This is a genomic window from Aeromonas sp. HMWF016 (assembly GCF_963878195.1).
Lineage (GTDB): Bacteria > Pseudomonadota > Gammaproteobacteria > Enterobacterales > Aeromonadaceae > Aeromonas > Aeromonas lacus.
On the sequence record NZ_CAWNWX010000081.1, the window covers coordinates 10787 to 53842 of the forward strand.

Here is a 43056-nt window from a genome sequence, read left to right on the forward strand (position 1 = left end):
AACCGCCACTGGCAGCCGGGCGAGCTGCGCGATGTGGAGGCCATCAACTACCGCACCAGCCACTCGGAGCTGGATCCTGCCGAGCTGAGTCGGCGGCTCGATGCCATCAGCCGCGACAATGCCCGTACCCCGATGCAGTGGGATGCTGGTCCCCACGCCGGTTTCACCTCCACCACACCCTGGATTGCCCTCAACGCCAATCACATCGAGATTAATGCCGCCGAGCAGCTGACTCGCCCCGACTCGCCGTTTCACTGCTATCGCCAGCTCATCGCCCTGCGCAAGGCTCACCCTGTCGTTCGCCACGGCAAATTCGAGCTGCTGGATGGGGATGATCTCGAGCGCATCAGCTATCGCCGCCACTGGCAGGATCCGGCCAGCGGAGAGCGGCACACCCTGCTGCTGCTCGCCAATCTCACGGCGAACCCCTTGCCGATGCCCCACTTCGACAAGGTGGCAGACGAGATGCGGTTGCTGATGGCCAATTACCCAAGCGAACCGATGCAGCTCTTCGCCCCTTATCAGTGCGCCATCTGGCTGCAAGTGGAGCAGGGTTAGCCCCGTGTTGACGGGCCATAGCAATGGCCCGTCAATCGCCACCCCACCGGCTACTAGCAGAAAATCACGCCCCCACTCGAAGGGGTTAAATTAACCACTATTACTGACTTATTAATTGATTATTTATCCCGTTTGATACGCTCTCATTGCCCCTCTTACTATGCCTGCGACCTATCCATTGCCGATGCAACTATCGGCCTTCAAACTGGCATAGCAAAGTGGAAAACACATGATCACCACAGACGGGAATAACGCAGTCGCCTCGGTGGCGTACCGCACCAGCGAAGTCATCGCCATCTACCCCATAACCCCCAGTTCGGCCATGGCTGAACAGTCGTCGGCCTGGTCGAGCGAGCGGGGCAAGAACCTCTGGGGGGATGTGCCCCGGGTTGTCGAGATGCAGTCGGAAGGGGGCGCCATTGCCGCCGTCCACGGCGCCCTGCAGACCGGCGCGCTGGCGACCTCGTTTACCTCGTCGCAGGGTTTGCTGCTGATGATCCCCAACCTCTACAAGCTGGCGGGTCAGCTCATCCCCTTCGTGCTGCATGTGGCGGCACGCACCGTGGCGACCCACGCGCTATCGATCTTTGGCGATCACTCTGACGTGATGGCGGTGCGCCAGACCGGCTGTGCCATGCTCTGTGCCAGCAATGTGCAGGAGGCGCAGGACTTTGCCCTGATCTCCCAGATAGCGAGCCTCAACAGCCGCCTTCCCTTTATCCACTTCTTCGACGGCTTTCGTACCTCTCACGAGATCGCCAAGATAGCGCCGCTCGCTGACGACACCCTGCGTGCCCTGCTGCCCGCCGATGCCATCCGTGCTCATCGTGACCGGGCGCTCACCCCCGACAAACCGGTCATTCGCGGCACCGCCGCCAACCCGGACACCTACTTCCAGTGTCGGGAGGCGAGCAACCCCTGGTATGACGCTGCCTATGGCAATGTGAGCGAGGCGATGCAGGCTTTTGGCGAGCAGACCGGCCGCCACTACCGACCGTTTGAATATGTCGGCCACCCGCAGGCGGAGCGGATTGTGGTGCTGATGGGCTCGGCCATCGGCACCTGTGAAGAAGTCATCGAACGCCTGCTTGCCCAAGGGGAGAAGGTGGGGCTGGTGAAGGTGCGGCTGTTCCGTCCCTTCTCGGCCGGGCACCTGCTGGCCGCGATTCCCGAGAGTGCCCGCACCATCGCCGTGCTGGATCGTACCAAGGAGCCGGGCGCACAGGCCGAGCCCCTCTATCTCGACGTGATGACGGCGCTGGCCGAAGCGGTCAGCCGGGGCGAGCGGGCAAGCCTGCCGCGGGTGATCGGCGGTCGCTATGGCCTCTCCTCCAAAGAGTTCGGCCCCGCTTGCGCAGTGGCAGTGTTTGCCGAACTGGCGCAAGAGAACCCGCGTCCGCGCTTTACCGTCGGCATCTTCGATGACATCACAGGTCTCTCGCTGCCGCTGCCCGCGCTGGATTCGCAAAGCCCCGTCCACGGCCAGCAACACAAGGTGGAGGCGCTCTTCTACGGCCTTGGCAGCGACGGCACCGTCTCGGCGGCCAAGAACAGCATCAAGATCCTCGGCAACCACACCGACCTCTATCCGCAGGGCTATTTCGTCTACGACTCCAAGAAGGCGGGCGGCCTCACCGTCTCTCACCTGCGGGTGGGCGAGCGGCCGCTGCAATCGGCCTATCTGGTGGAAGAGGCGGACTTTATCGGCTGCCATCAGTGGCAGTTTGTCGACAAGTACCAGATGGCGGAGCGCTTGAAAGCAGGTGGCATCTTCCTGCTCAACACCCCTTACAGCGAAGCGGAGATCTGGCAACGACTACCCAGCGAGGTGCAGCATGCCCTGCGCGAGAAAGAGGCGCGTTTCTACATCATCAACGCCGCCAAAATTGCCCGCGACTGCCAGCTCGGTAACCGCATCAATACCGTGATGCAGATGGCCTTCTTCCAGCTCAGCGCCATCATTCCCCCCGCAGAGGCGACCAGCCTGCTGAAGCAGGCCATCGCCAGCAGCTATGGCAGCAAGGGGCAGACGCTGGTCGAGCGCAACTGGATGGCACTGGAGGCAACCTGCGCAGCCCTGACCCGGGTGCCACTTGGCGAGCAGGATCCCGCCAGCCGCCCGCGCCCGCCGGTGGTTTCCGCCAAGGCCCCCGACTTTGTCCAGACCGTCACCGCCGCCATGCTGGCGGGGCTGGGGGACAACCTGCCGGTCTCCGCCTTCCCGCCGGATGGCACCTGGCCAGTCGGCACCACCCGCTGGGAGAAGCGCAACATCGCCAAGGAGATCCCAATCTGGGAGGCGGAGCTCTGCACCCAGTGCAACTACTGTGTCGCCGCCTGTCCTCACTCGGCCATTCGCGCCAAGGTGGTAGAACCGGATGCGCTGGCCGCTGCCCCCGCCACCCTCGATGCGCTGGATGTGAAATCCCGTGACATGCGCAGCCAGCAGTACGTGCTGCAGGTGGCGCCGGAGGATTGCACCGGCTGCAATCTCTGCGTCGAGGTATGCCCGGCCAAGGATCGCAGCAACCCGGATCGCAAGGCGATCAATATGGCTTCACGCCTCGAACACCTCGACGAGCAGAAGGCCAACTACGACTTCTTCCTCGATCTGCCCGAGCGCAGCGCCGAGCAGCTGGAGCGTATCGACATTCGCACCTCCCAGCTCATCTCGCCGCTGTTTGAATACTCGGGCGCCTGCTCCGGCTGTGGCGAGACTCCCTATATCAAGTTGCTGACCCAGCTCTATGGCGATCGGCTGCTGATTGCCAACGCCACCGGCTGCTCGTCCATTTATGGCGGCAACCTGCCTACCACCCCCTACACCACCAACGCCGAGGGGCGCGGGCCGGCCTGGGCCAACTCGTTGTTTGAAGACAACGCCGAGTTCGGACTGGGCTTCCGTCTTACCGTCGATCAGCACAGGGAGCGGGTGCGCCGTCTGCTGGCGAGCCTGGGCGACACCATCCCGGCAGCGCTGCGCGAGGTGCTCGGCGATGCCACCCTGCCGGTTTCCGAGCAGCGGGCCCATATCCAGCAGTTGCGAACGCTGCTGCAGGGGAGCCAGATCCCGGCAGCCCAAGAGCTGGCTCGCGATGCGGACTATCTGGTGGAGAAATCGGTCTGGCTCATCGGTGGCGATGGCTGGGCCTACGACATCGGCTTTGGCGGGCTCGATCATGTGCTGAGTCTGGGGGAGAACATCAATGTGCTGGTGCTCGACACCCAGTGCTACTCCAACACCGGCGGCCAACAGTCGAAGGCAACCCCGCTTGGGGCCATCACCAAGTTTGGTGAGCAAGGCAAACGCAAGGCGCGCAAGGATCTCGGCGCCAGCGTGATGATGTATGGTCACGTCTATGTGGCGCAGATCTCCCTCGGCGCCCAGATGAACCAGACGGTGAAGGCGATTCAGGAGGCGGAAGCCTACCCGGGCCCCTCACTCATCATCGCCTACAGCCCCTGCGAGGAGCATGGCTACGACATGGCCGAGAGCCATGAGCAGATGAAGCAGCTGACTGCCACCGGTTTCTGGCCCCTCTACCGCTTCGACCCGCGCCGCGCTGACGAGGGTAAATTGCCGCTGGCGCTCGACTCGCGGGCCCCCAATGCCTCGCTGGCCGAGACCTTGCGCCACGAGCCCCGCTTCCAGCGGCTGGAGCGCCAGCTGCCGGAGGTAGCCAGCCAGCTCTATGAAGAGGCAGAGCAGGAGGCCAACCGCCGCTTCACCTGGCTAAGCCAGCTGGCGGGCAAGGAGAGCCCGGCGCAGGAGTAACCCGCGTATGGCTTGATGGTGGTTGCCACTCTTTCACCCAATAACAATCAGGGCTCCCCGCGGGGAGCCCTGATGCTATCTATCGAGCGTTATTGCCTGCTCAGGCATTGATGGAGGCCAGCTCATGGCGCTTGAGCGCCAGCAGGGTGAGCAACAGTGCAAAGGTGGCAATAATTGCCATCCCGATATAGGTAGCACTGAAACCGGGGGCCAGCAGCTGCGGGCTCAATGAGCTGAGCTGACCGGCACTGCCTGCAGGCAGCTGAGAGTGGAACAGCATGGAGCAGATGGCCACCCCGACTGCGCCCCCCAGCTCACGGCCGAAGTTGAACAGCGACATGCCGATGCCGCGATCCTCCCGTGGCAGGGCATTTTGCACCACCACCGAGAGGGCGGGTAGCACCAAACCAAGACCGATACCGGCAAACCCGAGGGCCAGCTTGACCCAGGCATCGAAGTGGATCTGCCACAGCGCTACCGCTGCCAGCGCAAACCCCACCGCCACAAAGCTCTTGTAGTGACCGGTACGGCCAATCAGCTTGCCGCCGACAAAGGCCCCGGCGGTGATGCAGATCATGAAGATCACCATGCTCATCCCGCTCTGGCTAGCGCTCAGCCCCTTCTGCCACTGCATCTGCAGCGGCAGATAGACCAGCACAGCAAACATCAGCAACTGGGAGAGCATCACCAGCAGCACGCTCACCAGATAGCCGGGCAGGCGCGCCAGATGGGCAGGCAGGATGGGATCGTGAGCCCGTCGCTCAATCAGGATCAGCAGCAACAAGGCCACCGCCAGCGCACCCGCCAGCCAGATGGCGGGCAGAGCTGTCTCCGGCGAGAGCAGCAACAGGGTCAGGGTGGTGACGGTAATGAGCAGCGCCGCCCCCTTCCAGTCGAAGCGGCTGTGACGACGGACATTGAGCTGCTTGAGGTTGCGATTGATCAGGAAGATCGCCAGCGCACCGAGCGGCAGGTTGATCCAGAAGATCCAGCGCCAGCTGAGCTGCTCGGTAAAATAGCCACCGAGCAAGGGGCCCGCGATGCTGGAGACCGCATAGACCGCCGAGATGTAGCCCTGATACTTGCCCACCTCCCGTGGCGGTATGGTGTCGGCAATCACGGTAAACGCGAGGGCAATCAGGCCGCCGCCTCCCAGCCCTTGCAGTACCCGGGCCGCCAGCAGGGTCGGCAGATCCTGGGAGAGCGCGCAGGCCACCGAGCCCGCCAGAAACAGGCCGATGCCGATATTGAGCATCCGCACCCGGCCAAAGAGATCACTCAGTTTGCCGTAAAGGGGCAGCACGGCGGTGGCTGCCAGCAAGTAGGCGGTCACCACCCAGGTGAGGGCGGCGCCGGCGTGCAACTCTGCGCCGATCATAGGGAGCGGGGTGGTGACTATGCTCTTTTCCAGTGAACCGAGCGCAATCACCAGCGCCACACTCGAGAAGATGGTTTTAGGGGATATTTTCGAGGTCATAAGCGGACTCGCTGATCTGATATGCCAAAGGATCCGGCATTGAGCGAATTATTGTCTCACAAATCAGCAAGAGAGAGAAAAAACCACGGTCGGCCATCCTCAACCATGAGGCCGATCCCACAATCAAAGCCCCCGATCTGCTAGCCTGCCCTATTTAGCCAAGGAGTCCCCATGAGCGAGCAGTACCGGTTTGATCACTACGATGCCCTGATTTTCGATATGGATGGCACTCTGGTTGATTCCATGCCCCTCCATCTCGATGCCTGGGAGCTCACCTGCGCCGAATTCGGCATCCCCTTCAAGCGGGAGCAGCTCTACCAGTACGGTGGCATTCCGACTCGCAAGATCATCGCCATGCTGGCCGAGCAGCAGGGACTGGAGGTAGACGCCGACGCCTTCGCCCGCCGCAAGATTGCCCTCTACATGGAGCATATCGACAAGGTCAGCGTCTTCCCCCGGATGTGGGAGCTGGTCAGGCACTACCACGGCAAGGTGCCGATGGGGATTGGTACCGGTTCACCGCGCAATCAGGCGGAGTCGATCCTGAAGAGTACCGGTCTCGACGCCTATATCTCTGTGGTGGTGAGCGCCGATGACGTCATCAACCACAAGCCACACCCGGACACCTTCTTGCAGGTGGCCGAACAGCTGGGGGCCCATCCGGCCAACTGTCTGGTGTTTGAAGATACCCAGATCGGGCTCGAGGCAGGCAAGGCGGCAGGGATGGATACCGTGCTGGTGCTTGAGGGTGAGTGGCACCCGAGATAACGGGGACATCACCACCGTGCCAGGGCACAACTGCAATCATTTTCGGGGAGCCTGACAGCTCCCCGACTCCTCTCTGGCTGGCGCCTATTTGCCCGACCTATTTGCCCGAGAGGGAGGCCGCAGACGCAGGCACTTCAGACACAGTGAGACTAAAGCCATCGGCATGCAACTCATGCTGCTTCTGATGAGCGCACAGCAACTCCAACGCCTTGCTCGGACTATCCGCAAAGGTGGGCGCAGCAATGGCAGCAAAACCCTGCGCAACCAGATGTCGACGCTCATCGCTATAGCTGGGTGCATTCGCATCGAGATAGGTAAGCGACTGACCTTGCTTGAAAAAGTGATAGTTAGGCATCGATTGGCCCCGCAAAAATAAAGCGTCATTCTACTCCTTTTTGCCCGGTTTCCTGCGTCAATCTGTGGCGTATCGAGTGATCTCGTTCACATTTTTATCAACAATTCGGCCACGCCAAACACCAGCAAAACCTATAACCCCTCTCCTCTTAAGTCATTGATAACCTGAGAGGACGCCACCACCCGCGGCAAACAAAACGCCTCCGCAAGGGAGGCGTTCTCATGCCAAGTGGCACGGCACAACCCGTGCCGGTCACCAACCTTTACATCGCGTTGGTCGATTCGAAGATCTTGTCGGCCGACGCCTCGACGAAGCCCGGATAGAGCACGCCATCTGGCTGCGGGTAGCGCAGGGCGAATTCATAGAAGCAGCTCGGGATGGTGCGCACCCCATCGCTGAACGGCACATCCGCCTTGTCGGCCATGGTGGAGGATTGCTCCAGCATCACGTGGCGGTCCCCTTTCACCTCGCCACCCACGCTGTTGAGCACGAACCCGGCCGCCTTGAGCGCCGCATTGACCTGATGGATGGTGTCGAAATCCTTCAACTTGTTGATATTGACCGTGAAATGGTTGGCACGATAACCCCAGGCAGCCATCCAGGCCGCATACTCGCTCTCCGCCAGCAGGGTCTGATAGTCGGCGTAAGAGACCTGCCAGGGAGCACCGGCGTATAGAAACGCCGGGGTATCAGTCAGATGCTCGGGCACCTGATCGGCCAGCTTGTGGATGATGGCCTGCGCAGCCGGGGAGAGCTCCTCAACCTTCAACTCGCTGATAAATACCTTGGGAGCGTCCGGATCTTTATGCTCGAAGTGCTTGGCGTAGAGCTTTTTCGCCTTGAAGACGTACTCGCCCTTCTGCTCATACCCCAGCGCCAGAAAGTGGGCGGCCAGCTTCTCCAGCCCCAGCTTGGGCAGGTTGTAGGTACGAAACGCCACGTGATCGTTGACGATAGGCTCACCGCCCCCCAGCAGGGTGTGCACCTTGAGGGCGCTCGGCGTCACCTTGATGTAGTTGTCCCACAGATGACTGAACAGGGTGTCGATATCCTTTTGCATCTCTCTTTCCTTTGATTGCGGGTACAGGTCGGGGCACCCGCCGGATGCCCCTGTCGTTATTGTCAGAAGCTCAGACCGGGAGACAGCTGTTCCGACATTGCCGCCTTGCTGTCTTCTACGGATGCAACCGGGGATATGACACAGTAGTCGGCGGCGTTGAGCCATCTCTGCTGCATTGGCATCCCCATTTTCTCTTAAAACGTCAAGCCAGGAGACAGCTGCTCCGGCATAGCGGCCTTGCTGTCTTCCACGGAGGCAACCGGATAAGCACAGTAGTCAGCGGCGTAGTAGGCACTCGCCCTGTGGTTGCCGGAAGCGCCGATACCGCCAAACGGCGCGGCACTGGAGGCACCGGTAATGGGCTTGTTCCAGTTGACGATGCCAGCACGGATCCGCTTGAAGAAGTGATTCCAGTCCGCCTCCTTGTCCCCCAGCAGACCGGCCGAGAGACCGTAGCGAGTGGCATTGGCCAGATCGATGGCCGCATCGAAATCGTCATAGCGAATGAGCTGCAGCAGCGGACCGAAGTACTCTTCGTCCGGCAGCGCGCTGACCGCGGTCACGTCGATGATGCCCGGGGAGACAAATCCGGTTCCTGCTTTCAGGTGCTCAAGCACCTGCAGGCTCTCGCCGCCCAGCTGTTGCAGGTTGGCTTGTGCTTCGACCATGCCAATCGCAGCTTTCTCGCTGATCATCGCCCCCATAAACGGCTGCTCGGCGGCGTCGTAGAGGCCGACCTTGATCTTGCCGACCACCTCGACCAGTCGCTTGACCAGAGCATCGCCACGCTCGCCGCGTTCGACAAACAGGCGGCGCGAGCAGGTGCAGCGCTGGCCGGAGGTGATAAACGCCGACTGGACAATGGCATGGACGGCGCCGTCGATATCGCTCACGTCTTTCACGATCAGCGGATTGTTGCCACCCATCTCGAGAGCCAGAATTTTGCCCGGCTGGCCGGCAAACTGCTGATGGAGGAAATGGCCGGTACGGGATGAACCGGTAAAGAAGAGGCCATCGATATCAGCGTGGCCAGCCAGCGCCTTGCCGGTCTCGACCTCGCCCTGCACCAGATTGATGACCCCTTTGGGCAGCCCCGCCTCCTGCCACACCTTGAGCATGGCTTCCGCCACCATGGGGGTCAGCTCGGAGGGTTTGAACACCACGGCATTGCCCGCGATCAGCGCCGGCACGATATGGCCGTTGGGCAGATGGCCCGGGAAGTTGTAGGGGCCGAACACCGCCACCACACCGTGGGGCTTGTGACGGACAAACGCCTTGGCGCCCGGCATGGGGTTTTCCACCGTACCGGTGCGCTCGTCATGGGCGCGGATGGAGATAGCGATCTTGCCCTGCATGGCGGCCACTTCGGTGCGGGTCTCCCACAACGGTTTGCCGGTTTCGCGGGCGATAGTCAGCGCCAACGCTTCCTTGTGTTCACCCAGCAGGTCGGCATAGCGACGCACTATGGTCAGGCGATCCTCAAGCTCCATATCAGACCAGTGGTAGAAGGCGGCGCGGGCCGCCTTGACGGCTGCATCGACCTGAGCCGCACTGGCGGCAGCACCCTGCCAGATCACCTCGTTTTTGGCCGGATCCCGTGACTCGAACGGCTTGCCTTCACCGGCAAGCCACTGACCGTCGATAAATTGCACTAACTGGCTCATCCATTCACTCCCTGTCGCTGACAGGCAGCCTCGGCTGCCTGCTTGATAATCGGTTTGCTAGTCCTGTCCGCCTCAGTCGAGGTCGACTACCCGCACCATGTCGCCATCCTGCACCTTGAGTGCCGCCGCCATCTTGGGCGGAATGATGGCCTCGTGCTTGTCCAGATCGACCCGGATATTGCCGTAGCAGGCGCGGTACTGTTCAAAGCGGCTGTTGCAGATGAGGTGGGTCTTGCCACCGATGGGCTCACCCACCAGCACCCGCAGCTTCTTGCTGCGGCGCACGCTGCGGATATTCTTCACGTCGCATTCGACAGTGGGGCCCGCATCGAAGATATCGACATAGCCACGGTTCACGAAGCCCTCATCCTGCAGCATCTTGATGGCGGGGCGGGTCTTCTCGTGGGTCTGGCCAATGACGGCCCGCGCCTCGTTGCTCAGCAAATTGACGTAGATGGGGTACTTGGGCATCAGCTCGGCGATAAAGCGCTTCTTGCCGATACCGGTCAGATAGTCGACGGTGGGAAAGTCCATCGAGAAGAAGTGAGTTTGCAGCCACTCGTAGAAGGGGCTGTGACCGTTGGCATCGGAGACGCCGCGCATCTCGGCGAAGACGGTCTCGTCAAACAGCTCCGGGTGCTCGGCCATAAACAGAAAACGGTGCTTGGAGAGCAGGCGACCGTTGAGCCCCTCGCGGGCACATTCGCGCAAGAACAGGGTGCAGAGCTCGGAGTTGCCGGTGTAGTCGTTGGAGAGAGTCAGGGTTTCAACGACGTTGTAGATGCCGAGTTTGGGTGAGGAGTGCACCACCTTGCCGATGTGGTAGTTGTAAAACGGCTGGGAGAGACCGACTGCCGCATCGATGGCGCAGGTCCCTACCATCTCGCCGGTCTCGAGATCCTCTGCCACGAAGAAGTAGAGGCAGTCCCCCTTGCCGGCCGGCTTGTCGGAGAAAGTTTGGGTGGAAGCATCGATCTTGCGCTGCAGCAGCTCATCGTTGACAGGCAACGAGGTCATGCCGGTGCCGGACTCGATGGCGCAGGTCTTGAGCCCGGCAAAATCTTTTTGCTCGATGGGACGGATAACCAACATAAATGACAACTCCCTTTCATTGACGTCAGGTGGGGTCCCGGCTCCTGCCGGGAGGGCTCCCCACCTCAATTTGGATCAGGCGTTAACCACCTGGGCGACCGCTTTCTCGAAGCGGGCCAACCCCTCCTTGATGTCCGCTTCCGGGATCACCAGCGAAGGAGCAAAACGAACCACGTTGGTGCCGGCAACCAGCGCCATCAGCCCCTGATCGATGGAGGCCAGCAGGAAGTCACGGGAACGTCCCTTGTACTCTTCGCTCAGGGCAGCGCCCAGCAGCAGCCCCTTGCCGCGGATCTCGCTAAAGCAGTGGTATTTGGCGTTAATTGCCTCAAGCCCCTCGCGGAACAGCTGCTCGCGTTGCTTGATACCCGCCAGCACCTCCGGGGTGTTGATCACATCGATCACTGCTTCCGCCACCGCACAGGCCAGCGGGTTGCCGCCGTAAGTAGAGCCGTGAGTGCCCACTTTTAGGTAAGAGGCGATTTCGCTGGTAGTCAGCATGGCGCCGATGGGGAAACCGCCACCCAGCGCCTTGGCGCTGGTAAGGATATCCGGCGTGACGCCAAGCCCCATGTAGGCGTAGAGCTCACCGGTACGACCGACACCGGACTGCACTTCGTCATAGATGAGCAGGGCATTGTGCTTGTCGCACAGCTCGCGCACTCCTTTGGCAAACTCGTCGGTTGGACGAATGATGCCACCCTCCCCCTGCAGCGGTTCCATCACCACGGCACAGGTGTTGTCGGAGATCACGTCAGCCAGCGCGGCCAGATCGTTATAGGGGACGTGGGTGATGTCACCGGGCTTGGGCCCGAAACCATCAGAGTAGGCAGCCTGACCGCCGACGCTGACGGTAAAGAAGGTGCGACCATGGAAGCCCTGATTGAAGGCGATGATCTGGGTCTTCTGCTCACCGAACTTTTCGATGGCGTAGCGACGAGCCAGCTTGAGGGCGGCCTCGTTCGCCTCGGCGCCGGAGTTGCAGAAGTAGACCTTGTCGGCAAAGGTGGCGGCGACCAGCTTCTTGGCCAGACGCAGGGCCGGCTCGTTGGTCATCACGTTGGAGAGGTGCCACAGCTTCTCGCCCTGGCTTTTCAGGGCCTCGACCAGCTTGGGATGGCAGTGACCCAGGCCGTTTACAGCGATGCCCCCGGCAAAGTCGACATACTCGCGACCATCCTGATCCCAGACACGTGATCCTTCGCCACGAACCGGAATGATCTTGGCCGGCGCATAGTTGGGAACCATCACTTCATCAAACACTTCACGTGTCACTGCCAACAACTCTGACATATAGCTCTCCTTCGATTCGGCGACAGAATAATCCACCGCCCAAAAGTTAAATCCGTGTAAACGTGACGGGATTATCACAGAAATAAAGTAAAAAGTCTGTAACAAGAGGGCCTGTAAGGAACAATGTTCGACTGCCCCTGATATTTTAGGCAACCGCATTGCATAACGACTCAGGGGGGCTTGGCAAGAGATAATTTGGGCAGCAGAGGGGGTGAATAAAGTGTCAGAGAAATTTTTTTTGCCTTCTCTCTATATTGAGAAGGCGGTCACAACTTTTTATGAACGGGTCAGAAAATTGGCCAGTAACAAATGACCCTGCTCGCTCAAAATACTCTCCGGATGGAACTGTACGCCCTCGATGTTGAGCGTCTTGTGACGCACTCCCATGATCTCGTCGAACGAGCCATCGGCATGCTCGCTCCAGGCGGTGATCTTGAAGCAGTCGGGCAGCGTCTCGCGCTCCACGACCAGCGAATGATATCGGGTCACCCGCAGGGGATCCTTGAGACCGCAGAATACCCCTTCGCCGCGATGGCGGATGAGGGAGGTCTTGCCGTGCATCACCTGACGCGCGCGAACTACGCGGGCACCAAACGCCTGCGCCAGCGACTGATGGCCAAGGCAGACACCGAGAATAGGCAGTTTACCGGCAAAATGGGTGATGGCGTCGAGAGAGATACCTGCCTCGTTGGGAGTACAGGGACCGGGAGAGATAACCAGAAAACGGGGAGATAACTGCTCGATATCGGCCAACGTCAGTTCATCATTGCGTCTGACCTCTACCTCCTGACCCAGCGCACCAAAATATTGCACCAGATTCCAGGTAAAGGAGTCGTAGTTATCAATTAACAGCAACATAAGATAACCAGCAGCGGAGAATTAACGATCGAGAAAACGACCCTGCTCCATTTCCCGCTCACGCTGACATTCGGCCAGATAGATGGCGGCAGCGATGGCAGCGGTCTTGTGATGCTTGTCGATGGCATTGGAGACCATCAATTGCAGGGTATTGAGGTTTTTCGCCTTGCGAAACTTGCGCAGCCAGTGACCTTTGTCACTCAGCTCTTCAATTGAAATATTTGGTTGAACAGACATGGGTACTCTTGGGGATATATCCCGGGTTGGAATAATAAAATCAAACAAAAATAGAGCTGGGGAAAATAAAGAAAGCCAGGCAAATACCCAGCTCTCTTCTACTACACCTTCCCAGTATGTCAGGCTCGAGGAACGAAGCCGACTACATCATATACGCTGGTCAAAGTTTTTTCAGCCCTTTCACGCGCCTTTTGTGCCCCTTCGGCCAAAATCGCAATCAGATGGGCCTCATCCTGACGCAGCTCATTGAAACGGGCCTGAATCGGCTCCAGCAGCGCGACGACTGCTTCGGCGGTTTCGGTCTTGAGATGGCCATACATCTTGCCTTCAAAATGCTGTTCCAGCTCGGGGATGGAGCGACCGGTTACACCGGACATCAGGGTCAGCAGGTTGGAGACACCGGGCTTGTTCTCCGGATCGAAGCGAACTACTGCCGGATCGTCGGAGTCGGTCACCGCACGCTTGATCTTCTTGACGATCTGCTTGGGATCTTCCAGCAGACCGATGAAGTTGGCCTCGTTGTCATCAGACTTGGACATCTTCTTGGTCGGATCCTGCAGGCTCATCACCCGCGCCCCTTCGGTCGGAATGAAGGGTTCCGGCAGGGTGAACACCTCACCATACAGGTTGTTGAAGCGGGTGCAGATGTCGCGGGTCAGCTCGAGATGCTGCTTCTGGTCGTTGCCGACCGGCACCTGATTGGCCTGATAGAGCAGGATATCGGCCGCCATCAGCACCGGATAACCGAACAGACCGACGTTGACGTTGTTCTCGAAACGGGCGGACTTGTCCTTGAACTGGGTCATGCGCGACAGCTCACCCATCTGGGTGTAGCAGTTGAGGATCCAGCCCAGCTCGGCGTGCTGCGGCACGTGAGACTGGATAAAGACGGTGCTCTTCTTGGGATCGATACCGACCGCCAGATAGAGGGCAGCCGCATCGAGGCAGGCCTTGCGCAGAGCCACCGGATCCTGGCGGGTGGTGATAGCGTGCAGGTCGACGATGCAGTAGAGGCAGTCGTACTCATCCTGCATGTTGACCCACTGACGCAGCGCGCCCATGTAGTTGCCGATGGTCAGCTGACCGGAGGGCTGCGCCCCGCTCAATACGATTGGTTTGGTCATGAGAGTAGTAATCCTTGTAATTCAGCCAGTCCGGCGGTGCGCTTAGCTCAGCAGCGCATCGAGCTGGGAAAAGTGTTCGAACACCCAGTCAGGCCGGGAGTCGGCAATGGGGCGGCCATAGTTGTAACCGTAGGTCAGGCCCACCACCTTCATGCCGGCCGCCTTGGCCGCCAGCACATCATTTTCGGAGTCACCCACCATCAGGGTGCGAGCCGGGCTCACTCCCAGCTCCTGGCAGGCGTGCAGCAAGGGTTCCGGGCTCGGCTTCTTGACCGGTACGCAGTTGCCACCAAGCCAGAGCGAGAAGCAATCGCTGATGCCGAGGGCATCGAGGATTGGTGCGACAAAATCGCTTGGCTTGTTGGTCACAATGGCCTGCTGATAACCCAGGGTTTGCAGGCGACGCAGACTCTGTGCCACCCCATCATACATGGCCAGCCCCTGCAGCAAACTGGCGTTGTAGTGCTGGAAAAAGATCGGCCTGGCCTTGGCAAACAGCTCGGGGTCGGCCTCGCGATAGGCAAGGGCCCGCTGGATCAGCTTGTCGGCACCATTGCCGACCCAGGTGCGGATAACCGCTTCGTCAGCTTGCGCCAGACCCAGATCAGCCAGAGTAAGATTGACCGCCAGCGCCAGCTGGGCGGCGCTGTCGATCAGGGTGCCGTCCAGATCGAACAGCACCAGGTCAAAGGCGCGCTCAGCGTTTGACATGAGCCAGCTCCGCACGCATCTGGTCGATCACCGCTTTGTAATCGGGCTTGCCGAAGATGGCAGAGCCGGCCACGAACATGTCGGCACCCGCTTCGGCGATTTCACGGATATTGTCGACCTTGACCCCGCCATCGATCTCGAGGCGAATATCGCGGCCGCTCTTGTCGATCAAACGACGCACCTGACGCAGCTTGTCGAGGGTGCCGGGGATGAAGCTCTGGCCACCGAAGCCCGGGTTGACCGACATCAGCAGGATCACGTCCAGCTTGTCCATCACATACTCGAGGCAGGAGAGAGAGGTTGCAGGATTCAGCACCAGACCCGCCTGGCAGCCCATCTCCTTGATGAGGCCCAAAGAGCGGTCAACATGGTCAGAGGCTTCCGGATGGAAGGTGATGAGGGAAGCACCCGCCTTGGCAAAATCGGGAATGATGCGATCTACCGGCTTGACCATCAGATGCACGTCGATGGGAGCCTCGATACCAAAGTCACGCAGTGCCTGACAGACCATGGGGCCAATGGTCAGGTTGGGAACATAGTGGTTGTCCATCACGTCGAAGTGAACCACGTCGGCACCGGCAGCCAGTACCTTGGCTACGTCGTCACCCAGACGGGCAAAATCGGCAGAGAGGATCGAGGGGGCAATCAGAAAGTCTTTCATCAGCATCATCCATTGGCAGCCAGGGAGAAAAAGCGGCGCAATTTTAACGTAAATGGCGGGCGAAAACGACTCGAAAGCGGGAGAAATGGGGCAATCCCCTCCCCTGTTCCGATTCAGGTCGGCTCGCCAAACAAAAACGGCCCCAAAGGTGCCGTCTTGTTGCTAGCTCAGCGGCAGCAGCTCGCTGTCGCTGGGGTAGTAGCCCTGCTCCGGTTCGATTCCGGGCGGATAGAGCGCCAGCAGCTCGGCCACCTTGTTGCGGGTACCACCATTGCGGCTGATGGTGCGCTTGACCAGGATCTCATCGAGACGGGCTCCTCGGTAGAGCTCGCGGGTCAGTTCGATATCGTGGTTGCTGATCAGCACCGGCACCCCCTTGTGTGCCGCGGTGTGACGGGCCAGACGGGCAAGTACCGCCTGATCGTCCAGAGTAAAGCCGCCGGCTGCATAGGTGGTGAAGCTCGCCGTGGTCGAGAGCGGCGCATAGGGAGGATCGCAGTAGATAACCCAATCCTCTTCGGCCCGCTTGATGGCATCGGCGTAGCTTTCGCAGATAAAGGTCGCTTTCTGCGCCTTCTCGGCAAAGGCCCACAGCTCCTTCTCCGGGAAGTAGGGCTTTTTGTAGGAACCAAACGGGACGTTGAATCCTCCCTTCTTGTTGTAACGGCACAGGCCATTGAAGCCGTGACGGTTGAGGAAGAGGAACAGCAGGGAGCGCTCGAAGCTGGTATCGGTCTGGTTGAACTGGGTACGCAGCCGGTAGTAGGCAGCCTTGTGGTTATGCTCGGCCACAAACAGCTTGCGCGCTTCGTCGATGAAGTGATCCGGTGTCTCTTTGAGATGGTTATAGAGGGCGATCAGATCCGGATTGATGTCATTGAGCACATAGGCGTCGTAGTCGGTATTGAGGAAGACAGAACCGGCCCCGACGAAAGGCTCCAGCAACACACGCCCGGCTGGCAAACGCTCGGCGATCTCTTCAACCAGGGAGTATTTTCCCCCGGCCCATTTTAAAAAAGCGCGTGTTTTTTTCATGGAAATCCGGTGTGTAAGAAGGCAAAACCCAAAAAGGGGGTCGATTCTACCCCCTTATCCGGTATCAAGGCTATTGCTTCAGCTCTTTTTGTACCTGTGCAAACGACTTGGGCCAAGGCTGCCCTTTCAGCAGCTCGGGGGAGAGTTTGCGAATGGCGCTTTTGGCCTGGCTCAGACCGGCGTAATCTCCCTGCAATACCACATACCAGGGGCTACCGCGGAACTTGGTCTGATAGACCCACACCTTGCCCGCCAAACCATGCTCGGCAACAAACTGATCCACCGCCTTAGTGTTGCTCGCCCCCATCAACTGGATGCTGTAGTGGTTGCGCGGCTTCTTAGTGAGAGTCGCCACGGGCGTGAGCTCCACCTTGGGCGCTTGCGCGGCGGCCGGTTCGCTGCGGGTGGTTGCCGCAGGCGTAACGGTTTTGCTCGTTGCGGTAACCGGCGCACTGGTCGCTGCCTTGGCTGTGATCGTGGCCGTCGTGGCAGCACCACTCGTCACCGCCGGGCCTTTGCCGGTCAGCTCGTCAACCACATCGGTCGGCAATGCACCGCTCACCTTGGGCTCGCTCATCAGCTTTTGCACCACCTCGTCGGAGATCACCACCCGGCGCCCCTCGTAGTTGGTAGATTCGGTCGTGACGGTATCGCTGTCGACCGACTTGGGCAGCACCTTGGCCTCCGGCTGCCAATCCTTCACTACGCCAGTAGCACTGCTAGCATCGCCGCTGCCATTACCCTGTGCAGCCTGCTGGCTGCTATCGCCACCGCCAACGGTCAGGGGATCGCCGCCTGAAACAGGGATGGGCAAGGGGGTTGTCTGAGCCGGGTCTTGCATGGCAGGTTTGCTGTCGCTGCTAAACAGCGCAGGCAGCAGATAGCTCATCGCCAGCAGACCGCCAGCCACCACCGCGATGACGGTGGCAATCTTCTTGACGGGCAACTCGGCCTGGCGCTTCTTGGGCCTTCTGTCGGTCATGATATCCTCCAGTAACTGCATGATGGTGGACGGATGTCCATTCGCCGTAGTCAGGATCTCTTCCACTTTGACCTTGGGCAAGAGGGTCGTCGGGATCTTGAGCTCTTTGGCCTTTTCATACAAGAAGATGCGTTGCTCGGGTGGGCTCAGTGGCGGCACCTCCAGCTCCAGCGCCGGCATGGCTCGCCCTTTGAGCTGAGGCCGCTGGCTGCGACACCAGTGATCACTCCCGGAGACGATGATGGCCAGGCGATGCGGTGCTGCCAGCGTATCGTTGTGGCGGCTGATGGCCCACAGCTCACCCAGCAGCTCGGCAGGCAACTCGTCTGCCCGCTCGATCATCAGCAACAGGGTGGCAGGTTTGCTCCCCTCCAGCATGCGAAAGAAGCTGTCAGCCAGCGCATCCTGCGGGTTGAACAGCGGGCGCGCCACCACTTGAGGCAACAACAGCTGACGCACATCCACCATCTTCATGGCCGGGGTGCCGATCAGGCTGACAACGCGCACTTTTTCCGGCAGTTTGCCGAGCAATGACTCGCAGAGCGTGCCGCGACCGCTACCGGGCTTGCCGGAGAGAAAGATAAAAGGATGATTGAATTCAATCAGATGCAGCAGCCGGTCAACCAGCTGCCGCTGGGAAGGAAATTGAAGGAGTTTACTCACGACCTGACTCGATCACCGCCAACAACTCTGCATCGGAGACATCGGAAACCACCTGTGCGTGACCGATACCGACCGGCAAAACCAGACGCAGCTTGCCTTCCAGTACCTTCTTGTCACGACACATATGGCGAATAAAAGCGGCAAAATCCATCTCGGCCGGCGCCTTGATCGGCAAGTTTGCTGCCAACAGCAGAGCGCGAACCCGAGCGACCTCCTGCTCGGTCATCTCGCCACGGTCCAGTGCCGTCCAAGCGGCTAGCATAATACCTGCCGCCACCGCTTCACCGTGCAGCCAGTTGCCGTAGCCCTGTTCCGCTTCGATAGCATGACCAAAGGTGTGGCCCAGATTGAGCAGTGCTCGTACGCCATGCTCGGTCTCGTCCTGACCGACCACATCCGCCTTGATCTGGCAGCAGCGCTTGATGGCGTAGGCCAAAGCCGCAGGATCAAGCTGTTGCAGCAGAACCATGTTCTGCTCCAGCCAGCTGAAGAAATCTGCATCCCAAATAATGCCGTACTTGATCACCTCGGCCATCCCTGCGGCAAATTCGCGGGCAGGCAAGGTACTCAAACATTCGGTATCGATTACAACTTCTTTGGGCTGATAAAAAGCCCCAATCATGTTCTTGCCGAGGGGGTGGTTGACAGCGGTCTTACCGCCCACAGAGGAGTCAACCTGGGAGAGCAGGGTGGTCGGGATCTGGATAAAAGGAATGCCACGTTGATAGCTTGCTGCCGCAAAGCCCACCACATCCCCTATCACACCGCCCCCCAGGGCGATCAACGTAGAGTCACGGCCATGGCTGGTTTCAAGCAGAGCAGACATGATCTGCTCGAAGGTTGCCAGGTTCTTGTAAGCCTCGCCATCCGGCAGGATCAGGTGCTCGACCTGAAAACCGGAGAGTCGGGAGGTAACCAGCTCAAGATAGAGCGGGGCAACGACCGTGTTCGTCACTATCATTACCCGCTTGCCCTTGATAGCCGATGTCAGCACATCAGCACGCTGCAACAAGCCTGCAGCTATCTCGATGGGATAGCTGCGTTCACCCAATTCAACCTTCAACCGTTCCATGGACGTCCTCTTGTTTACATACCGATCAGCTTGACGATTTGATTGGCAACCACTTTTGCACTCTGCTCATCGGTATGCACCACAAAATCGGCAACCTCTTCATACAGGGCATTACGCTCTTGTGCCAGACGCTCAAGCACTTCACGAGCTGGCTCTTCGGTCTGCAGCAGAGGGCGACGCTTGTCGCGTTGTGTACGCGCCAGCTGCTTTTCAATGGTGGTTTCGAGGTAGACCACGATGCCACGAGCAGAAAGTTTATTGCGAGTTTCGCGACTCTTGATGGCACCGCCACCGGTCGCCAGCACGATACCCTGCTGTTCGGACAGCTCGCCGATCACCTTCTCTTCGCGGATCCGAAAACCCTCTTCGCCTTCAACATCGAACACCCAGCTGATATCAGCACCACTGCGGCGCTCAATCTCATGATCTGAGTCGAAAAACTCCATGTGCAGTTGTTCTGCCAGATGTCTACCTATGGTGCTCTTGCCCGCACCCATGGGACCTATCAGGAAAATATTGCGTTTCTCAGCCATGTCTTTTCGTTAGTAATTACAAACTGTACGACCCCGATAAATACTGGATCGGGGTACCTGTGAACCTTATCTTGCGATGGATCAGGTGGGGGATTATCTCAATAGAAATCGGGACTGGCAACCGCAGCCCTTACGCCCCAGCCTTGTCGGGGCGTAAGGTTATATGTGTTTTACCCTCACATGTAAAGCATTCAAAAAGCGTCGGTGACTATCTTGGGGGTCACGAAAATCAGCAGCTCACGCTTTTTGTTCTCGCTGGTTGTCTTGCGAAACAGGGCACCCAATCCGGGAATATCCCCAAGCAGCGGCACCTTGGTCACATCGCTCTTGATGGTCTGTTGATAAATACCGCCGAGTACAAGGGTCTCACCATTGTTCACCAGCACCTGAGTGGTGATGGACTGGGCGTTGATGGATACGGCATCACCTGTGCCGGTCGGCACTGTCTCACCCTTGGTATCCTGCGTCACGGTCAGATCGAGGATCACCCGGTTGTCGGGAGTGATCTGCGGCGTAACTTTCAGACTCAGTACCGCCTTTTTGAAGGTAACCGAAGTAGCACCACTGGAAGATGACTCTACATAGGGGATCTCGGTACCCTGCTCAATCAGCGCCGGTTTCTGGTTGGCGGTTGTCACCCGAGGGCTTGCGATGATTTCGGCCTTGCTCTCCTTCTCCAGTGCAGAGAGTTCAAGATCCAGAAGCGTGCCATCGGCCAGACGAGCCACCTGGAAGGCCAGTGTGCCTGCCGCATTGGTCACAGGTAGATTGACGTTCATGCGATCATCAGTTGTGGGTCTGGTAATCGTCGATGTGCCGTTGTTGTTACCCGAGGTATCGTTACCTTCGATGGATCCAGAGGTGCTGTTGCCATGGCCATCATTCTTGGTCACGCCCCAACGCACACCTAGAGCCTCGTCAAAGCCATCATCAATGGTTACCATGCGAGCTTCAATAACGACCTGCTTGACCGGTATATCGAGAATATCCAGCATTCGCTTGATATTGCTGATCACCTCAGCCGTATCCTTCACGACCAGCACATTGGTACGCTCGTCCACACTGACTGCACCGCGGGACGAGAGCAGCTTGGTACTTTGGGAGGAGAGCAATGCCGCGACTTCAGATGCTTTGGCATAGTTAATCTGCAGATATTCGGTGTAGAGCGGGGCCAAATCGGCGACCTGATTGCGACTCTCCAACTGCTGCTTCTCGCGAGTAGCAATCTCGTCAGCAGGAGCAACCAGCAGAATATTGTTGTCCAGCCGCTTATCCAGCCCACGCACCTTCAGGATGATATCGAGTGCCTGCTCCCAAGGTACGCCATCAAGACGCAGCGTGATGTTACCAGATACAGAATCGGTAGTGACCAGGTTGAGGTTATTGAAGTCAGCGATGAGCTGCAGCACGGTCCTTACAGGAATATCCTGAAAGTTCAATGAAATGGGCTTTCCTTGATACTGCTTGGAACCAGCCGCAGCCGTGCGCTTTTTCACCTCGATAATGAACATTTTGTCTGCCTGATCATAGCGATAATCAAACTGTCCATTCACCGAAAGCTCGAACAGGGTATCACTGCCCTGACGGGACACTTCGACCTGAGAAACCGGGGTCGCGAAATCCTGCACATTGATAAGGTTGAGCAAGCCGTCAGGCACGCTGGTACCGTGGAATTTGGCCATCACCGTCTGGCCGCGACTGCTCACATCCACCGCCGCGGAGCTGTTGTCCAGTGTCACCAGAAACTCGCCCTGACCATCCTTGCCACGACGAAAATCAACGCCAGTTACCGTATTGAAATAGGCTCCACCGCCACTGTTCTGATAATTATTGAGAACGGGTTTGGCTGAGGACGTTGAGGCAACAGGCATCGCCTGCGGTTGAATAGGCTGCGAACTGGCTACAACGTTGGAATTGATCAATGCCGATGTGGTGACAGGAGCTGCTGAAGTAGAAACAGGTACCGCAGCCGGAGTTAACAGAGCACTCTCTGCACTAAAAGACGCCGTTGATGCCCCCTCCCCCAACGACACCAGCAATTTGCTACCCTGCTGCTGCACTTGGTATGGGGCCAGCTGATCAAGAGCGATCTTGATATCAAGTCCGGCGCCTTTACCTTCCACCTTGATGTTATCAACCCCCTGTCTCTGGATCGGTAACGGATTGACCTTGAGGGCACCGACTGCACCGGGAATATGTAACAGCAGTTGATTGGGTTGGTAGGAGAGACGATCGGTAAAACTGCTGACTGGTTCACTAAAACTCAATTCAAGCTGCAGTTGGTCAGCAAGCAGAGGATTGACCTTGATCTCTTGCAGGGTTGCAACCGCCCAGGCCTGAGTGAAGGCACTGGCACAAAACAGCAGGGCCACCTTGGTTACATGTTCCATTGTTCTTCTCATTGCTGCTCATCCCTGATTATTGTTTTGCCTGCGTATTGGCCATGGCCAACTGGGTTTCTCTTGTTACCCAGCACCCCTTCCCATCCGGTATGGTTTCCAGCAAATCCACTGCAGTATCGGTAATTTTGATGACCCGCCCCTGATCAAGCCCCATATACTGGTTTAGCCCGACCCGCATAGACTGACCATCGGGAGTTCGGATCAACGCCCACAATTGTCCGGCCTTGGCCAATGAACCTTGCATCGACAGGCTGGCCAACGAGTAATTCTCCAATACCTCTTTTTCCCGATTGCTTACTGCTTGTGCACAATCAGGCTTTAGCTTGGCACTATTCTCAGCCCCACTGCTCGCCTCAGGCTGAGGCATCATGAAGGGACTACGCAACTCCTGTTGTTGGTAGTGCATGGGAGAAAACGGCTTAAGCTCCGGCAATGGTTCAATGGGGATCGGCGGCCTTGCTTTGACGTCGGCAATATAGGAATCGATGTCCTCCTGGCCACCACACCCCGCCAGCAGGAGAGCAGGTAACAACCAGCAGATACGCTTCATTATTTAGACCCCACTGTTTTGCCGTTATATTTGTAGGTCTTGGCCAACATCGACATCGAGATCAGGTCTCCCGAATCCTTGTTCTGATCGAGCGTAAAGGAGTCGAGGATGACGATACGAGGTAACGCAGCCATGTCAGCCGTGAACTTGCCAAGTTCATGATAGGTTCCTACCACCTCGATACGCATGGGAAGCTCAGTCGAAAATTCGTGTTTCACTTCAGGTTCCCAATTAATTCGATTCAGCTTCAAGCCGTTATCAGTGGCAATAAAACTGATGTCATCCAGTAACCCCGCTACTTCATGGGTATTGGGCAGTTGCTTTAGCTGGGTATCAACCAGATGTTCCAGCTCAACCATCTGAGCCTTGTATACCCCCAAGTTCGCAGCAAGCATCGCTTTGCTCTCAAACTGAGACTTCAGTTCAGTCTCCTTCTCCGTTTCTTGTGTCAGCACAGCCAGTGAATTTGCTATCACGTAGTAGTAGAGGAGCCCACCAGTCAACACACAGCAAAACAGAATAAAGATCACTTTTGCAGCCTTGGGCCAGCTTGCTATGTTGTTGAAATCCAACTCATTGAGTTGCTGCAGGTTCATTTTTTCTCCTTGTTCGCATCATCGGCAGCTGCCGCATTGTTGGCGATAAGGAACATCATGGAAAACTGGCTGAGGGAAACAGGCTCAACGTCGGCAGTAAAAATAGTGCTGATCTTGGACTGTCCCAGCCAACCGGAAGCATCAATCCTGCGCATCATGCTGGCTACCCGACCATATGCCTCCGTCTTGCCACTTACATCTATCGTATTGTTCTGCAAGGCGAGAGTATTGAGATAAACCCCGTTAGGCACCAAAGATGGCAGTTGGTTGAAGAGGCGAACCGGCAAGTTGCGGCGCATCTGCAACTGCTCGATAAGCTGCATCCTGTCGATAAGCTCTTTGCGCCGCTCCTTGAGCAACCGGATCTCTCCCAGATGTGCATCCAAAATAGCCATCTCCTGAACAAGACGCTGATTTCGCTGCTGCTGTGAGCCCACCTGATGCTCAACCAACCAGTCGACAGAAAAACCAAGTGCAACCGTCGCCAGCACAAAGGCTCCCAATAAGACACCAAACTGTTTCTTCTGGCGCTGTGCTCGTACCTCGCGCCAGGGCAGGAGGTTTATATTTGACATGGAGTGAAACTCCTCAGGGCCAGCCCGAACGCAGTCATATATTTCGCACCATGTGACTGTTCGACTTCACTTTTGGGTTTGCCAAACAAGGCAAAGAGATCCGGGTGCAATACCTCGCAGTTGACTTCCTCTTTCAGCTGCACCACCAGACCTGGCAACAGGCTCCCTCCACCGCTCAACACCAGCTTGGATACTTCCCGATAGCCGGAAGAGCTGCAAAAGAGTTGAATATTGCGACGAACCTGCTGAAGCAGTGAGTTGATATGGGGCATCAACACATCCAATTCATGATCCACCGGTAGCGTGCCTTTGGTCTTGGCCTGCTCTGCTTCTTCCTGCGTCATGCCATAAAAGGAGGAGAGTGCCTGGCTATATTGATCGCCACCGAAGTTTTGCAGCCGGGAGTAGATAACCTCTCCCTTAACCAGTGCCGCAAATGTCATTGAGCTGGCACCGATATCAATTACCCCCACAGGCCGTTCGCTTTCCAGCAGTTCGGGCAGACAAGTCACCACGGCGCGTCCCAGTGCATGTGACCCTATATCAACCACTTTGACCATAAAACCTGACTCGGCAAGCGCGCTAACCCTGCCATTCACGCTTTCGGTTCGTGCTGCACTGAGCAGCACATCAAGACGCTCTTCATTATTGAGAGTATTACCCAGCACCTCAAAATCGAGGCTGACCTCATCAAGCGGAAAGGGAATGATTTGCTCGGCCTCGAGCTGAACCTGATTCTCCAGCTCCTTGTCGCTGAGAGCGGCATCAAGTTGAATAACTTTGGTAATAACGTTGGAACCAGTCACAGCCGTGGCGGCATAGTCGCTGTTACCGGGTAGCAGGCGTTTAAGACTTTTGAGGGACTGGCTGACTCGCTCGATATCCTGCAACTGGTAATCCACCAGCGTCCCCTTCGGGGTAACGATATCTGCGACGGAATCGATATGCAGCTTGCCGGGACGTCCACTGAGGGTGACCGCCTTGATGGTCTGACTGCCAAAATCAACGCCCACCAACGGGAGGAGGGATCCCTTGTTGAATAGCCCAAACATATACACATCCATGCGTTATTGGGTTTGGTTTCTGGGTTGAGTGTAGGACAGCCCACCCGAAGAGGTCTTTGGCTATCCTAAATGCTCTATCTATCAATGTCATAAAGTTTATACCGAAAAGTGACTTGCCTCGCTTTCTTAATCGGAAGGCGTCTCCTTGGTTATTGCGCCCCGGAGTGCTAACCTCTCGCATCCTTCGAGGTGGGTGGCTCGCCACAGGAAAACCTCGAATTCCAGATAGCAAAAGGGCTATACTCTGCGCCCGTTGGCTAATTTTAAGACGATTGGTAGTTCTTCCATGCTGAAATGGCTCGTTCGCCTGTTTATTGTCATGATGCTGGGTGCTGTGCTGGGTGTTGCCAGCCTCATCGGTATCTACTTCTACATCAAGCCTCAACTGCCTGACGTTACTGCGCTGCGTGATGTCAAACTGGCAACTCCGATGCGGGTCTATAGTCGTGATGGCGAGTTGATCGCCCAATATGGCGAGATCCGTCGCATTCCGTTGCGTCTGGATGAAATTCCAAAGCCGATGATCGATGCCGTACTGGCAACGGAAGATGCCCGCTTCTATGAGCACCCGGGGATCGATCCCATCGGCATCCTGCGCGCAGCAACTGTCTGGGCGGTCTCCGGCCAGGCCCGTCAGGGGGCCAGTACCATCACCCAGCAGGTTGCCCGTAACTTCTTCCTGAGCAACGAGAAAACCCTGATCCGCAAGATCAAGGAGGTCTTCCTTGCCTGGCGGATTGAGCAAAACCTCTCCAAAGATGAGATCCTCGAGCTCTATCTCAACAAGATTCCCCTTGGTTACCGTGCATTTGGTGTCGGCGCAGCCGCCCAGGTCTACTTCGGTAAAGAAGTAAAAGATTTGGGACTCGACGAGATCGCCATCATCGCCGGTCTGCCAAAGGCCCCCTCCATGCTCAACCCAATCCGTTCGCCGGAGCGTGCCTTTGCACGCCGCAATGTGGTGCTGGGTCGGATGCTGGAGACAGGCAAGATCACTCAGGCCCAGTTTGACGAAGCCTCCAAGATGCCGATCAAGGCTCGTTATCACGGCGCCGAAGTGACCCTGCATGCCCCCTATCTGGGTGAGATGGTGCGCCAGAAAATGGTCGAGCAGTTTGGTGAAGATGCCTACACCATGGGCCTGCATGTCTACACCACCGTCTCTGCCGAACGTCAGCGCGCGGCCAGACAGGCCCTGCTGGACGGTGTCTTTGCCTATGACATGCGCCACGGCTACCGCGGACCGAGCGAACAATTGTGGAAAGCTGGCGAGCCGAGCTGGGACTACGAGCAGATCGTCGCCCATCTGGCCAAACAGCCTACCTATGATCCGCTGATGGCTGCCGTCGTCACCAAACTGGATGACCGTAATGCCACCCTGGTTCTGAAAAATGGCGAAGAAGCCACCCTTGGCTGGAACGGCATCAAGTGGGCTCGTGCCTTTATTACCGATGACCGCCAGGGCTATGCCCCCAAATCTGCACGGGATGTGTTGAAAGTGGGCGCCCGGATCTGGATTCGCGAGCAGGGCGAGGAGCTGTTGCTGGCTCAAATCCCGGACGTCAACGCGGCACTGGTTGCCATGAACCCGAAAAATGGTGCGCTGGAAGCGCTGGTCGGTGGCTTCAGCTTCGAACTCTCCAAGTTCAACCGGGTTGATCAAGCGCGTCGCCAGATTGGTTCCAACATCAAGCCTTTCCTCTATGCCACCGCGCTGGAGCATGGTTATACCCTGGCGTCACTTATCAACGACGCCCCGATCAACCAGTGGGATCCCTCCAAGGGGCCGATGTGGCAACCCAAGAACTCACCGGCCGTTTACGATGGTCCGACATCACTGCGCCTTGGACTGGCAAAATCCAAGAACGTCATGGCAGTACGCCTGATGCGCGCCATCGGCATGGATGAGTATGTCGACGGTTTGACCCGCTTCGGTTTTCCCCGTGATGTCATTTCTCCCCATGAAGCACTGGCACTGGGCGCAGCCGAATTTACCCCGCTTGAAGTGGTGCGCGGCTACTCGGTGCTGGCCAATGGCGGTTTCCTGGTCACCCCTTACTTTATCGACAAGGTAACTGACAGCCAGGAAAATACCCTCTATCAGGCCAATCCGGCGATCGCCTGCGCCACGTGCGAGCAGCAAAGCGATCCCCAGCAAACGGTACAAACCGCACTAACAACTGAAGGAGCGTCTGCGCCTACTGCTCCGGTGATGGCTCCGCACACTATCAGTGCCCAGAGCTCTTTCCTCATTACCGACACCCTGAGCACCGCAATCTGGGGTGGCAACGGTTGGCGCGGTACCGGTTGGCGGGCAGCGCGTGACCTGAAACGTCACGATATTTCCGGTAAAACCGGTACCACCAATGAATCACGTGATGCCTGGTACTCTGGGTACACGCCAGATCTGGTGGCAACCTCATGGATCGGCTTTGACAACCATCAGCGCGGCCTGGGCCGTGCCGAGTTTGGCGGTGGTGCTGCCCAGCCTATCTGGATCGACTTCATGAAGGTAGCGCTCAAGAATATCCCCGAGCACAAGATGCCGGTGCCAGAAGGGATCATGAGCGTCAAAATCGACAGTGAGACCGGCTTGCTGGCCACGGGTGGCGGTACGGATGAATACTTCAAGGAAGGAACCGAACCGACCCGCTATGCGACACCGACCTCTGATGGCAATCAGGTTTATGACGGCGATAACCCGAATGTAGAAGGCCCCGTCTCCACCGACGATATCTTCTAAATCAGCCCATTGATTTAAACCAAACCGGCAGCCTGCACTGCCGGTTTTTTATTGCGCCAGAGCGACCTTCATCAAGCCCGCAATTTTGGTTGCCAGTTCATTGAAACATGGACGACGTACCGAGTAGTGACGGTAGAGCAAAGAGATCGTGCGACCGGGAACCGGATCGATAACAGGTCGATAACTGACGCCCCCTTCATCACGATCGGCAGGCACAGCCAGACGGGGGATGAGGGTCATGCCACTACCAGCAGCCACCATGTTGCGCAGCGTCTCCAGACTGGTTCCCTTGAAACGCTGATCCTCACCGATGCCTCCGGCAAAGCAGAAGCCCATGGCTTGATCCCGCAGGCAGTGGCCATCCTCCAGCATCAGCAACTTTTTACCCTTGAGATGTCCGAGGGGAACCTCTTTGGCTCTTGCCTCCGGGTGCTGGCAAGGCACTGCCAGCCACATCGGCTCGTGATAAAGCGGGATAGAGCCAAAGCCCTCCATGCCAGCCATCTCGGCCAGAATGACGCAATCCAGCTCTCCCTCCTCCAGCCGCTTGAGCAAGCTCTGGGTCTGCTCTTCATAGAGATAGAATTCCAGCTGGGGGAAACTCTCGCGCAGGGCTTGGATAATACGGGGCAACAGGTAAGGTCCCACCGTCGGGATAAATCCGATATGGATCTCCCCCGACATGGGCTCGGAAAAGTGCTGACCGATACTCTTGAGCTCACGCACTTCCTTGAGCACACGTCTCGCCTGCTGGGCCATGGCATCCCCCGCAGGAGTAAACAGAACCTTGCGTGAGGTGCGCTCAATCAGGATCACCCCGAGTTCATCTTCCAGCTTGCGCAACTGGCCGCTCAGGGTTGGCTGGCTGACAAAGCAGCGCTCGGCCGCCTTGCGAAAGTGCTTTTCCTCATCCAGTGCCACCAGATATTCGAGATCACGAAGGTTCATACAGCAAGAGTCCTGCCCGGCAAATGGGTCAACAGAATGCCCAATATCCGCACCAGGAACAAGCCATCGCCATCCCAGGGCTTACGCCATATTGCTGCGTTAATAAAAAAGGCCGACAACCTTGCGGTTGTCGGCCTTGCTTTTGTAACAATCAAACCCGGAAACGGCGCACCATCTCCTGCAGCTGAGTCGCCAGATGGTTCAGTTCATTGCACGCCTGCGCCATCTGGGTTGCACCGGAAGCAACCTCCTCGGAGGCGTGGCTGATATTGACCACGTTGCGGTTGAGCTCTTCGCTCACCGCCCCCTGCTCTTCGGTCGCTGTCGCGATCTGGATATTCATGTGAGAGATACTGCTGACCGAACCACTGATCTGGGAGATAGACTCGCCAGCTTCCCGCGCCGTGGCCACAGTGGTATTCATCAGATCCTGGCTCTGCTGCATGGTGCTGCCAGCCTGCTCGGCACGTTGTTGCAGTTCGGCGATGATGTTGTTGATTTGGGAAGTGGAGTCCTGAGTACGTTTGGCCAAGGTTCTCACCTCGTCCGCCACCACCGCAAACCCTCGCCCCTGTTCACCGGCACGGGCAGCCTCGATAGCCGCGTTGAGCGCCAGCAGGTTGGTCTGCTCGGCAATGCCGCGGATCACTTCCAGCACCATGCCGATGTTGCGACTGTCATCACCCAACTGGCGGATCACCACTGCCGTGCTCTCGATAGCACTCGCCACCCGCTCGATTCGCTGGATGGAATCATTGACCGTCTTGGCACCCAGTTCAGCAGTTTCACTGGCAGAAGTGGCCGCACTGGCGGCATCGCTGGTGTTGCGCGATACCTCCTGTACTGTGGCTTGCATCTCGTTCATCGCCGTTGCCAGCTGATTGAGCTCATGCTGCTGGGAATGCATATTGTTGGCAGACTGGCTGGCGACCGAGCTAATCTCCTCGGCAGCAGAACTCAGCTGCACTACTGAACCTGATACTTCGCTGACCAGAGTACGCAAATTGGTCTGCATCTCGCCAAACCCCTTGGCCAGCGTACCCAATTCGTCGTTGTTGAACTGCTGCATATCGATGCGCGAGGTGAGATCCCCGCCAGAGACTCTGCGAGTCTGCTCAAGGAGAACCATAACCGGATTGCGGATCTGGCCGGTCAGCAACCAGGCAATCACAACGACAAAGCCAAGGGTGATCAGGCTGACAACAATGCTCATGGTTCTGGCACTGTCGTAAAGATCGGCCACCCCTTTGGTCATCTGCTCCGCAATTTCATTGTTGATTTCTCGCAATCGCAGTGACTTTGCCCCCGCCTCTTCCAACGCCGCTCTGGTCTCGTTTTTGCGCAGACTTCTGACTTTATCCAGATCACCGGCAGCAAACGCATTGACCAACTCCTCATGCACCGAGAAATACTTGGCGCCAGCATTAAGCAGTTGCTCATAGGTCTGTTTTTCTTCATCGGTCGCAAAGGGCATTGCACCATATTTTTGAGCTGCAGTATCAAACGCCAGCTTGGCCTTGTTGAAGGTGAGCGTCCGTTCACTCACCTCCTGGGCGTCCTTGTTGAGCCCCGCAATCACCTGAGACAGCTCGGAACGACGCGCATCCAAGATAGCTACATGCATCTGGCTGGCATAACGGGTTGAAGGCAGCAAGTTGGTAGTAATGGTTTCGGTATCACCATAGAGCTTGGCCAACTGGCTAATCGAGAACCAGGCCAAACCCAGCACCAGCAAAGCCAGAATGGCGAATCCAAAACTCAGCTTCTGACCAATCGACATGTTTTTGAACATAGGAGGGGTTCCTTGAAATAGGTCTTCACTCCCGCGACATCCTTCGGGAATGGTCATATAGAGCATAGCCTGCAAGCAGAAAATCGAAGTGTTTCATATCTCTTCTGCATACCGGAATATCGGCCTGCCCCCTCCGCGCTAAAGGTGCATTGTCTGTTCACACTTTAATAACTATTTCATCAGCTCCAGCAGATGCTGACGCAACCCGGCTGGGTCGCCCAAGAAGTCGGGCACTCGGACAGGGCTCAGCTTGCCATCGCACTCCAGCCCAAGCGTGGGGTAGCCCTGACCACCCGCCCTCTTCATCCACCCCTGGCTGTCAGCCAAATGTTGCAGCAGAGGGGCCTGCAAATAGGCTTGCTGGAACGCGTCTTCGCTGATCCCCTGCTCTGCAGCCAGCGTGGCCAGATGTTCGGCAGAGCCCACCCAGATCCCGTCCCGATAATGGGATTGCTGGATCCGGTGCAGCATGGTCAGGCCATCACCACCCTGTGCGGTGACTGCCAGTACCGCACGGATCGGTGGTTCGGAGTCCAGCAGACAACCCTCACGCAGCAGAAGATCGTTGAAATAACGCTCGCCAAAAGGCTGACCGGTCAGCGCTTCGATCCGCTGATCATGAGGGCGGACATAGTCGCGCAGCGCTTCGCCCATCGGCTGACGACGCACACCCAGCCAGAGTCCGCCAGCATGGAGCTCAATCTTCAGCCCGGTAATGGTGGCAGCACTTTGCAGCAGGGGCACCGCACCGTAGCACCAGCCACAGAGGGGGTCATAAACGTAATGGAGAACGGGATTCTGTTGTTTCATGGTATCTCTCTTCACATTCAGGATAAAAAACCGGGCCTTCTGGCCCGGTAAAAAAACACAGGGATACGGCTCAGTGAATTACCACTTCATCTCGCCGGTATTGACCTTGGCACCGATGGCCAGACCATCGTCAACCGGCAGGGAGGGGTAGGCCTTCTTCAAGCTATCGATCAGCTGGCCGGAGTTCTTCGCCTTCGCCAACTCTTGCTCGAAACGCTGCACATAACCGCGGGTAAAGGTCACCGCTTCGCTCCCTTTCGGTTCAGCACCCAGGAAGTGGCCCGGTACTACCCGCTCGGGTTTCAGCGCCAGCAGCTTGTCGAGAGCCTGAACCCAGTTGTTGCGTGCTGCTTTGGTCTGGCTGTCTGCCATCCAGACATGCACACCGTGGTAAACCGGCACACCACCAAAAGCAGTCTTGATGGAAGGGGCCCAGAGATAGGCATTCGGTGTGTTCATCTCTTTGATTTCGATCTTCTCGCCATCAAGGGTCAGCTGGCTGGCAGTCATCACTTGCGGCACGGTCAGGCTCTTCGGCGCCCCTTTGCCCAGGATCGGACCCCAGTAAGCCAGTTTGGCATCCTTGGTCTCCTTGATGTGGTCGACCACGTGCTGGTCGGCCAGCACCTTCACGTTCGGGAAGGCTGCCAGTACCGGCTCCAGACCAAAGTAGAAGTCGGGGTCACCGGCGCTGATATAGACAGTGGTCAGCTGCTTGCCACTCTTCTTGATCATGTCGACCAGCGCCTGACCATTTTGTACGTCGAACTGGGCATCGATCAGGATGGCCTCTTTATCGCCCGCTACCAGCGAGGAGGAGACCGGGAAGATCGCCTTTTCACCGGGGTTGTAGACGGTCACGCTCAGCGGGCCCGCCAGAACGGCGCCGCTCAACAGGGTGGTGGTCAGAGTCAGGTTGCGGATCAGGTTGTTCATCATGTTTTCCTCATTAATCATTCGGGGGTTCATTTGATGGACAGAGTTTATTAGATCACTTAAGGTGCAAATACAGCACTAACAGCGCATCACTGTTGCACAAATCGAACATATAGAGAGCTATACATGGATCGACTGACCGCTTTACGGGTCTTCGTCAGCGTAGTCGAACAGGGGAGCCTGAGTGGCGCCGGCGAGAAACTGGATATGTCGCGTGCCATGGTGTCGCGCTATCTGGCCGAGCTGGAAAGCTGGATGGGCGCCCGGCTGCTGCATCGCACCACCCGGCGTCTCAGCCTGACCGGCCCGGGTGAGGAGGCGCTGAACCGGGCCCGCGCCATGCTGGCGCTGGGAGAAGAGATGGAGCAGATCGCCGTGAAGGGGGATGATGCTCCCAAGGGGCAACTGCGGATCACCAGCAGTTACTCCCTGTCGGAAGCCTTGCTGGTTGGTGCAGCCAACGACTATCTGGCGCAATATCCGGGCACCGCCATCGATATCCTGCTGCTGGACAGAACCGTCAATCTGGTGGAGGAGCGGATCGATCTGGCCGTGCGCATCACCAACGATCTCGACCCCAATCTGGTGGCTCGCCGACTTGGCACCTGCCACTCGGTGGTCTGCGCCAGTCCGGCCTATCTGGCCAACCACCAGGCACCGCAAAAGGTGCAGGATCTGGCGCTGCACAACTGCCTCACCTACACCTACTTCGGCAAGAGTCTGTGGGAGTTCAACGGCCCGGACGGCCCCGAGTCGGTGCCGGTCAGCGGCAACCTGAGTGCCAACATATCCAACCTGTTGCTGGAGGCGACGCTGGGCGGCGCCGGGATCAGCCTGCAACCGCGCTATTCCGCCCAACCCTATCTGGAGCGGGGAGAGCTGATCCCGCTGCTGACCCAGTGGCAACCCAAGCGACTCGGCGTTTACGGGGTGTATGCCACCCGTAAACAGATGTCACCGCTGCTGCGCAGCTTCCTCGATTTCCTGCTGGCTCGCATGGCGGCCGACCCGCTTTGGCGGGAGTGAAAACATCCAGCAATGCAGAAGGGGCCGCAGAGGGCCCCTTCTTTAATCAATTGTTCAAGGCTGCGTCACGCTTCGAAGCCAAACGGAGTAACCGGAGGCGTTACCTCCCCCTCTTCGTCGACGAAGATGTCGCGGTACGCCACATAGATGGAGTAGTTGAGCGCCGGGATCACCACCAGCAGACCTATCAGTAGCAGCATAGCGCCAAAGAGCAGCAGGATGGCGCAGAGGATCCCCCACCAGAAGAAGGGCCACATATTGCGCCAGCAACCGGCAAAGCTGAGGCGAGCCGCCTGCAAAATACCGATATCGTGGAAATAGATGAGGGCCGGTGCAAAGGTGACCGCCATCAGCACCGGAATAACCAGCAGCATCCCCACCAGCAGCACGATCAGCAGCTGCTGCACCTGCAGGGCAGAGACCACCATGCTATCGGGATCCTGGGTCAGCACCGAGAGTAGACCCCACATGGAAAGAAGCCCGACACAAACCAGCCCAATCAGGGTAAAGAGTGCCAATACCAGCAGACCACCCAGCATCAGGGGGGTCAGCTTGTGGCGAAAACCGGCAAAGAGGTCGTTGAAGTTGAGCGCTTCACCGCGGTATCCCCTGGCTGCCACGACGGCCCACCCCGCCCCCCACACCATGTAGAGCAGTTGGGAGATCAGCCCACCGGCTGGCAGCAGGTCGAGCACCATGCCGACGCCAAACCAGAACACCACCATGGCGACGCTGGCACCCATCCCCTTGTTGAAGATATCGAACCCGCTGCGAACCCAGACCCAGCCACGGCTGAGCGGGTGGCGTGCCGGTGCTTGGCGCAAAGGGGATAATCCATTCATGTCGTCTCCTCGGTGTATCGCAGGCATCAGTGCCGGATGCCGATTCTAGAGGCTGGGCACCAGTGACTCAATGGTGAAGCGGGTTGTCCGCGACATAAAACCTGACACAGCCGACCCCGATTGTCCGCTATTTTCACCAACCGGCACTGGCTGCAACAGCACAGAGAGGGCAAAATCGTCTCCCTGCGCCCGCAGGCCAATCAGCCAGCCCATAGAGCGCACTTTCCGCCATCAGAGGCGTTTTAACAGCGAGTGGTATCGTCATGAGAGTTGTGTGTTGTCTGTTGTTATTGCTGGCCAGCCAGTCGGCGCTTGCCGAAGGTTTTATCAGCCGTCTGCTCAACCATCCGGTGCCGGGCGGCGTCGCCGTCGTTCCCCTTGGCAAGGCATCCCCGGCGCCACAAGCACATTATCAGGGCAAGCCCGTACTGGTCGTGCAGGAAGATGGCCAGTGGATCGCCATCGTCGGCATCTCCCTCAAAAGCCCGCTTGGGGCCCAGCAACTGACCACAAGCGATGGTCGCACGCTCGCCTTTACCGTTACACCGAAGCACTACCGCGAGCAGCACATCAAGCTCAAGAACAGCCGTCAGGTCAATCCACTCGCCGAAGACATGACCCGTATCAACCGTGAACTGGCCGAGCAGACCCGTGCTTATCAAACCTTTAGTCCCAACCAGCCGAGCAATCTGATGTTCGACAAGCCGGTCGATGGCCCGCTGTCGAGCCCGTTTGGCCTGCGCCGCTTCTTCAATGGCGAGGAGCGCAATCCCCACTCCGGACTCGACTTCGCCGTCGGCGCTGGCACCCCGATCAAATCCCCCGCCGCCGGCAAGGTGATCCTGATTGGCAACTACTTCTTCAACGGCAATACCGTCTTTGTCGATCACGGTCAGGGACTCATCAGCATGTTCTGCCACATGTCGAAAATCGATGTGAAGCTGGGCCAGAGCCTACCACGCGGTGGCATTGTCGGGCGAGTCGGTTCAACCGGTCGTGCTACCGGGCCCCATATGCACTGGAACGTCAGCCTCAACGACACCCGGGTTGATCCCGCCATCTTTATCGGCGCCTTCAAACCCTGAGCAACAGCCCGTAATGACAAAGGCAGCCAATGGCTGCCTTTGTTGTATAAAACGCCCGGTATTCTGGTTAGTCCTGCGTGTGGGAGCCGGACTCCTGACGCATCGCCCGCCACATCAGCAACACCAGCAGAGTGCTGCAGGTCGGCAGTGCCAGCCACACCCCGGCCACGCCCCACAGGGTCGAGAATCCCCACAGGAAACCACCGATTAGCAGCAGCTTGCCGCCGGTCAGCAGCGATGCAATGCGGGGGCGATTGATGGCCTGAAAATAGGTGGCCCCCACCAGCAACAATCCCTCCATCGGCAGCCCCCAGAAGTAGAGCCAGATCCCGAGCGTTGCCACCGGCAGCAGAGCAGCATTGTCGCCAGCAAAGAGGTAGACAGCCCCCTCGGGCCAGAGGTAGAGCGGCACCATGCCACACAGGGCGATGGCGACGGTCACCCCCAGCGCCAGATTGCGGATCCGCAGGACCCGTTGCCAGTTGCCCGCGCCGGCATTGAAGCTGGCGATGGGCTGGATCCCCATGGCGATCCCCTCGAAGATGAGATAGAAGAAAGCCTCGGTATAGCTGATCACCCCGTAGGCAGCGACATGCAAAGAGGTGCCGACAGCCAGCAACGCCTTGTTATGCAGCGCCAGCACCACCGAGAGGTAGAGGTACATCAGGAAGCTGGAGAAACCGAGTTTCACCGTCTCCAGCATCAACCGCCAGTCGGGCAGCAGGGTATCCCAACCGATGCGCAACTTGCTGCGCGGAGTAAAGAAGTGCCACAAACAGAGGCCGCCGGTAACCGCCTGGGAGAGCATGGTGGCAATCGCGGCGCCAGCCAGCCCCCATGGAATGACCGCCATCAGCAGATAGTCGAGCAGCACATTGAGCAAGCCGCCCCCGACCAGGATCCAGGTAGTCAGTCCTGGCCGCCCGTCGTTGCGCAGCAAGGCGGTAAAGGCCATGGAGAGCACGGCAAAGACGCCGAGCCAGGCATACCACTGCAGATAGGCCAGACCAGCGGTGAAAATATCTCCTTCGGCCCCCATCCAGGCCAGCATCTCATCGCCATAGTTGATGCCGATGAAGGCGAGCACGGCGGCGGCTACCAGCACCATCATAAGCGCATTGCCGACGATATGGCGCGCCCGTTTTTGCTCCCCCTTGCCAAGGTAGAAAGAGGCGAGCGAGGAGGAGCCCATGCCGATCAGCGCACCAACGGCGTAGAGCACGGCGCAGATGGGATAGGCGAGCATCAGTCCGGCCAAGCCATCCTGCCCCAGAATATGGCCGACAAAGATGCCATCTATGGTGACGTAGATGCCGGTGACCAGCATGGCAGCAACGGTCGGGGTGACATAGCGCCAAAAGAGGCGGGAAAGAGGGGCGGTGCCCAGATCGACTGCGGACATAAAACGCTCAATGGAGGGAAAAACGGCCAGAATAATAGCCAAATCGGGCCGGGATCGCCCGTTATTTGTGTTACAAATCATTAATATTGAACGCTTTACCCTCTTCTGCCCCTGCTTTAGGCTAGGGCAACCTCTTATGAACGGACACGTGCTTCATGTTGCAACGCCTGCTCGCCCTCCTGCTCCTTTCCCTCGCTCTGCTCACGACCACGGCACAGGCCGATGACACCATCGCCCAGGCAGAAGCGCTGCTGGAAAGCGTCCCCAAGAGCGATACGCCGGAAAACCAGAAACTGAGGGAGAGCTATCAGCAGGCACTGCAAATTGCCCGGGAGGCAGAACGTTACCGGGAGCAGGGCAAAGCCTATCAACAGGTGTTGATCGACTATCCCAAGGAGTCGGCCCGCCTCAAGGAGAGCCTGCGCAACTATCAGCCCAAGAGCCGCCCAACCCTCTCCAGCCTCAAGGAGGAGAGCCTGCGCCAGGCCATTGGCCTTAGCAGCAACCGCCAGATGATGCTGCGTAAAGAGCGTCAGGGCATCATGGACAGCCTCAATCAGCTGGAGAGCACCGGTCAGGATTATCATCTGCGGGTGGATGATCTGCGCAAACAGCTGCAAGTCACCCGCAGTCAGCTGGAGCGACTCAACTTCAGCAGCGAATCGGACCGGCTGCAGGAGGCACAACTGCTGCTGACCCGGATCAAGGAACGGAGCATCTCCGACCGGATCCAGATGCTGGAGCTGGAGCAGCTCTCGGCCCAGCAGCGCAGCGATCTCGGCAAGCTGAAATTGCAGGAGCTCAATCTGAGCATTGCCGATGAGGACGAGTGGCAAGCGGCCCTGATGGCCCAGCAAAACCAGCTGCGTCGGGAGAAGACCGAACAGGCACTGGAAGAGAGCGAGCGACTGCGCAAACAGCTCTCGGACGACATGCCCCTGCTGCTGGAGCAGCAGCAACAGAATCAGGCCCTCTCCATCCAGCTCGGCCGACTGGAGGAGCAGATAGAAGAGGTGCAGGACAGGCAACGCAGCGTCGACAAGAATCTGTTTGAGCTCAACGAACTGGTCAACTCGGTACGCGAGCAGCTGGAGTGGTTGCAGATAAGCGACGCTTACGGCGAGAACCTGCGCAGCAAGCTGGCCGATTTGCCCGCCTACTACCCCCTCGACAAGCTCGAATCCGAAATCGTCAGCGCCCGCATGGCCAAATACCAGTACGAGACCGAGCAGGATACCCTCAAGGATCCGCGTCAGCTGCGCGACCAGCTCCTCGCCAACGAAGAGGTCTCCCTTGACCGTCCGCAGCAGGCAGTGCTCGACAATCTGCTCAAGGCTCGCCGCCAGCTGTTGACCCGTCTCAACGACGCGTCCGACACCCTGATTCAGGAGCAGACCCGGCTCAAGCTGCTCTACAGCCATCGCAACAGCAAGATCGACGAGATCCGTGAGCTCAGCGCCAGTCACCTGTTCTGGATGCCGGATGTGCGGCCGCTCACTCCCTCCGTCATGCTCGGGGTGCCTGCTGCCCTCTCGCTGGCTTTCAATCCGGAGAACTGGCTGCAAGTCCCCCGCGCCATCGCCGAAAACACGCCACTCAGTCTGACCCTGGCTACGCTGGGACTGCTGGTACTGGCCTGGAGCTGGTTCAAACTTGCTCGCCATCTGACCCAATATTGCGACCACATAGCGCCACGGATCGGCAAGGTAACCCAGGACAAGTTCAGCCTTACCAGTCGCCTGCTGTTACGTTCTCTGCTTGCAGCCATGCCGCTCCCCGCCATGGTACTGATGGTGCGGGGGCTGCTCGGCGGCGCCTGGCAATACCCCTTTGCCGTGGCTATCGGCCGTGGCCTTGGCGAGATCTGGTTTCTGCTGCTGGCACTGGTGCTGGCCCGTCATCTCACCCTTGAGAAGGGGATCCTCATCCACCACTTCCGCTGGCCAAAAGAGCAGGTGCAGAAAGTGTGGGGACAGTTTCGCACCCTGCTGCTGGTGCTGATCCCGAGCTTTTTCGTGCAGGGGATGGCCAACAGCTATCAGGAGCACGCCTTCTACGACTCGCTCGGGCGGCTGGCCTTTATCATCGGTGCCCTCTGGCTGCTGCTCTTCTTCGCCAGACTCAACCGGGAGAGACTACCGCTCACCTGGGGCCAGAGCGATATGACCAAGCCCCATCTGCTGCACCACTTCATCTGGAACAGCCTGATGCTGGCGCCGCTATTGGCGGTGATTGGCACCCTGTTTGGCTACTTCTATACCTCGCGCATTCTGCTGCGCCAGCTGGAGCTGAGCCTGCTGATGGGGCTTGGCTGCTTGCTTGTCTACTATCTGGCAAGACGCTGGATGCTGATCCAGCGTCGCCGACTGGCCTTCGATCGGGCCAAGAGCAAGCGGGCGGAGATCCTGGCCCTCCGCGGACGGGATGAACCGCACGAGGAGCTGAGCTCCGAGATCCCGGATGTGGTCGAGGAGACCGAACTCGACCTCGATACCCTCAGCACCCAGTCGCTGGGACTGATCCGCACTCTGCTGATGCTCGGCTTCACCCTGCTGGTGGTGGTGCAATGGTCGGATCTCAACTCCGCCTTCAGCTTCCTCAGCAATATCGAGGTGTGGCAGGTCAGCAGCAAGATTGGCGGCATAGAGCAGCTCTCTGCCATCACCTTGCAGGATCTGATGCTGACCGCCTTCGTCTTCATCCTGACCGTGGTCACCGCTCGCAACTTGCCAAGCCTGATGGAGCTGACCCTGCTGCAGCACCTGAGCCTCTCCCCCGGCACCGGTTTTGCACTCACTACCACCAGCAAGTATCTGGTGATCCTGATCGGTGCCCTCACCGGCTTCTCGATGCTCGGCATCGACTGGTCGAAGACCCAGTGGCTGGTTGCAGCTCTCTCGGTCGGTCTGGGTTTCGGTCTGCAGGAGATCTTCGCCAACTTCGTCTCCGGCCTCATCATCCTGTTCGAGAAACCGATCCGGCTGGGTGATACCGTCACCATCCGCGACCTCACCGGCACAGTGACCAAGATCAAGACGCGCGCCACCACCATAGTGGATTGGGATCGCAAGGAGATCATCGTCCCCAACAAGGCCTTCATCACCGAGCAGTTCATCAACTGGTCGCTCTCCGACGCCATAACCCGGGTACGACTGCGGATCCGCATCGGCCTGACCCGGGATCCCAAACTGGTTCAAACTATTCTGGAAGAGTCGGTCAAGGCATCGACATTGGTGCTCGATACTCCGACACCCGAAGTGTTCCTGATCGAGTTCACCGACTCGGCACTGATCTACGAGATCCGGCTCTACGTGAACAACATGGATCACCGGATGCCCATCACCCACGAAGTTCACTCGCTGGTGCTGGAGAAGATGCAGCAACAGGGGCTCACCCTGCCCCACCAACAGATCGATATTCACTTGAGCAGGGGCTAACCCGGCCAATGAGAAAGGAGCAAACCATGCAGATCATTGCTCACCGCGGGGCCAGCGGCCTGGCCCCCGAGAACACCCTCAAGGCGATGGCCAAAGCGCTGGAGCTGGGAGCACCCGCCATCGAGATCGACGTGCAGGCGGCCGATGGCGAGTTGTGGGTATTCCACGATCGGCGGCTCGAGCGCTGTACCAACGGCAAGGGGGTGCTGACCGAACAATCACGCTCCTATCTGGAACAGCTCGATGCTGGCGAGGGGGAGATCATTCCGACCTTGTGGCAGGTGATGAGCCTGATTGACGGCAGCTGTGAGCTGCATATCGAACTTAAGGGAGCCAATACCGCTGATGCCGTCGCAGCGCTTACCAAACGGGCCGAGAACGAGCTCGGCTTCACCGCCAACCAATGGGTGGTCTCCTCATTCCACCATCCAGAGCTGGCTTGCTTTGCGACCCTGCGACCCGATATCCGGATTGGAGCTCTTACGGCCAATCTGCCGCTCGAACTTGCGCGCTTTGCCGAAAAGCTGGGAGCCTGGTCCATCAATTGCGATGTTGATTTCATCGACGCTGCGCTGGTCGATGATGCACATCAGCGCGGACTAAAGGTTCTGGTCTATACGGTCGATCACCATGCCGACCAGCAACAGCTGGCCGCTATGGGGGTCGACGGCATATTCACCAATCGACCCGACCGTTTTTTAACACTGTGAGCAACCAGCATCCAGATGGATAAGCGTGAGGTTAACCGCTAACTTTAAGTCGTAGACCGGGATAAAAAGAGTCCAACTTCGGCCGATAAAAGATGGCACATAACAATAATTCGCTCGAACACACTTCAGACTGACGCTCACAAGGAAGTAACTATGAACTTATCCATTAAAAACAAACTTGTTCTGGCTATCGGGATCATCATTCTGGTGATCACCGGCCTGCAGGTCTGGTACAACACCTCGCAGCTGCGCAGCGAGACCCAGCGACTGGTCTGGAACATCATCGACGAAAGCTCCATGGCCAACGTCAAGGGGATCTCCCGCTGGGTCGACTCCCGGATCAGCATGGTCAGCACCACCAAGGAAGCATTCGCCAAAGAAGATGAGCCCATCAGCCATCTGGCCCAATCCATGAATGCCGGTGGCTTTGACCTCGTCTATGCCGGTACCGCAGACGGCAAGATGATCCAGAGCAAACCTACCGACTTGCCCGCCGGTTATGACCCCCGTCAACGTCCCTGGTACAAGGATGCGGCCGCCGCAGGCAAGCTGGTCATCACAGCCCCCTATGCCGACATCTCCACCGGCCAGCTGATTGTCACCATTGCCGAGCCGTTCCAGCGTGGCAACACCCAGGGGGTTATCGCCGGGGACGTCTCCATCAGTTCGCTGATCTCGGACATTCTGGCGGTCACTACCGAGGGCACCTACGCCATGCTGGTGGACAGCAATGGCACCATCATCGCGCACCCCGATGCCTCCATGAGCCTGAAATCCGCCACCGCTCTGGCACCGGAACTGACCGCATCTTACATCAACCAGATCGCCCATGACGGCATGATCAACGAGCTGGTGATCAGCGGCAAGAAAGAGGTCTTTGACTTTAACGCGATCCCCAATACCAACTGGTATTACGGCATGATGGTGGATGAGGAGACAGCCTACCAGTCGGTACGACGCATGGTTACCTCATCCCTCATTCAGGGGCTCATCACCATACTGATCGTGGCTGGCTTCTCCTATGTCGCCATCAACGGTTCGCTGGCCCCTCTGAAAACCCTGGGTGAAGCGATAGCCGATCTCTCCCGTGGCAATGGCGATCTCACTCGCCGCATCAAGATCGAGCGTGAAGACGAGGTCGGCGTGGTCGCCAAACACGTCAACACCTTTATCGAGCGGATCCATGTGATGGTGCAGGACATATCAAACTCCTCCGGCCAGCTCAACCAGCAGGCCAAGTCCTCTCACAACATGGCAGAAAAGGCCAATCAGGGGCTGGCTCGCCAGCAAAACGAGATCTCCCAGATTGCAACGGCCGTCCACGAAATGTCGGCCACAGCCGTCGAGGTGGCCAGCAACGCCGAGCAGACAGCCGAAGCTGCGCGTTCCTCCAGCAGCAGCTGTGAACACGGCAAGCAGGTAATCGCCCGTAACCAGCGTTCCATCACCGATCTGGCTACTCAGGTCGAGCAGGCTTCCAACATCATTCAAGAGCTGGAGAAGAACGCGCAGGAGATCAATACCATCCTCTCCACCATTCAGGGCATCGCCGAGCAGACCAACCTGCTGGCACTGAACGCCGCTATTGAAGCTGCTCGCGCCGGCGAACAGGGTCGTGGCTTTGCGGTGGTGGCGGATGAGGTACGGGTGCTGTCACAGCGTACTCACAGCTCCACCGTCGAGATCCGCAGCATGATCGAAACCCTGCAGCGCAATACCCAGGGTGCGGTCAGCACCATGCATGAAGGGCAGTTGCTGGCCCAGAACAGCGTGGATGATGCCAACAACGCCACCCAGGCGCTGGAGCAGATCACCGCTTCCATCAACCAGATCTCAGACATGGCGACCCAGATCTCCAGTGCCGCCGAGGAGCAGCGAGCCGTCACTGACGAGGTCAGCCGCAACATTCAGGCGGTGAAAGATGTCTCCGACGAGCTGGCCGTAGATGCCGACAGCTCACGCCATCTCTCTGAACAACTTAAAAATATTTCGGGTGAATTGAGTAATCAGGTCGGTATGTTCCGCATCTGACGATGATAAAAAAGGGGCCGTACAGGCCCCTTTGCTTTTTTAAATATTGCTTAATTATCAGTGAGTAATCTAACACTACCGTCGCCTCCCCACCTTCCTGTCACCCCCGCTATTCAGTAGCTCCCATCGGATATATTCCACTTTCCCAGCCGAGAAAAGGATTAGTAATTTTTATGCATGCATTTAAAT

Annotated in this window: 35 protein-coding genes; 9 read left to right on the forward strand and 26 right to left on the reverse strand. The window is 58.0% G+C overall.

Annotated features, from left to right (window positions below; genetic code table 11):
- Both AACS24_RS11745 and nifJ read left to right on the forward strand, forming a co-directional pair.
- A partial coding sequence (locus AACS24_RS11745; RefSeq protein WP_258222917.1) for an alpha-amylase family glycosyl hydrolase occupies window positions 1-558 on the forward strand: 558 nt, incomplete at its 5' end.
- Window positions 559-787: 229 nt separating this feature from the next.
- Window positions 788-4333 carry a pyruvate:ferredoxin (flavodoxin) oxidoreductase gene (gene nifJ / locus AACS24_RS11750; RefSeq protein WP_108570778.1) on the forward strand — a complete coding sequence of 1182 codons (3546 nt, stop codon included), beginning with the start codon at window positions 788-790 and terminating at the stop codon, window positions 4331-4333.
- A gap of 100 nt (window positions 4334-4433) precedes the next feature.
- Here the strand turns inward: nifJ and AACS24_RS11755 are convergent, their stop codons facing one another.
- A complete protein-coding gene (locus AACS24_RS11755; protein WP_181364159.1) occupies window positions 4434-5810 on the reverse strand; it encodes an MDR family MFS transporter in 1377 nt (458 codons plus the stop codon).
- A 171-nt stretch (window positions 5811-5981) separates the two neighbouring features.
- On the opposite strand from AACS24_RS11755, the gene AACS24_RS11760 reads away from it, so the two are divergent.
- Window positions 5982-6578: an HAD family hydrolase gene (locus AACS24_RS11760; protein WP_108570779.1), complete on the forward strand. Its 597-nt coding sequence runs from the start codon at window positions 5982-5984 to the stop codon at window positions 6576-6578.
- A 97-nt stretch (window positions 6579-6675) separates the two neighbouring features.
- On the opposite strand, the gene AACS24_RS11765 is transcribed toward AACS24_RS11760, so the two are convergent.
- From AACS24_RS11765 to tapM, 19 genes are all read right to left on the reverse strand, one after another.
- Complete coding sequence (locus AACS24_RS11765; protein WP_108570780.1) at window positions 6676-6933, reverse strand: hypothetical protein; 258 nt, start codon at window positions 6931-6933, stop codon at window positions 6676-6678.
- A 262-nt stretch (window positions 6934-7195) separates the two neighbouring features.
- Entirely contained in the window at window positions 7196-7993 is a 798-nt protein-coding gene (locus AACS24_RS11770; protein WP_108570781.1) for a DUF1338 domain-containing protein, read from the reverse strand.
- A gap of 194 nt (window positions 7994-8187) precedes the next feature.
- Window positions 8188-9657, reverse strand: a complete 1470-nt coding sequence (gene astD, locus AACS24_RS11775; protein WP_108570782.1) for a succinylglutamate-semialdehyde dehydrogenase — start codon at window positions 9655-9657, stop codon at window positions 8188-8190.
- 72 nt (window positions 9658-9729) lie between these two features.
- Complete coding sequence (gene astA, locus AACS24_RS11780) at window positions 9730-10749, reverse strand: arginine N-succinyltransferase (protein ID WP_033115696.1); 1020 nt, start codon at window positions 10747-10749, stop codon at window positions 9730-9732.
- 75 nt (window positions 10750-10824) lie between these two features.
- Window positions 10825-12042, reverse strand: a complete 1218-nt coding sequence (locus tag AACS24_RS11785) for an aspartate aminotransferase family protein (RefSeq protein WP_108570783.1) — start codon at window positions 12040-12042, stop codon at window positions 10825-10827.
- A 276-nt stretch (window positions 12043-12318) separates the two neighbouring features.
- Window positions 12319-12900, reverse strand: a complete 582-nt coding sequence (locus AACS24_RS11790; protein ID WP_108570784.1) for an aminodeoxychorismate synthase component II — start codon at window positions 12898-12900, stop codon at window positions 12319-12321.
- 21 nt (window positions 12901-12921) lie between these two features.
- Window positions 12922-13137 (reverse strand): hypothetical protein, encoded by a 216-nt coding sequence (locus AACS24_RS11795; protein WP_019446358.1) that lies wholly within the window; start codon window positions 13135-13137, stop codon window positions 12922-12924.
- Window positions 13138-13256: 119 nt separating this feature from the next.
- Window positions 13257-14261 carry a tryptophan--tRNA ligase gene (gene trpS, locus AACS24_RS11800; protein WP_108570785.1) on the reverse strand — a complete coding sequence of 335 codons (1005 nt, stop codon included), beginning with the start codon at window positions 14259-14261 and terminating at the stop codon, window positions 13257-13259.
- 42 nt (window positions 14262-14303) lie between these two features.
- On the reverse strand, window positions 14304-14972 hold the full coding sequence (locus tag AACS24_RS11805; protein WP_108570786.1) for a phosphoglycolate phosphatase: 669 nt from the start codon (window positions 14970-14972) through the stop codon (window positions 14304-14306).
- Window positions 14959-15633 carry a ribulose-phosphate 3-epimerase gene (rpe, locus tag AACS24_RS11810; RefSeq protein WP_108570787.1) on the reverse strand — a complete coding sequence of 225 codons (675 nt, stop codon included), beginning with the start codon at window positions 15631-15633 and terminating at the stop codon, window positions 14959-14961. Before rpe ends, AACS24_RS11805 begins: the two co-directional genes overlap by 14 nt.
- A gap of 162 nt (window positions 15634-15795) precedes the next feature.
- On the reverse strand, window positions 15796-16668 hold the full coding sequence (locus tag AACS24_RS11815) for a Dam family site-specific DNA-(adenine-N6)-methyltransferase (RefSeq protein ID WP_033113856.1): 873 nt from the start codon (window positions 16666-16668) through the stop codon (window positions 15796-15798).
- Window positions 16669-16738: 70 nt separating this feature from the next.
- Complete coding sequence (locus tag AACS24_RS11820; protein ID WP_108570788.1) at window positions 16739-18313, reverse strand: SPOR domain-containing protein; 1575 nt, start codon at window positions 18311-18313, stop codon at window positions 16739-16741.
- The gene (gene aroB, locus AACS24_RS11825) at window positions 18306-19385 is read right to left on the reverse strand and encodes a 3-dehydroquinate synthase (protein WP_108570789.1); all 1080 of its coding nucleotides are present in this window, start codon (window positions 19383-19385) and stop codon (window positions 18306-18308) included. Before aroB ends, AACS24_RS11820 begins: the two co-directional genes overlap by 8 nt.
- A 14-nt stretch (window positions 19386-19399) precedes the next feature.
- Window positions 19400-19918 (reverse strand): shikimate kinase AroK, encoded by a 519-nt coding sequence (gene aroK / locus AACS24_RS11830; protein ID WP_033113859.1) that lies wholly within the window; start codon window positions 19916-19918, stop codon window positions 19400-19402.
- Window positions 19919-20109: 191 nt separating this feature from the next.
- Window positions 20110-22320 (reverse strand): type IV pilus secretin PilQ, encoded by a 2211-nt coding sequence (locus AACS24_RS11835; RefSeq protein WP_108570790.1) that lies wholly within the window; start codon window positions 22318-22320, stop codon window positions 20110-20112.
- Between the two features lie 16 nt (window positions 22321-22336).
- Window positions 22337-22870, reverse strand: a complete 534-nt coding sequence (locus AACS24_RS11840; protein WP_108570791.1) for a pilus assembly protein PilP — start codon at window positions 22868-22870, stop codon at window positions 22337-22339.
- Window positions 22870-23466: a PilO family type IV pilus biogenesis protein TapO gene (gene tapO / locus AACS24_RS11845; protein ID WP_033112649.1), complete on the reverse strand. Its 597-nt coding sequence runs from the start codon at window positions 23464-23466 to the stop codon at window positions 22870-22872. Before tapO ends, AACS24_RS11840 begins: the two co-directional genes overlap by 1 nt.
- Complete coding sequence (tapN, locus tag AACS24_RS11850) at window positions 23463-24041, reverse strand: PilN family type IV pilus biogenesis protein TapN (RefSeq protein ID WP_108570792.1); 579 nt, start codon at window positions 24039-24041, stop codon at window positions 23463-23465. The genes tapO and tapN overlap by 4 nt, the downstream gene beginning before the upstream one ends.
- Window positions 24029-25093, reverse strand: coding sequence for a PilM family type IVa pilus assembly protein TapM (gene tapM / locus AACS24_RS11855; RefSeq protein ID WP_308810130.1), 1065 nt, complete (start codon window positions 25091-25093; stop codon window positions 24029-24031). The genes tapN and tapM overlap by 13 nt, the downstream gene beginning before the upstream one ends.
- A 298-nt stretch (window positions 25094-25391) precedes the next feature.
- Here tapM and AACS24_RS11860 point away from each other — a divergent pair, with 298 nt between their 5' ends.
- Complete coding sequence (locus AACS24_RS11860) at window positions 25392-27848, forward strand: penicillin-binding protein 1A (protein ID WP_108570794.1); 2457 nt, start codon at window positions 25392-25394, stop codon at window positions 27846-27848.
- A gap of 48 nt (window positions 27849-27896) precedes the next feature.
- On the opposite strand, the gene oxyR is transcribed toward AACS24_RS11860, so the two are convergent.
- From oxyR to AACS24_RS11880, 4 genes are all read right to left on the reverse strand, one after another.
- Window positions 27897-28796, reverse strand: a complete 900-nt coding sequence (gene oxyR, locus AACS24_RS11865; protein ID WP_108570795.1) for a DNA-binding transcriptional regulator OxyR — start codon at window positions 28794-28796, stop codon at window positions 27897-27899.
- Window positions 28797-28947: 151 nt separating this feature from the next.
- Window positions 28948-30588 (reverse strand): methyl-accepting chemotaxis protein, encoded by a 1641-nt coding sequence (locus AACS24_RS11870; RefSeq protein ID WP_108570796.1) that lies wholly within the window; start codon window positions 30586-30588, stop codon window positions 28948-28950.
- A gap of 171 nt (window positions 30589-30759) precedes the next feature.
- A complete protein-coding gene (locus AACS24_RS11875) occupies window positions 30760-31398 on the reverse strand; it encodes a DsbA family protein (protein ID WP_108570797.1) in 639 nt (212 codons plus the stop codon).
- Window positions 31399-31476: 78 nt separating this feature from the next.
- The gene (locus AACS24_RS11880) at window positions 31477-32337 is read right to left on the reverse strand and encodes a Vmh family MBL fold metallo-hydrolase (RefSeq protein ID WP_108570806.1); all 861 of its coding nucleotides are present in this window, start codon (window positions 32335-32337) and stop codon (window positions 31477-31479) included.
- A 123-nt stretch (window positions 32338-32460) separates the two neighbouring features.
- Between AACS24_RS11880 and AACS24_RS11885 the strand changes: the two genes are divergently transcribed.
- Window positions 32461-33360 carry a LysR family transcriptional regulator gene (locus AACS24_RS11885; protein WP_108570798.1) on the forward strand — a complete coding sequence of 300 codons (900 nt, stop codon included), beginning with the start codon at window positions 32461-32463 and terminating at the stop codon, window positions 33358-33360.
- Between the two features lie 65 nt (window positions 33361-33425).
- Here AACS24_RS11885 and AACS24_RS11890 read toward each other — a convergent pair whose 3' ends face one another.
- Window positions 33426-34202, reverse strand: coding sequence for a BPSS1780 family membrane protein (locus AACS24_RS11890; protein WP_108570799.1), 777 nt, complete (start codon window positions 34200-34202; stop codon window positions 33426-33428).
- Between the two features lie 263 nt (window positions 34203-34465).
- Here AACS24_RS11890 and AACS24_RS11895 point away from each other — a divergent pair, with 263 nt between their 5' ends.
- Entirely contained in the window at window positions 34466-35287 is an 822-nt protein-coding gene (locus AACS24_RS11895; RefSeq protein WP_108570800.1) for a peptidoglycan DD-metalloendopeptidase family protein, read from the forward strand.
- 67 nt (window positions 35288-35354) lie between these two features.
- Here the strand turns inward: AACS24_RS11895 and AACS24_RS11900 are convergent, their stop codons facing one another.
- On the reverse strand, window positions 35355-36689 hold the full coding sequence (locus AACS24_RS11900) for an MATE family efflux transporter (protein ID WP_181364160.1): 1335 nt from the start codon (window positions 36687-36689) through the stop codon (window positions 35355-35357).
- 155 nt (window positions 36690-36844) lie between these two features.
- On the opposite strand from AACS24_RS11900, the gene mscM reads away from it, so the two are divergent.
- The 3 genes from mscM (at window position 36845) to AACS24_RS11915 (ending at window position 42867) form a co-directional block, all read left to right on the forward strand.
- The gene (mscM, locus tag AACS24_RS11905; RefSeq protein ID WP_108570802.1) at window positions 36845-40126 is read left to right on the forward strand and encodes a miniconductance mechanosensitive channel MscM; all 3282 of its coding nucleotides are present in this window, start codon (window positions 36845-36847) and stop codon (window positions 40124-40126) included.
- A 26-nt stretch (window positions 40127-40152) separates the two neighbouring features.
- Entirely contained in the window at window positions 40153-40836 is a 684-nt protein-coding gene (locus tag AACS24_RS11910; protein WP_108570803.1) for a glycerophosphodiester phosphodiesterase, read from the forward strand.
- A 153-nt stretch (window positions 40837-40989) separates the two neighbouring features.
- Window positions 40990-42867: a methyl-accepting chemotaxis protein gene (locus AACS24_RS11915; protein WP_108570804.1), complete on the forward strand. Its 1878-nt coding sequence runs from the start codon at window positions 40990-40992 to the stop codon at window positions 42865-42867.
- The last annotated feature ends 189 nt before the right edge of the window (window positions 42868-43056 follow it).

Coding starts and splice junctions, on each gene's coding strand:
- nifJ (WP_108570778.1), top strand. CDS start 788: ATGATCACCACAGACGGGAATAACGCAGTCGCCTCGGTGGCGTACCGC.
- AACS24_RS11755 (WP_181364159.1), bottom strand. CDS start 5,810: ATGACCTCGAAAATATCCCCTAAAACCATCTTCTCGAGTGTGGCGCTG.
- AACS24_RS11760 (WP_108570779.1), top strand. CDS start 5,982: ATGAGCGAGCAGTACCGGTTTGATCACTACGATGCCCTGATTTTCGAT.
- AACS24_RS11765 (WP_108570780.1), bottom strand. CDS start 6,933: ATGCCTAACTATCACTTTTTCAAGCAAGGTCAGTCGCTTACCTATCTC.
- AACS24_RS11770 (WP_108570781.1), bottom strand. CDS start 7,993: ATGCAAAAGGATATCGACACCCTGTTCAGTCATCTGTGGGACAACTAC.
- astD (WP_108570782.1), bottom strand. CDS start 9,657: ATGAGCCAGTTAGTGCAATTTATCGACGGTCAGTGGCTTGCCGGTGAA.
- astA (WP_033115696.1), bottom strand. CDS start 10,749: ATGTTGGTTATCCGTCCCATCGAGCAAAAAGATTTTGCCGGGCTCAAG.
- AACS24_RS11785 (WP_108570783.1), bottom strand. CDS start 12,042: ATGTCAGAGTTGTTGGCAGTGACACGTGAAGTGTTTGATGAAGTGATG.
- AACS24_RS11790 (WP_108570784.1), bottom strand. CDS start 12,900: ATGTTGCTGTTAATTGATAACTACGACTCCTTTACCTGGAATCTGGTG.
- AACS24_RS11795 (WP_019446358.1), bottom strand. CDS start 13,137: ATGTCTGTTCAACCAAATATTTCAATTGAAGAGCTGAGTGACAAAGGT.
- trpS (WP_108570785.1), bottom strand. CDS start 14,261: ATGACCAAACCAATCGTATTGAGCGGGGCGCAGCCCTCCGGTCAGCTG.
- AACS24_RS11805 (WP_108570786.1), bottom strand. CDS start 14,972: ATGTCAAACGCTGAGCGCGCCTTTGACCTGGTGCTGTTCGATCTGGAC.
- rpe (WP_108570787.1), bottom strand. CDS start 15,633: ATGAAAGACTTTCTGATTGCCCCCTCGATCCTCTCTGCCGATTTTGCC.
- AACS24_RS11815 (WP_033113856.1), bottom strand. CDS start 16,668: ATGAAAAAAACACGCGCTTTTTTAAAATGGGCCGGGGGAAAATACTCC.
- aroB (WP_108570789.1), bottom strand. CDS start 19,385: ATGGAACGGTTGAAGGTTGAATTGGGTGAACGCAGCTATCCCATCGAG.
- aroK (WP_033113859.1), bottom strand. CDS start 19,918: ATGGCTGAGAAACGCAATATTTTCCTGATAGGTCCCATGGGTGCGGGC.
- AACS24_RS11835 (WP_108570790.1), bottom strand. CDS start 22,320: ATGAGAAGAACAATGGAACATGTAACCAAGGTGGCCCTGCTGTTTTGT.
- AACS24_RS11840 (WP_108570791.1), bottom strand. CDS start 22,870: ATGAAGCGTATCTGCTGGTTGTTACCTGCTCTCCTGCTGGCGGGGTGT.
- tapO (WP_033112649.1), bottom strand. CDS start 23,466: ATGAACCTGCAGCAACTCAATGAGTTGGATTTCAACAACATAGCAAGC.
- tapN (WP_108570792.1), bottom strand. CDS start 24,041: ATGTCAAATATAAACCTCCTGCCCTGGCGCGAGGTACGAGCACAGCGC.
- tapM (WP_308810130.1), bottom strand. CDS start 25,093: ATGTTTGGGCTATTCAACAAGGGATCCCTCCTCCCGTTGGTGGGCGTT.
- AACS24_RS11860 (WP_108570794.1), top strand. CDS start 25,392: ATGCTGAAATGGCTCGTTCGCCTGTTTATTGTCATGATGCTGGGTGCT.
- oxyR (WP_108570795.1), bottom strand. CDS start 28,796: ATGAACCTTCGTGATCTCGAATATCTGGTGGCACTGGATGAGGAAAAG.
- AACS24_RS11870 (WP_108570796.1), bottom strand. CDS start 30,588: ATGTTCAAAAACATGTCGATTGGTCAGAAGCTGAGTTTTGGATTCGCC.
- AACS24_RS11875 (WP_108570797.1), bottom strand. CDS start 31,398: ATGAAACAACAGAATCCCGTTCTCCATTACGTTTATGACCCCCTCTGT.
- AACS24_RS11880 (WP_108570806.1), bottom strand. CDS start 32,337: ATGATGAACAACCTGATCCGCAACCTGACTCTGACCACCACCCTGTTG.
- AACS24_RS11885 (WP_108570798.1), top strand. CDS start 32,461: ATGGATCGACTGACCGCTTTACGGGTCTTCGTCAGCGTAGTCGAACAG.
- AACS24_RS11890 (WP_108570799.1), bottom strand. CDS start 34,202: ATGAATGGATTATCCCCTTTGCGCCAAGCACCGGCACGCCACCCGCTC.
- AACS24_RS11895 (WP_108570800.1), top strand. CDS start 34,466: ATGAGAGTTGTGTGTTGTCTGTTGTTATTGCTGGCCAGCCAGTCGGCG.
- AACS24_RS11900 (WP_181364160.1), bottom strand. CDS start 36,689: ATGTCCGCAGTCGATCTGGGCACCGCCCCTCTTTCCCGCCTCTTTTGG.
- mscM (WP_108570802.1), top strand. CDS start 36,845: ATGTTGCAACGCCTGCTCGCCCTCCTGCTCCTTTCCCTCGCTCTGCTC.
- AACS24_RS11910 (WP_108570803.1), top strand. CDS start 40,153: ATGCAGATCATTGCTCACCGCGGGGCCAGCGGCCTGGCCCCCGAGAAC.
- AACS24_RS11915 (WP_108570804.1), top strand. CDS start 40,990: ATGAACTTATCCATTAAAAACAAACTTGTTCTGGCTATCGGGATCATC.